The sequence below is a fragment of the Paenibacillus sp. FSL R7-269 genome, from assembly GCF_000517865.1.
In the GTDB taxonomy this organism is placed as follows: domain Bacteria; phylum Bacillota; class Bacilli; order Paenibacillales; family Paenibacillaceae; genus Paenibacillus_AQ.
Genome location: NZ_ASPS01000053.1, coordinates 288,182 through 345,412, shown reverse-complemented (window position 1 = coordinate 345,412; position 57,231 = coordinate 288,182). Strand labels below are relative to the sequence as shown.

General features: G+C 53.5%; 57 protein-coding genes (2 of these 57 only partly in view). 34 read left to right on the top strand and 23 right to left on the bottom strand.

Annotation, left to right across the window (positions count from 1 at the left end; all coding sequences use genetic code 11):
• Positions 1-354, bottom strand: partial view of a DeoR/GlpR family DNA-binding transcription regulator gene (locus tag C162_RS24120; RefSeq protein ID WP_036698553.1) — the 5' portion only. It extends 420 nt beyond the left edge of the window; 354 of the gene's 774 nt are visible here — the first part of the coding sequence; the start codon lies at positions 352-354; the stop codon falls past the left edge of the window.
• A 321-nt stretch (positions 355-675) separates the two neighbouring features.
• Between C162_RS24120 and C162_RS24115 the strand changes: the two genes are divergently transcribed.
• The 4 genes from C162_RS24115 to fucU are packed head-to-tail and all read left to right on the top strand — an operon-like array spanning position 676 to position 5,206.
• Entirely contained in the window at positions 676-2,442 is a 1,767-nt protein-coding gene (locus C162_RS24115) for an L-fucose isomerase (RefSeq protein WP_083677733.1), read from the top strand.
• A 24-nt stretch (positions 2,443-2,466) separates the two neighbouring features.
• Complete coding sequence (locus C162_RS24110; protein WP_235218510.1) at positions 2,467-4,047, top strand: rhamnulokinase; 1,581 nt, start codon at positions 2,467-2,469, stop codon at positions 4,045-4,047.
• A gap of 42 nt (positions 4,048-4,089) precedes the next feature.
• A complete protein-coding gene (locus C162_RS24105) occupies positions 4,090-4,740 on the top strand; it encodes a class II aldolase/adducin family protein (RefSeq protein ID WP_036698548.1) in 651 nt (216 codons plus the stop codon).
• A gap of 25 nt (positions 4,741-4,765) precedes the next feature.
• Positions 4,766-5,206 carry an L-fucose mutarotase gene (gene fucU / locus C162_RS24100; RefSeq protein ID WP_036698546.1) on the top strand — a complete coding sequence of 147 codons (441 nt, stop codon included), beginning with the start codon at positions 4,766-4,768 and terminating at the stop codon, positions 5,204-5,206.
• 948 nt (positions 5,207-6,154) lie between these two features.
• Here the strand turns inward: fucU and C162_RS24095 are convergent.
• The 7 genes from C162_RS24095 to C162_RS24065 form a co-directional block, all read right to left on the bottom strand.
• A complete protein-coding gene (locus C162_RS24095; protein WP_036698545.1) occupies positions 6,155-6,997 on the bottom strand; it encodes a sugar phosphate isomerase/epimerase family protein in 843 nt (280 codons plus the stop codon).
• Positions 6,998-7,306: 309 nt separating this feature from the next.
• Complete coding sequence (locus tag C162_RS24090) at positions 7,307-7,993, bottom strand: rhamnogalacturonan acetylesterase (RefSeq protein WP_036698817.1); 687 nt, start codon at positions 7,991-7,993, stop codon at positions 7,307-7,309.
• 17 nt (positions 7,994-8,010) lie between these two features.
• On the bottom strand, positions 8,011-9,432 hold the full coding sequence (gene uxaC, locus C162_RS24085) for a glucuronate isomerase (RefSeq protein WP_036698542.1): 1,422 nt from the start codon (positions 9,430-9,432) through the stop codon (positions 8,011-8,013).
• A 39-nt stretch (positions 9,433-9,471) separates the two neighbouring features.
• A complete protein-coding gene (locus C162_RS24080; RefSeq protein WP_036698540.1) occupies positions 9,472-10,959 on the bottom strand; it encodes a UxaA family hydrolase in 1,488 nt (495 codons plus the stop codon).
• Between the two features lie 125 nt (positions 10,960-11,084).
• Positions 11,085-12,506, bottom strand: a complete 1,422-nt coding sequence (locus C162_RS24075) for a tagaturonate reductase (protein ID WP_084649027.1) — start codon at positions 12,504-12,506, stop codon at positions 11,085-11,087.
• A gap of 137 nt (positions 12,507-12,643) precedes the next feature.
• Positions 12,644-13,639 carry a LacI family DNA-binding transcriptional regulator gene (locus C162_RS24070; protein ID WP_036698537.1) on the bottom strand — a complete coding sequence of 332 codons (996 nt, stop codon included), beginning with the start codon at positions 13,637-13,639 and terminating at the stop codon, positions 12,644-12,646.
• Between the two features lie 226 nt (positions 13,640-13,865).
• Positions 13,866-14,084 (bottom strand): hypothetical protein, encoded by a 219-nt coding sequence (locus tag C162_RS24065; RefSeq protein ID WP_036698535.1) that lies wholly within the window; start codon positions 14,082-14,084, stop codon positions 13,866-13,868.
• Positions 14,085-14,283: 199 nt separating this feature from the next.
• Here C162_RS24065 and C162_RS24060 point away from each other — a divergent pair, with 199 nt between their 5' ends.
• The gene (locus C162_RS24060) at positions 14,284-15,390 is read left to right on the top strand and encodes a hypothetical protein (protein WP_036698533.1); all 1,107 of its coding nucleotides are present in this window, start codon (positions 14,284-14,286) and stop codon (positions 15,388-15,390) included.
• Between the two features lie 123 nt (positions 15,391-15,513).
• On the opposite strand, the gene C162_RS24055 is transcribed toward C162_RS24060, so the two are convergent.
• The 3 genes from C162_RS24055 to C162_RS24045 form a co-directional block, all read right to left on the bottom strand.
• Positions 15,514-16,416 carry a manganese catalase family protein gene (locus C162_RS24055; protein ID WP_036698814.1) on the bottom strand — a complete coding sequence of 301 codons (903 nt, stop codon included), beginning with the start codon at positions 16,414-16,416 and terminating at the stop codon, positions 15,514-15,516.
• Between the two features lie 74 nt (positions 16,417-16,490).
• The gene (locus C162_RS24050) at positions 16,491-17,852 is read right to left on the bottom strand and encodes a metallophosphoesterase (RefSeq protein ID WP_036698530.1); all 1,362 of its coding nucleotides are present in this window, start codon (positions 17,850-17,852) and stop codon (positions 16,491-16,493) included.
• Positions 17,853-17,945: 93 nt separating this feature from the next.
• Positions 17,946-18,500 (bottom strand): hypothetical protein, encoded by a 555-nt coding sequence (locus C162_RS24045; RefSeq protein WP_036698528.1) that lies wholly within the window; start codon positions 18,498-18,500, stop codon positions 17,946-17,948.
• A 158-nt stretch (positions 18,501-18,658) separates the two neighbouring features.
• Here C162_RS24045 and C162_RS24040 point away from each other — a divergent pair, with 158 nt between their 5' ends.
• From C162_RS24040 to C162_RS24025, 4 genes are all read left to right on the top strand, one after another.
• Positions 18,659-19,234 (top strand): TetR/AcrR family transcriptional regulator, encoded by a 576-nt coding sequence (locus C162_RS24040; RefSeq protein WP_036698526.1) that lies wholly within the window; start codon positions 18,659-18,661, stop codon positions 19,232-19,234.
• Between the two features lie 155 nt (positions 19,235-19,389).
• On the top strand, positions 19,390-20,052 hold the full coding sequence (gene rnhA / locus C162_RS24035; protein ID WP_036698524.1) for a ribonuclease H: 663 nt from the start codon (positions 19,390-19,392) through the stop codon (positions 20,050-20,052).
• Positions 20,053-20,123: 71 nt separating this feature from the next.
• Entirely contained in the window at positions 20,124-20,792 is a 669-nt protein-coding gene (ung, locus tag C162_RS24030; protein ID WP_036698523.1) for a uracil-DNA glycosylase, read from the top strand.
• Between the two features lie 31 nt (positions 20,793-20,823).
• A complete protein-coding gene (locus C162_RS24025) occupies positions 20,824-21,228 on the top strand; it encodes a hypothetical protein (RefSeq protein WP_036698521.1) in 405 nt (134 codons plus the stop codon).
• 79 nt (positions 21,229-21,307) lie between these two features.
• Here C162_RS24025 and C162_RS24020 read toward each other — a convergent pair whose 3' ends face one another.
• Positions 21,308-22,444, bottom strand: coding sequence for an AI-2E family transporter (locus C162_RS24020; protein WP_051493876.1), 1,137 nt, complete (start codon positions 22,442-22,444; stop codon positions 21,308-21,310).
• A 173-nt stretch (positions 22,445-22,617) separates the two neighbouring features.
• Between C162_RS24020 and C162_RS24015 the strand changes: the two genes are divergently transcribed.
• Positions 22,618-23,085 carry a general stress protein gene (locus C162_RS24015; RefSeq protein WP_036698520.1) on the top strand — a complete coding sequence of 156 codons (468 nt, stop codon included), beginning with the start codon at positions 22,618-22,620 and terminating at the stop codon, positions 23,083-23,085.
• A gap of 26 nt (positions 23,086-23,111) precedes the next feature.
• Here C162_RS24015 and C162_RS24010 read toward each other — a convergent pair whose 3' ends face one another.
• On the bottom strand, positions 23,112-23,429 hold the full coding sequence (locus C162_RS24010) for a hypothetical protein (RefSeq protein ID WP_036698517.1): 318 nt from the start codon (positions 23,427-23,429) through the stop codon (positions 23,112-23,114).
• 388 nt (positions 23,430-23,817) lie between these two features.
• On the opposite strand from C162_RS24010, the gene C162_RS24005 reads away from it, so the two are divergent.
• The 5 genes from C162_RS24005 to C162_RS23985 all read left to right on the top strand — a co-directional run bounded on the left by C162_RS24005 (position 23,818) and on the right by C162_RS23985 (position 29,211).
• Entirely contained in the window at positions 23,818-24,579 is a 762-nt protein-coding gene (locus C162_RS24005; RefSeq protein WP_036698516.1) for a DeoR/GlpR family DNA-binding transcription regulator, read from the top strand.
• A 39-nt stretch (positions 24,580-24,618) separates the two neighbouring features.
• The gene (pfkB, locus tag C162_RS24000; protein WP_036698514.1) at positions 24,619-25,530 is read left to right on the top strand and encodes a 1-phosphofructokinase; all 912 of its coding nucleotides are present in this window, start codon (positions 24,619-24,621) and stop codon (positions 25,528-25,530) included.
• A 46-nt stretch (positions 25,531-25,576) separates the two neighbouring features.
• Positions 25,577-27,526, top strand: coding sequence for a PTS fructose transporter subunit IIABC (locus C162_RS23995; RefSeq protein WP_036698512.1), 1,950 nt, complete (start codon positions 25,577-25,579; stop codon positions 27,524-27,526).
• A gap of 176 nt (positions 27,527-27,702) precedes the next feature.
• Positions 27,703-28,203: a Crp/Fnr family transcriptional regulator gene (locus C162_RS23990; RefSeq protein WP_036698511.1), complete on the top strand. Its 501-nt coding sequence runs from the start codon at positions 27,703-27,705 to the stop codon at positions 28,201-28,203.
• A gap of 321 nt (positions 28,204-28,524) precedes the next feature.
• Positions 28,525-29,211: a YitT family protein gene (locus C162_RS23985; RefSeq protein ID WP_036698508.1), complete on the top strand. Its 687-nt coding sequence runs from the start codon at positions 28,525-28,527 to the stop codon at positions 29,209-29,211.
• Between the two features lie 187 nt (positions 29,212-29,398).
• Here the strand turns inward: C162_RS23985 and C162_RS23980 are convergent, their stop codons facing one another.
• The 4 genes from C162_RS23980 to C162_RS23965 form a co-directional block, all read right to left on the bottom strand.
• The gene (locus C162_RS23980; protein ID WP_036698506.1) at positions 29,399-30,136 is read right to left on the bottom strand and encodes a class I SAM-dependent methyltransferase; all 738 of its coding nucleotides are present in this window, start codon (positions 30,134-30,136) and stop codon (positions 29,399-29,401) included.
• A 78-nt stretch (positions 30,137-30,214) separates the two neighbouring features.
• Positions 30,215-30,487, bottom strand: a complete 273-nt coding sequence (locus C162_RS23975; protein WP_036698505.1) for a PQ-loop domain-containing transporter — start codon at positions 30,485-30,487, stop codon at positions 30,215-30,217.
• A 129-nt stretch (positions 30,488-30,616) separates the two neighbouring features.
• On the bottom strand, positions 30,617-31,051 hold the full coding sequence (locus C162_RS23970) for a MarR family winged helix-turn-helix transcriptional regulator (RefSeq protein WP_036698504.1): 435 nt from the start codon (positions 31,049-31,051) through the stop codon (positions 30,617-30,619).
• Between the two features lie 89 nt (positions 31,052-31,140).
• Complete coding sequence (locus tag C162_RS23965) at positions 31,141-32,172, bottom strand: NADH:flavin oxidoreductase/NADH oxidase (RefSeq protein ID WP_036698503.1); 1,032 nt, start codon at positions 32,170-32,172, stop codon at positions 31,141-31,143.
• A 197-nt stretch (positions 32,173-32,369) separates the two neighbouring features.
• Here C162_RS23965 and C162_RS23960 point away from each other — a divergent pair, with 197 nt between their 5' ends.
• A complete protein-coding gene (locus C162_RS23960) occupies positions 32,370-33,230 on the top strand; it encodes an undecaprenyl-diphosphate phosphatase (RefSeq protein ID WP_036698502.1) in 861 nt (286 codons plus the stop codon).
• A 194-nt stretch (positions 33,231-33,424) separates the two neighbouring features.
• A complete protein-coding gene (gene metE, locus C162_RS23955; protein WP_036698501.1) occupies positions 33,425-35,725 on the top strand; it encodes a 5-methyltetrahydropteroyltriglutamate--homocysteine S-methyltransferase in 2,301 nt (766 codons plus the stop codon).
• Between the two features lie 189 nt (positions 35,726-35,914).
• Here metE and C162_RS35580 read toward each other — a convergent pair whose 3' ends face one another.
• Positions 35,915-36,067, bottom strand: coding sequence for a DUF1540 domain-containing protein (locus C162_RS35580; RefSeq protein ID WP_076154452.1), 153 nt, complete (start codon positions 36,065-36,067; stop codon positions 35,915-35,917).
• Between the two features lie 372 nt (positions 36,068-36,439).
• Between C162_RS35580 and C162_RS23950 the strand changes: the two genes are divergently transcribed.
• A complete protein-coding gene (locus C162_RS23950; protein ID WP_051493875.1) occupies positions 36,440-37,579 on the top strand; it encodes a DUF4349 domain-containing protein in 1,140 nt (379 codons plus the stop codon).
• Positions 37,580-37,771: 192 nt separating this feature from the next.
• Here C162_RS23950 and msrA read toward each other — a convergent pair whose 3' ends face one another.
• Entirely contained in the window at positions 37,772-38,758 is a 987-nt protein-coding gene (gene msrA / locus C162_RS23945; RefSeq protein ID WP_051493874.1) for a peptide-methionine (S)-S-oxide reductase MsrA, read from the bottom strand.
• Between the two features lie 98 nt (positions 38,759-38,856).
• Complete coding sequence (locus C162_RS23940) at positions 38,857-39,468, bottom strand: TVP38/TMEM64 family protein (protein WP_036698500.1); 612 nt, start codon at positions 39,466-39,468, stop codon at positions 38,857-38,859.
• 162 nt (positions 39,469-39,630) lie between these two features.
• Here C162_RS23940 and C162_RS23935 point away from each other — a divergent pair, with 162 nt between their 5' ends.
• The 4 genes from C162_RS23935 (at position 39,631) to C162_RS23920 (ending at position 42,379) form a co-directional block, all read left to right on the top strand.
• A complete protein-coding gene (locus tag C162_RS23935; RefSeq protein WP_036698499.1) occupies positions 39,631-40,566 on the top strand; it encodes a Gfo/Idh/MocA family protein in 936 nt (311 codons plus the stop codon).
• Positions 40,567-40,598: 32 nt separating this feature from the next.
• Positions 40,599-40,925, top strand: a complete 327-nt coding sequence (locus C162_RS23930; protein WP_036698498.1) for a hypothetical protein — start codon at positions 40,599-40,601, stop codon at positions 40,923-40,925.
• A 125-nt stretch (positions 40,926-41,050) separates the two neighbouring features.
• Positions 41,051-41,368, top strand: coding sequence for a winged helix-turn-helix transcriptional regulator (locus C162_RS23925; protein WP_036698497.1), 318 nt, complete (start codon positions 41,051-41,053; stop codon positions 41,366-41,368).
• A gap of 288 nt (positions 41,369-41,656) precedes the next feature.
• A complete protein-coding gene (locus tag C162_RS23920; protein WP_036698496.1) occupies positions 41,657-42,379 on the top strand; it encodes a hypothetical protein in 723 nt (240 codons plus the stop codon).
• Positions 42,380-42,487: 108 nt separating this feature from the next.
• Here the strand turns inward: C162_RS23920 and C162_RS23915 are convergent, their stop codons facing one another.
• Both C162_RS23915 and C162_RS23910 read right to left on the bottom strand, forming a co-directional pair.
• Positions 42,488-42,934, bottom strand: coding sequence for a DUF6773 family protein (locus tag C162_RS23915; RefSeq protein WP_036698495.1), 447 nt, complete (start codon positions 42,932-42,934; stop codon positions 42,488-42,490).
• A complete protein-coding gene (locus tag C162_RS23910) occupies positions 42,912-43,136 on the bottom strand; it encodes a helix-turn-helix transcriptional regulator (RefSeq protein ID WP_036698494.1) in 225 nt (74 codons plus the stop codon). Before C162_RS23910 ends, C162_RS23915 begins: the two co-directional genes overlap by 23 nt.
• Before the next feature lie 196 nt (positions 43,137-43,332).
• On the opposite strand from C162_RS23910, the gene ric reads away from it, so the two are divergent.
• From ric to C162_RS23875, 7 genes are all read left to right on the top strand, one after another.
• Complete coding sequence (gene ric, locus C162_RS23905) at positions 43,333-44,058, top strand: iron-sulfur cluster repair di-iron protein (RefSeq protein ID WP_051493872.1); 726 nt, start codon at positions 43,333-43,335, stop codon at positions 44,056-44,058.
• 132 nt (positions 44,059-44,190) lie between these two features.
• Positions 44,191-44,877, top strand: coding sequence for a hypothetical protein (locus C162_RS23900; protein ID WP_036698493.1), 687 nt, complete (start codon positions 44,191-44,193; stop codon positions 44,875-44,877).
• Between the two features lie 267 nt (positions 44,878-45,144).
• Entirely contained in the window at positions 45,145-47,571 is a 2,427-nt protein-coding gene (gene nirB / locus C162_RS23895) for a nitrite reductase large subunit NirB (protein WP_036698491.1), read from the top strand.
• Between the two features lie 25 nt (positions 47,572-47,596).
• The gene (gene nirD, locus C162_RS23890) at positions 47,597-47,941 is read left to right on the top strand and encodes a nitrite reductase small subunit NirD (protein ID WP_036698490.1); all 345 of its coding nucleotides are present in this window, start codon (positions 47,597-47,599) and stop codon (positions 47,939-47,941) included.
• 19 nt (positions 47,942-47,960) lie between these two features.
• Positions 47,961-48,779 (top strand): formate/nitrite transporter family protein, encoded by an 819-nt coding sequence (locus C162_RS23885; protein ID WP_036698487.1) that lies wholly within the window; start codon positions 47,961-47,963, stop codon positions 48,777-48,779.
• Between the two features lie 92 nt (positions 48,780-48,871).
• Positions 48,872-49,492: an NAD(P)-dependent oxidoreductase gene (locus C162_RS23880; protein WP_036698485.1), complete on the top strand. Its 621-nt coding sequence runs from the start codon at positions 48,872-48,874 to the stop codon at positions 49,490-49,492.
• 43 nt (positions 49,493-49,535) lie between these two features.
• Entirely contained in the window at positions 49,536-50,018 is a 483-nt protein-coding gene (locus C162_RS23875; RefSeq protein ID WP_036698483.1) for an NUDIX hydrolase, read from the top strand.
• Positions 50,019-50,154: 136 nt separating this feature from the next.
• On the opposite strand, the gene C162_RS23870 is transcribed toward C162_RS23875, so the two are convergent.
• Positions 50,155-50,874, bottom strand: a complete 720-nt coding sequence (locus tag C162_RS23870; protein WP_216857174.1) for a Crp/Fnr family transcriptional regulator — start codon at positions 50,872-50,874, stop codon at positions 50,155-50,157.
• A gap of 412 nt (positions 50,875-51,286) precedes the next feature.
• Between C162_RS23870 and C162_RS23865 the strand changes: the two genes are divergently transcribed.
• The 5 genes from C162_RS23865 to C162_RS23850 form a co-directional block, all read left to right on the top strand.
• Positions 51,287-53,590, top strand: a complete 2,304-nt coding sequence (locus C162_RS23865; RefSeq protein ID WP_036698481.1) for a glycoside hydrolase family 65 protein — start codon at positions 51,287-51,289, stop codon at positions 53,588-53,590.
• Positions 53,590-55,452: a glycoside hydrolase family 65 protein gene (locus C162_RS23860; RefSeq protein ID WP_235218509.1), complete on the top strand. Its 1,863-nt coding sequence runs from the start codon at positions 53,590-53,592 to the stop codon at positions 55,450-55,452. The genes C162_RS23865 and C162_RS23860 overlap by 1 nt, the downstream gene beginning before the upstream one ends.
• A complete protein-coding gene (locus tag C162_RS37055) occupies positions 55,424-55,921 on the top strand; it encodes a glycosyl hydrolase family 65 protein (protein ID WP_235218508.1) in 498 nt (165 codons plus the stop codon). Before C162_RS23860 ends, C162_RS37055 begins: the two co-directional genes overlap by 29 nt.
• Before the next feature lie 5 nt (positions 55,922-55,926).
• Positions 55,927-56,556 carry a beta-phosphoglucomutase gene (pgmB, locus tag C162_RS23855; RefSeq protein ID WP_051493895.1) on the top strand — a complete coding sequence of 210 codons (630 nt, stop codon included), beginning with the start codon at positions 55,927-55,929 and terminating at the stop codon, positions 56,554-56,556.
• Positions 56,557-56,636: 80 nt separating this feature from the next.
• A protein-coding gene (locus tag C162_RS23850; protein ID WP_036698801.1) for an alpha/beta hydrolase crosses the window boundary here: on the top strand, positions 56,637-57,231 show its 5' portion. 206 nt of this gene lie beyond the right edge of the window; 595 of the gene's 801 nt are visible here — the first part of the coding sequence; it begins with the start codon at positions 56,637-56,639; its stop codon lies off the right edge, out of view.

Sequence of the window (57,231 nt, the reverse complement as noted above, 5' to 3'; positions counted from 1 at the left end):
CAGATTTTTTTTGTCCTCCACGATTCTCCGTAATCCTTCAAAAGCTGTAGTGCTGGTGTCCGTCATCACACTGTCCCCGTCATTAATCAGCTCCAGCAGCCTTACCGCAATTATCCGCTTCGCTTCAATGTTGACCTGATGCCTGTGCGAGTAGGAAGGGTCCTCGTTGGTGTGAGCGTTCAGAATCGCCCCGCCGTAATTCTTCTTGGCAATACCCTCCTTGTCCAGCCGGTCAAGATCGCGCCGGATCGTCTCCTCCGATACACCAAATTTCTGTGCCAGATCCGCAACATGAACCTTCTTATGCCTGTAGAGCTCATTAATGACCAGATCCCGCCGTTCAAAAGCTTTCATATCATGCCCACCCTTACGTTATGTAGTTAAGTACAGTTTACTATAACCTGCTGCATAACATAAATCCCACAATCACAAACGATTCCACAGTTTATCGCAATTATATCACACAAAACCACACAATAACCAAATTTAAAGTGTGGAATAGTGTTGACTTTGAAGGTGGGTGATTCTATGATGTAGAAGAAATGGAAAGCCTGCGGCGAAAGACAAAAGTGTGCAGACTGCAGAGGCTGTATTTGGTAGCGCTTACTAATCGGAGCTAGCGCTCCAGTGTAATGTTCTCATACTATCAACTTACGATTCCGGGGAGGAACAGCAGTGACAGCAAATTATCCGAAGATTGGAATCCGGCCGACGATTGACGGCAGAAGACGCGGGGTGCGCGAATCGCTGGAGGTACAGACGATGGGCATGGCGCAGCGCGTGGCGGCATTTTTGCAGGAGAATGTAAGGTATCCGGATGGTTCACAGGTGGAGTGTATCATTGCCGATTCTACGATTGGCGGCGTGAAGGAGGCTGCTGCGGCGGCGCAGAAGTTCGCGGGTGCAGGTGTAGGCGTATCCATTACAGTCACCCCGTGCTGGTGCTATGGATCGGAAACGATGGATATGGATGCGACCATCCCGCATGCGGTATGGGGATTCAATGGAACGGAGCGCCCCGGCGCAGTGTATCTGGCGGCAGTTCTGTCTGCTTATGCGCAAAAAGGCATTCCGGCCTTCGGTATCTACGGAGAGGATGTCCAGGAATCCAGCAGCGAGGAAATCCCGGCGGATGTTCAGGTGAAGCTGCTGCAGTTCGCGAGGTCCGCGCTGGCGGCCGCTCTGATGAAGGGGAAGTCCTATCTGTCGATGGGTTCTGTGTCGATGGGAATCGCCGGCTCCATTGTGAACGAGCAGTTCTTCCAGGAATATCTCGGCATGCGCAATGAATATATCGATATGTCTGAATTTGTACGCAGATTGGAGGAAGGGATCTATGATCCCGAGGAGTTCGCGCGGGCGCTGGCCTGGGTGAAGGACAACTGCCGTGTGGGGGCGGATAATAATCCGCAGCATCTGCAGCTCAGTGAAGAGGTTAAGGAAGAGCAGTGGGAGACGGTTGTCTTAATGACGCTGATTGCCCGTGATCTCATGACCGGCAATCCGCAGCTTGCAAAGCTTGGCTTCGAAGAAGAAGCGAGTGGTCACAATGCCCTGCTGGGCGGCTTCCAGGGCCAGCGGCAATGGACCGACCATTTCCCGAACGGCGACTTCATGGAGACGATTCTGAACTCCTCGTTCGACTGGAACGGCAGACGGGCGCCTTACATCGTCGCCACTGAGAATGACAGCCTGAACGGGGTGACGATGCTGTTCAATTATCTGCTGACGAATACGGCGCAGATTTTTGCCGATGTGCGCACCTTCTGGAGTCCGGCGGCCGTGAAGCGCGTGACCGGGTATGAGCTGGAGGGAGCAGCGGCAGGCGGCCTGCTGCATCTGATCAATTCCGGCTCGGCAGCGCTGGACGGCACCGGCGAGCAGAGTATTGACGGCAAGCCGGCAATCAAACCGTTCTGGGACATCACGGATGAAGAGGCGGCTGCCTGTATCGCGCAGACTCAGTTCCGCCCGGCTTCCCAGGAATATTTCCGGGGGGGCGGCTTCTCCACGGACTATCTGACCCGGGGCGGCATGCCGGTCACCATGGCCCGGCTTAATCTGGTCAAGGGGCTGGGGCCTGTCCTCCAGCTGGTAGAGGGCTACACTGTAGAGCTTCCGGCAGAGGTCCATGACACGCTCGACCAGCGCACAGACCCTACCTGGCCGACAACTTGGTTTGCTCCGAACCTGACCGGTCATGGCTCCTTCCAGTCTGTGTACGATGTGATGAACAATTGGGGCGCCAATCACGGGGCGATCAGCTACGGGCATATCGGTGCGGATCTCATTACGCTGGCCTCGATCCTGCGGATACCGGTCAGTATGCATAACGTGGAGGAAGCGCGTATTTTCCGTCCGCGCGTCTGGTCGCTGTTCGGCACGGAGAATCTGGAGAGTGCCGATTACAGAGCCTGCCGCAATTTCGGTCCGCTCTACTAATCCTCCAGGTGAAGAGGTGGGAAGATGACAGAGGCGAAGACGCAAGCTATGGACATAACCGGTGACCCGGAAATCCGGCTGCTGGCTATCGATCTGGGAGCCAGCTCCGGCAGAGTGATGCTGGGAAGCTACAGGGACGGGAAGGTGACGGTGGAGGAGATTCACCGCTTCCCTAACGGGCCGGTAGAGGTGAACGGACATTTGCACTGGGATGTGCAGCGGCTGCTTCAGGAGATCAAGCAAGGGATTGCGGCGGCTGCGGCAAGCTATGGACCGCTGCACTCGCTGAGCGTCGATACCTGGGGAGTCGACTACGGCCTGCTGGATGAGCAGGGTGAACTGCTGGACGTTCCGCATCATTACAGGGATCAGCGGATGACGGACATCGCTTCAGTACTGGAGGCTGCGTTGCCTCCAGCAGAGCAATTCAAGCTGACGGGCAACCAGTCCAGCCCGATTAATACGGTGTATCAATTGTTTGCCGATCTTATGGCGAAGCTGGAGCTGCGGACAACCGCCAAACAGCTGCTGATGATGCCGGATCTGTTCAATTATATGCTCAGCGGCGTGGCCGTGGCCGAGCAGACCATCTGGAGCACCAGCGGCCTGCTGAATCCGCAGTCCACAGCGCCTTCAGCCGAAGTGCTGCGCAGGCTGGAGCTGCCGGCTGCGCTGCTGCCCCGGCTGGTTCCGGCAGGCACGGTGCTGGGGGAGCTCCGGACCACACTCCAGGAAGAGCTGGGCAGCGGCCCGCTCCAGATCATTGCCGGAGCTTCGCATGATACGGCTTCGGCCGTGGCCTCCATTCCTTATGGCGGCTTCAGCTCTAGCTACGCTGAGTCCAGCAATGCCGATTCTGGTTGCGTTGATCCTGGCTGTGGCGATCAAGACCGGATCGACGGATTCAGCGATCCGCTGCCATCCGCTGCATTCATCAGCTGCGGAACCTGGTCGCTGGTCGGCCTGGAGACGGCCGAGCCTGTATTAAGCGATGCCGCCCGGGCCAGCGGCTTCACTAACGAGAGCTGCTTCGGCGGCACCAACCGGCTGCTGAAGAATATCACTGGCCTCTGGCTGCTCCAGGAGACCCAGCGGAGCTGGGCTGAAGCGGGGGAACCGCTCAGCCATCAGGAAGCTGCCGAGCTTGCCGGGCAGCTGGACCGGCAGGGTGCGTGCATAGCGGAGCTGGACCCAAACGATCCGCTCTTCAGCACACCGGGCGATATGCCGCTGCGGATTGAATCCTACTGCATCCGCACCGGACAGCCGGTGCCGCAGACCCGGGCAGAGATCATCCGTTCAATACTGGAGAGCCTGGCCCGGTCTTACGCGGATACGATCCGCGAGCTGGAGGCGCTCACCGGCCGTCCGGTGCGCTGCATTCACATGGTCGGCGGCGGCATTCAGAACAAGCTGCTGTGCCAGCTGACGGCAGATGCTACCGGCAAATACGTTATTGCCGGACCGGTAGAAGCGAGCGCGATCGGCAACATTTTGGTGCAATTGACGGCGCTTGGAACTATAGATCCCGCAGAGGTCCGCAGGGTGGCAGCCCGGTCTTGCTCAACGCTCCGGTACCAGCCGTCTTTATCACATCAGAACTGACAAACTTCAAGCAGCAATCAAGCAGCAATCAAGGAGGCAATTATGAATAATCATGAAGAAGAATTACGGCGCCAGATCTGCGATATCGGCCGTAATCTGTTCAACAAGGACTTCATCGCGGCCAACGACGGTAATATCTCAGCCCGCTTGTCGGCCACCGAGGTCATTACTTCGCCCACAGGAGTCAGCAAAGGGTATCTGCAGCCGCATATGCTGGTCAAGGTCAATCTGCAGGGAGAGATCCTGGATGCAGCGGAGGGCTACCGCCCGTCCACGGAGGTGAAAATGCACCTGAAGATTTACAATGAGCTGCCGGAGATGGGCGGGGTGGTTCATGCGCATCCGCCGTATGCTACCGCTTTTGCCATCAAGGGGGAAGCTCTGGACAAAATGATGATGCCGGAATCTGTCATTGCCATGGGCGACATTCCACTGGCGGTATACGGGACGCCTTCGACCGAAGAGATCCCGGATTCGCTGACTCCCTTCCTGGGCAAGAAGACGGCTGTGCTGCTGGAGAGCCACGGAGCCCTGACCTGGGGCAAGGATGTAATGGCTGCTTATATGAATATGGAGCGGCTTGAATATACGGCGAAGCTGACCTTCCTGACCCGCATGATCGGGGGAGAGCGCGAGCTGCCGCCACACCGGATTGAGGAACTTGTGGCTCTGAGATCATTCTACGGAATGTAATGAAGCCGGAGAGGAGACGAAGGCTATGCTCAAAAAAATACCCAAACTGCTCTCCCCCGAGCTTGTCCGCACCCTGATGGAGATGGGCCACGGTGATGAGCTGGTGCTGGCGGATGCCAATTATCCGGGACATGCGCTGCATTCCCGGGTGCTGCGGGCTGACGGGATCGGTATCCCCCGGCTGCTTGACGCGATCCTGGAGCTGCTCCCGCTGGATCATTATGCTCCGGCTCAGGCGGCCTTCATGGCCGTAGTGGAGGGGGACCCCACCGTTCCGGTGATATGGGACACGTACAAGGAGATTCTCACCCGGCATGATCCTGCGGTGCAGGTGGAGTATGAAGAGCGTTTTGACTTCTATGACCGCTCCAAGCACAGCTACGCCATCCTAATTACAGGGGAAGAAGCGCTCTACGGGAATATTATTCTCAAAAAAGGTGTGATTTCCCCCGAGGCCGGGGAATAGCGGCACCAAGCAACGGACCGCCCGGTTAGGCTATGGGCGGTCTTATTGCCTTGCATATAGCGCCAGCTTAGTCGACCGCTCGTTTAGAGGACGCTCATTTAGAGCGAATACCCTCAGATGTTGCAAGTTATGCAACCTGGCTACCCCAAAACCGGAGCCAGCCTGAGGATTGTTGCAGGAAATGCAGGAATGTACAGGCTTGTCTGCTTTGGTAGAGGAGGAATCCTGCTTTTTGTACAACAATACTAGCAATGAGTGTATATGTTGGGGGAGAAGCTGCAGTTTGTGCAAGATTATTGGTGCTAGTTTGTAAGTTATGATGCTAAGGCTATATAGCTATAAGTCTATTACTCTATTACTCTGTTACTCATACGTATATTGTATCTGTCCCTCTGTACGTTGCTGCACGGAAATACAGCACAAGGATGCAGCACAAGTACCCCATGCATCGATACGGCGGGGTACTTTTTGTACTGTACAGTAATCGTAATATCTGTCTGTCGTAGATAAAGGGAGTGTGTCGCTGGGAAGTATGTGTTGGCGCGAAGGTGAGTGGAGCAAATGTGTGTGGAAAACCGAATACGTTGGGCAGCAGTGAGGCATGTAGAGCAAATGTGTGTGGAAAACCGAATACACTGGGCAGGCTCGAGGATGCGTAAATCAGATACACCCAAAGTGAGCAACTCAGGAGCACAAGTGCCCCTGAATTCAGCAAACGCAGGCCAATTGAGCAAATGAAGAGCACAAGTGCCCCTGAATGCCCCCGATGCCCCAAAAGTGGGCGGATGGGTAAGACATAGTTAGTGACACAAGCTGTATGGACCGCACAAGTCCGTACCGCATCCCTCATTAATTACATCTCATTCATCACAAATCATCTCTAATCCAACATCCATTATTGAGCATCTCTTACCCAGCCACCTAACCTCCATCCGCAGGGCACTTTTGTTAAACCTCGTTATACATGTTCCGCAGGAATTGCGCACTGGCCTGGAGATGTTCCTCAGGAGTGCTCTCCAGCAGGCCCTGGATATGCGGGCGTTTATATTTCATGTAGCGGAGCAGCGGGGCGAAGTTCAGCATGCCTTGTCCGGCAGGAACGATGTCGATGGCGCCGTTCTTAACTGTGAAATCCTTCAGATGCAGGACCGCGATCCGGTTGCCGAGCAACTCCAGCGCTTCTGCCACAATCTGCTCCTGCTGAAGATAATTGTCCGGGGTCATCAGATTCGCGGCATCCAGTATAATTTGCAGGTTATTAGACGGCACAGTATCCAGCAGACGCCGGGCTAACGGGGCCGTGTAGAGCGGGTGGTTGACGCCTGCCTCGATGCCTACAGTTACTCCGAAGCGTTCGGCCTCAGTAACCATGGCACTAACGGAGTCAACCACTTGTCCAAAAGCCTCCTCCGTGAAATTATCCGGCGTATATCCCTGACCTACGCTGCCGGTCTCCGTACCAACCAGACTCGCGCCGAAGTCACGGGCCAGCCGCAGATGAGTGTTGAAGTCGCTCAGCGCCTGAGTACGCTTGCCAGGGTCGGCATCAATAATGTTCACATAACAGCCGAGGACAGCAATCTTGATACCCGCTTGTCTGAAGGAATCGCCATAGTACGCAGCAACACCCGGACTAAGTGCGCCAAGCTCAGTCACACTCTCCGGAAAAGACTTATGCAGCGCCAACTGAATTGCCGGGAAGCCATGCTCCTTCAGCTTATCTATTAATTGCGGCAGCGGACACCGCTTGAAGTCATGGGCACGGACGCCCAGGTGAAATGGAACGGTCATAGGGTTAGACTCCTTTATATTCAGAGGTAAGAGTTCGTATGGAACGCCGCAGGGCTGGTTCCCGCAAATCAGGCCGCCTATGTCCAAAAGTGGTCACAGGCGGCCTGGTCATGCTGACTGAGGATTGAAGCAACATCTAAGCATGGCGAATAATGTGCGGTATGTTTGCGATGCCCTACAGGCGGATGCACAACCTAATCCGCACGACACACTCGTCTGCATCCCTCGCCTACACCCGCAGATCGGCTGCAGCAGCTTCAGCTCCATAGACTATGCGAGCGCTTCTGCTACCTTGTCTGCAACCCCCGCCTACACCCGCAGATACGGGTGCAGCAGCTTCAGCTCCGCACACTGTGCGAGCGCTTCGGCTACCAGCGATGCGATTTGCTGCGCCCCGGATCTGGAGAAATGCGTGTCATCCGTAATGCCGTCCGGATAGTTGGGGCGGGCACCCGGCGGCAGGTGCATGAACAGCCCGGCTGATGCTTCGGCTCCCAGTCTGCGGTAGAGCTGCTGGGAGGCGGCAAAAACATCAAGCAGAGGCGTTCCGGTCTCCCCGGCAACCTCCCGCATGACCTGCGGATAGAGTCCGACCGCCAGCGGATCAGGTTCACCATCCGGGGTGAACCTGCGGCGGCTGACCGAGGTCAGCAGCAGAGGCGTACAGTCCCGGTTGCGGGCGGAATCGATGAATACCTTCAGATTCTCGCGGTAATCGGTATGCGGCTCCGTGTAACGGAGAGGGTCCTCCAGCTTCTGGTCATTATGGCCGAACTGGATCAGCAGGAAGTCTTCGGGGAGGAAGTCCCGCTCCATGTCTGCCAGTCTGCCCTCAGCCAGGAAGGAGCGTGTGCTCCGTCCGTTGATGGCCCGGTTCTCAATCCGCACCTTCCTGCTGACATACTGCTGCAGGTATTCACCCCATCCGGCCATCGGCCATTCCCCGCCGCCCTTCTGGGCGGCGGTAGAGTCTCCGGCGATATAGATTGTCGGCATCTTCAGCATTCCTCCATCTAGACGGAGATCCCGGCTGCACTGCCTGCAGTCTGGAACCCGAAATATCCGGCTGCGTTATTATAGGAAATATCCTCGACCATAGCCCCTAGGATGGCGAGGTCATCCGGCGCTTCACCGCGTTCGGAGAGTTCACCGAGCAGCCCGCACAGGACGCGGCGGAAATATTCATGCCGGGTATAGGAGAGGAAGCTGCGCGAATCGGTCAGCATGCCGACGAAGTTGCCGAGCAGGCTGCCTTCGGCCAGCAGGGTCAGCTGCTGGCGCATGCCGCTGCGCGTATCGTTGTACCACCAGCCGGAGCCAAGCTGGAGCTTGCCGGGGGTGTCCTTCTGGTAACAGCCCAGCAGAGCCAGCAGGGCAGGGTAGTCGCCGGGATTCAGCGAGTAGAGGATCGTCTTCGGCAGGCCGCTGCCGCTCTCGGCCCGGTCAAGCAGCTGCGACAGTGCTGTGGTCAGCGGCAGATCGTTGATGCCGTCATAGCCGGTATCCGGTCCAAGCCGCTGGAACATCGGCGTATTGTTGTTGCGGTAAGCATGCAGGTGAAGCTGCATAGTCCAGTCCTTGTCATGATAGAAGCCGATCAGCGCGGTCAGCAGCTCAGTGCGGTAGCGGGTGATTTCCTCCGGCGACAGCGCAGCTCCCTGCATTCTTTTGGCAAAAATAGCTTCAACCGCTTCAGGTTCACCCGCTTCATAACGCAGAACATCCAGCGCATGGTCCGACAGGCGGCAGCCCTGCTCGTGGAAGAAGGCAACACGGTTACGCAGGGCATCCAGCAGCCCGGCATAGCTCTTGACCGGCAGGCCGGAGGCCGACTCCAGCTTCCCGATCCAGGCGGCGAAGCCTTCGGCATCGATGTTCAGCGCCTTGTCAGGACGGAAGGTCGGGAACACCTGGAAGGCAGTCTCACTCTCACTCAGCAGCTTGTGATACTCCAGGGAATCTGCCGGATCATCGGTGGTGCAGATCACCTTGACACCGCTGCTGCGGATCAGTCCGCGCCGGGTGAAGCCCGGCTCAGCCAGCTTACGGTTGACCTTCTCCCAGATGGCCGGCGCCGTAGCTTCATTCAGCATCTCCTCTACACCGAAGAAACGGCGGAGCTCCAGATGTGTCCAGCTGTACAGAGGGTTGCCTACTGCCTTAGGCAGTGTACGGGCCCAGGCCAGAAATTTATCATAATCAGAGGCGTCACCGGTAATATGCGATTCAGGCACGCCGTTCGCGCGCATCAGCCGCCACTTGTAATGATCGCCGTACAGCCAGGCTGCGGTCAGATTCTCAAATGACTGGTCCTCATAGATTTCGCGCGGGTCCAGATGGCAGTGGTAATCGATAATGGGCATGGTTTTGGCGTAATTATGAAAGAGTAGCCGTGCTGTTTCGCCGGACAACATGAAGTCCTCGTTTAGGAACATGAATAGGATCTCCCTTTGAATGGATTGGAATAAGTTCTACTACAAAGTAACGCCTGTTTTGAAAATAGCCAGCTCACGCACTTCATTCTGCTCGTTCCGTGTTTTTTGGCCGCTGGCGACATCAATGATATACGTGATGAATTCCTCCAGTACATCGGCCATCGGTGTTTCCAGCAGGGGACCGGCGTTGAAGTCCATCCAGTGGCCTTTTTTGGCAAAAAGGTCGTTGTTCGTTGCTATCTTAACCGTAGGCACAAAGCTGCCGAAAGGCGTGCCGCGGCCCGTTGTGAACAGCACGAGCTGGCAATCCGAAGCGGCAAGCGCGGAGGCAGCGACCAGATCGTTGCCGGGAGCCTGCAAGAGGCTCAGTCCTTTTTTGCGCAGCTTCACGCCATACTGCAATACATCCACCACTGGTGACGATCCGGCCTTCTGGGTGCAGCCGAGCGATTTGTCCTCCAGCGTGCTGATGCCGCCGGCCTTGTTGCCCGGAGACGGATTCTCATAGACAGGCTCACCGTAAGAGAGGAAATACTGCTTGAAGTTATTGATCAGCGAGACGATATCATCATAGACCTCCTTACTCTCCGCGCGGGCCATCAGCACCTTCTCCGCACCGAACATTTCCGGTACCTCCGTCAGCACCGAGGTCCCGCCCTGGGAGATAATGAAGTCGGAGAATGCGCCTAGCAGCGGGTTGGCTGTAATACCGGAGAACCCGTCAGAGCCGCCGCATTTCAGCCCGATGTTCAGCTCACTGAGCGGAACCGGCTCACGAACGTCGTTCGCAGCGGCTTCATACAGCTCCTCCAGCAGCACAAGACCGGCCTCAAGCTCATTGCCTACCTCCTGAGCCACCAGGAATTTAACCCGGGATTCGTCATGATCGCCCAGCATGCTGCGGAACTCGGAGACGATATTATTCTCGCAGCCCAGGCCGAAGACGAGTACACCGCCTGCATTGGGATGATTGACGGCATCGAGCAGAATGCTGCGGGTCATGCGGTGGTCATCGCCCAGCTGGGAGCAGCCGTAAGGATGCTTCAGCACGGTCAGGTTATCGAATCCGCCAAGATCGGGATGCTCGGCCTTGAACTCCTGAAGCATCTGCTCGGCCACGCCGTTCACACAGCCCACAGTCGGAATAATGAACAGATCATTACGGATGCCCACCTTGCCGTTACTCCGCCGGTACCCCTGGAAGGTCAGATCACGGCGCGGATAGATTACCGGATGGACATCAGGCACATACTCGTATTCTTCCTCGCCGGACAGATTGGTTTTGATGTTATGCGTATGAATCCAGTCGCCTGCGGCAATTGGAACTGTGGCATGACCGATCGGAGATCCGTATTTGGTAATCGTATCTCCGCTGCTGAAGCCGGTCAGGGCAATCTTATGACCCTGCGGAATCTCCTGGGCGGCCTGAACCGTCAGTCCGTCTATCGTCAGTTCTTCTCCGGCAGCAATCGGCCTCAAGGCTACAGCTACCGTATCTCGCGGGTTCATTTTCATTAAGTTTTTCATGTTGACCCTCCTAAAAGTTTGTAAGCTGCGCTTCCCTGAAATTCTTCGTACAAACTCGCTTCGGAAGCATATGCCAAGTTTGTAAGTCTGCGCTTCCCTGAACTTCTTCATACAAACGAGCGGGTTCAGCCGACGAGTTCCTGTAATGCTGCGCGGGAATCTTCACGCTCCAGCTGCTGCAAGTGGGCGGCAACCGCAGCAGCCAGTCCAGGCAGCTGGGTCAGATCCTGTCCCCACAGGCTGGTGTCGGCTAGAATAGTGTTCACGAAGCTGGCCGGCTGGCTCCAGGCCTGATCGAACACTGCCAGTACCTCTGCGCCGTCCTGCCGGGGAATACGGTCTCCACGGTAGCTGAGCAGCAGGGCGGCGAAGGCGAGAGTCATCCGCTCCGGAAGCTTACCGCGTTCCTGTTGGTAGCGAAGCAGGACCGGGAGCAGGCGGGCCTTGAATTTGGAAATGCTGTTGAGCGAGATGGAGGTCAGCTCATGGCGGATGAACGGATTGCGGAAGCGCTCCTGTACGGCATCGGCGTAGGACAATAGCTGATCAGCAGGCAGATCCAGCATAGGAATCAGTTCCTCTTCGATCAACTGCTTCACGAACCGGGAGAAGGTACCGTCATTCATGACGTCTTCAACCGTCTCAAGCCCGGCGAGCAGGCCCAGAGGAACCATAGCAGTATGCGGTCCGTTCAGCAGATGAACCTTGCGTTCGCGGTAAGGCGTCATATCCGGTGTCACCACCACATTCAGTCCGGCCTTGGCCAGCGGCAGGCGCTCTGCCAGAGACTCCGGTCCTTCAATAACCCAAAAGAGGAAAGGTTCTGCGGTTACCATCACGTTATCGAGATAGCCCAGCTCAGCTTCCAGGGCAGCAGCCTGGTCACGCGGATAACCAGGAACAATCCGGTCGACCAGACTGCAGCAGAAGGTGTTCTCGGACTTCAGCCATTGCAGGAATTCTGCGCCAAGGTTCCAGTCAGCCGCATAACGTTCTACGATCTCCTGCAATTTCTCGCCGTTACGGTCAATCAGCTCGCAGGGGATAATGACGAAGCCTTTCTTGCCAAGCTCGAAGCGGCGGTGGAGCAGCGCAGTCAGCTTGCCCGGGAAGCTCTTAGGGGGAGCATCATCTGCGTGGTCGCCTGGAAGATAGGCAATACCAGCTTCGGTAGTATTGGAGGTAATGAACTCCAGATCATCATTCTCGGCGAGCGCGAGATAAGCTTCATAATCGGTATATGGGTTAATCACCCGGCTGACCGAGCTGATAATTTCGCGGGAATTGACGGTCTCGTTGTCCATGATGCCATTCAGCAGTACGGTGTAGAGGTTGTCTTGAGCGGCCATCAGTTCAGCTACTCCGCCTGGTCCCTGCGCAATAGGCTGAATGAGGACGGCGCTGCCGTTGAACAGACCCTGATTGTTCATTTGCTGCAGCTGCCAGTCCACGAACGCACGCATGAAGTTGCCTTCGCCGAACTGAATCATCCGTTCAGGATGGAGGGTTAGCTCCGGGTGAGTGCTTCTGGATAAACGGTTTGTCATAGTGGTCATGATCTCCTTTAGAATACAGTGATAAATTGCACACGTTAACATTTTATTTTAAGCAAGATACGGAATTCCTTCACTTCTCCAGGAAGGCTCCGTATCTGCAGAAAATAGCGTCTGGGGTTCTGGTAGAGTTATTCTGCGGCCACCGTATCCCGCACAACCAGCGAAGTCTTGACGAACAGCTGCTGCGGCGGGGTCTCCGGCTGCTGAAGCAGCTGGATCAGCATGGTGATGCCCAGTTCACTGATCTCAGCAATCGGCTTGCGGACGGTGGTCAGGGCAGGATTCGTATAGCGGGCGAACATCATATCGTCGAAGCCGATCAGTGAGATCTGCTCCGGTACCCGGACCTTGTGGGCATAGCAGGCATTCATAGCGCCAATCGCCATATCATCATTGGAGCAGAACACAGCCGTAGGCCGGTCCTCCAGGCTAAGCAGCTTGCTCATCGCGGCATATCCGCTCTCAATGCTATAATCTCCTGCGGCAAAATAATCGGGATTCAGCGGAAGCCGGCCTGCAATCAGACTGTCCAGGAAGCCCTGCTTACGTTCGCTTGAGGACTTGAAGCCGGGCTTTCCTTCAATAATAGCCAGCTTGCAGTGACCCTGCTGCACAGCATAATCAATCGCTTCCTTCACGCCTTCGCGGTCATTGGCCACCACGTTCATGATGCCCGGGTCCTCGAGCTGGCGGTTCAGCACCACTAGCGGAATGCCCATCTTCTTCACATGATAGATGAAGGCATTGTCTTCATCGCTCTGGCTCATGACCAGAATACCATCGAAGCGCTGCGGCTGAATATTGCTGAAATGCTGTACACCGTCGATCCCGTTTACCGTCAGATTATAGTTCTCATCGAGGCTATGCGTAATGCCTTTGATCGCATCCACCAGGAAGCTTGCGGAAGTCCCCTGCTCAATACTGGAGAAGAACAGGCCAATGATGAACGATCTCTTGGTGACCAGGCTCTTGGCGCTGTAATTGGGCACATAATTCATTTCGGAGGCGATCCGTTCAATCTTATCCCGGGTGGCTTTCTTGATCAGCGGGTTGCCGTTCAAAGCCCTCGATACGGTAGTATGGGACACACCGGCAACACGGGCAATATCTTTGATGGTAATCATAGGTTCTCCCCGGGTACATGGAATTGTTAACGATTTCAGTTTAATTCTCCAGCAGCGTCAAGTCAATAGTTTATTGGAATGCACACGTTAATATTTTGTGAAAAGTGAACGCAAAAACGGACCCGGATCAGGGTCCAGGGTCTGCGTTTGAAGAGGGGAGGGAGGATCAAGGGCGAGCGCTGTTTCTCCTCTGTTTCTCCTTTGATGAAGAGACCCCGAAGCCTTCTCAGGCATGGTTGTGCTGGAATTTCGTAATGTCGCGGGCGTAATGTGAGGTGGTGCCGTCGAATCTTTTCAGCCGGACGTACTCATCAGAGAATTTCTCAACGACTCCGCTGCCTACCTGGGAATACATTCCGTCAGGGTCAAGCTGGAGGGCAGATACGAAGGTCTGTGACAGTGCGGCTACGAAAAAATCAATATTTTTAACAAGTGTCTGTGGCAAAAAGTCCCAGTCCTTTCATCGGATAAATTCAACATCAGCGGGAAAAAACTTAAATCTTATTGTACGACAGGCTGCCGGTTTTGAACATAGGCTATACTTTGTGTATATATATCCAGCCGGAAGTTGACACAGGGATGTCCGGTTCGTATGTTATGCTCTCATTATAAGAGAATCCAATCACAGCAGGAGGAATTCAAGAATGGCCGAACCCCTGAAAGCAATGTACAACCAAGAATTCCTGCACAGTCTGGGAATGAAAATTAAAGCTGTCTACGGTTCGTTTGAGCTAGGCCGCTTCATTGCTGAGGCGATGAAGGAGCCGTGGGAGGAGCTGGAGCTGAAGGCAAGGATGCGGCGGATTACAGAGACGCTGGGCAGCTGCCTGCCCCCGGCCTATGAGGAAGCGCTGAAGATATTGTATGCGATAGATAAGGACTGTGTCGGCTTCCCGTATCTGATCTTCCCGGATTTCGTGGAGGTGTATGGCGGAAGCGGGGAGCACTGGGAGCTATCGATGGAGGCGCTGGAGCGGTTCACCCCGGGGTCCTCGGCGGAATTTGCCGTCAGGCCGTTCCTGCTGCGTGATCCGCAGCGGATGATGGACCAGATGCTGGTCTGGGCGGAGCATCCGGGGGAGCATGTACGGCGGCTCGCCAGCGAGGGCAGCCGTCCCCGACTGCCTTGGGGCCAGGCATTGCCGGTGTTCAAGCGCGACCCGTCTCCGCTATTGCCGCTATTGGAGAAGCTGAAGGCTGACCCGTCACTCTATGTGCGCAAAAGTGTAGCCAACAACCTGAACGATATCGCGAAGGATCACCCCGATATCGTCATAGCCACTGCCCGCAACTGGCTGGGCAGTGATGTGAATACAAACTGGATTGTGCGGCATGGCTGCCGCTCGCTGATCCGCAAAGCCGACCCTGAGATCATGGAGCTGTTCGGATATGCCCAGGAGGAGAGCGGCACCCCGCTGGTCAGCTCGGCTGCCTTGGCGGCTGACTCGGCCGTGCTGCGGATCGGAGAGCACTGTGAGCTGCAATACGCTCTGACGATCCGGGAGGGCGGTCCGGTGCGCATCCGTATTGAATACGGGATCAACTTCGTCAAGGCCGGCGGCAAGACCTCACGCAAGCTGTTTCTTTTATCCGACAAAACCGTGCCCGGCGGCACCAGACTCTCCGGTACGCGGACCCACCGCTGGGCCAACCTGACCACACGCAAGCACTATCCCGGTGAGCATACGATTGTGCTGCTTGTGAATGGACAGGCTGTTGCCGATACCTCACTGCTGCTTGAGCCTGAGTGATAAGGCGGAGATCTTTGAAGCATCCATACCCAAACAAAGCGGATGTTCCGGCAGCCAGTTCATGGCTTTCAGGACATCCGCTTCTCTATGGGTGCTATTATTCGCTAGGCTTGGCTCTGGCTGCTAGTCATGAATATTCCCGGCCATTTTCAGCCGTTTGGCAATCTCCTTGAATTCCTCGGCGGAGATGCCCGGTGCGAATTCTTCCTTCAATTCCGGGGCTTCGGGGATAGGGAAGCCTTTCGGTACACCCTGAATGACCTCCAGTGGAAGCCCGTCTTCAGGATGGGTACCCTTCCAGATCTGGTCAATGGAGCTGAAATCCTTATCGCTCCACGTGTAGAGCTTCGTATGGACGCCTTTTTCTTCATACTTCCTGGCTTCATTGAACGCCTTGTTGTCCAGGGAAGGAATCGGCACGAGCTTGGTGACATTGACGCCTGTGGCAATCTCCAGCGCCTTGGCGTAAGCGACTACGTGAACGCCCCCACGGACAAGCAGGAAGCCGACTACCGCCCGGGCTGCAGGGTGGTCGGTCATTTCGTAGACCTTCATTTTATGGGTTCTGGCCCCGCACTCCAGGAAGAAGTTATGCAGCAGATCCTCTACCAGGTTGCCGCTGTTGAACACATTGGCTCCGGTCCATGGATTGCCCATAGAGTCGAATGGCATGGCTCCCTGTGCGCCCGCCAGGAAGTGATAAGACAGCCGTGCGTCTTTGACATCCCCCAGCGGCGTGGAATCCGGCTTCTTATAGGCTGTGGAACCTCTTAGACATTTATTCACGGCGTGGGAGACCAGCTCAACATGGCCCAGTTCCTCGGCGGTAATACTCATCACCAGGTCGTAGAAGGGCTTCAGCTTGTCCTTGGAGCGGAAGTTGAAGGACTGGTACAAATAGTTATTGAGTGTTGACATTTCACCGAATTTGCCACCGAGCAGCTCTTGAACGGCTGCTGCAGCATTAGGATCTGGTTTCTCGACGTCCGGGATTTCAATCATAATCTCATCCATACGTGTGAACATGGTGATCATCATCTCCTCAGCAATAGGTGTAAGCATACGTGTCTATCTTGCACCTATTTCCAGTTCTTCAAACATCACCGCTGAGGAAGCTGGACATGCAGTTCATGATTGCTTTTCGGCTGCTGCGAGGCCATCTTCAGAACATAGCTTCTCGTTCCGCCCGCTGGAGCGTCCTGCCAGAGCCGGTAGCCTGCTGTGGCGGTCAAGGCTGCATTGTCCGTACTTGCAGAGCCTGCAAAGTAATTCTCGTTCAGCCTTCCGACAACGTCAGCCATTTGCTTCAGCTCAGCCTCCGTATAGCTGGCGTAAGCGGGATCTTCAGCCAGATGGGAATAACTCCGGGTGGCAGACCGCTTGCGGAAGTTGGCTTCACTGTAGGCCCTGAAGCCCAGCAGATTCGGATCTGTATTGCCGGTGGCTGTTGCCCATTGCTCCATCCCTAATCTTGCAGTGCTGTAATCCAGAGTCTGACGGGCGGAGGAATAGGTTAAGAGTCCGTATTGATGGGGATAAACGGATAAAGCACTGCTGGCAATGTCATAGATGCGCTCCCCGTCATGACTGTATTCACTGATATCCTGAATGTGTATATGCCCGCTGAGAACCGTCTGCACGCCGCTCTTCATCAAGGCATCTGTAACCTTGGCATGGTCCTCTACAGTGAAGCCCTCCTGAATGAATTCACTGTGGTTCAGCAGGCTGTGATGCATGACCGTCACAAGCTGCGCGCCTGCGGCAGCGGCCTTCGCACCGCAGGCGGCGATCCATTCCAGGGTCCGGTCACTGACCCGGCCCTCCAGCTGGGGATGGCCCAGCGCTTTATTGTCTCCGTACTGTGCAGTATCCAGCATGAGCAGCCATAGCTCCTCCGACGGGGCAGCCAGGTAGCTGAGCGAATCTTCGTCTCTCAGCAGGGCCTCATCATAACCGAAGCTGCCATAGATTTTGCGGAACGCTGTGGCGCTCACGGAATCTGTGGCGTATTGGCGCTTATCGCGGAAGCTCCGGGCCCAGGGATTCCGGATATCATGATTGCCCGGGATCACATAGATCCGGGTTCCGGTGTCTTGCTCAATGCGCTTCAGATGTCCGGCCAGCTCCTTATGGCTGGCTTCTTCCCCGTTGTTGCTGAGATCCCCGCTGATAATCACCACATCCGGCTTGCGGATTCCGATATCATAGCCCAGAGCCTCCATCATCTCCTTGCTGTAGCCGAGCTGCTTGCCGTCACCGGCAGCCAGAAACTGCTGGAAGGCAGGCCCGAGATCTCTAAGCTCCTGCGCTAAATAATGGGTATCGCTCGTTGTCAGGATACTCAGATCATGACCGGACTGAATCCGGTATTGCGGCTCCGTCTCGGCCGCATCCTGTCCGTTACAGGAGGAGAGCATCAGGAGCAGAAGAGGAAGGATAGCATACTTACGGATGAATTTCATTAGGCCAGCACCTCTTTTCCAGGGTAACAATGCAAAAAAAGGGTGTTCTCCCCGGCTGATTGCCCGAAGAGAAACACCCCGCACCCTGCCGCATTATTTTTTCACTTCAGTGACGCCGGTTACCTTCCCTTGATCTGCTGCGGAATAGGTAGCCTGGTATTTGTCATCGGAGAAATAGACATTGCCTTCAATGGTGGCATTCACGACAGCGAAGCCGTCAGCCTCCACATAGACATCACCCACAAACGTCCCTCCCTGAATCCGGGCATTCTCACTGCGGATCGTCAATTTCGGAGCGGTGAGCTTGAAGGAGTTCGTGATGTTGTGATCAGCATCCTGGGTATAGAGCGCGATTTTGCGGGCAGGCTCTTCCTTATGGATGAACTGTCCGTCGAGCACAAGCTCCTCGGAGAAGCTCAGGTCCTTCAGTGTAGCTGCAATCCAGGTGCCGTCTTTGCTGATCGCCTTCTTGAAGGCTTCTCCGTTATCGACTACCGAAGCCGAAGTGACCGCATCCGGTGCAGCGGTAGCCGCCGTATTGCCCGCGTTCTCTGCTGTGCCGGTGTTCCCTGCATTTTTGTTTGCGTTGCCGCAGCCAATGAGCAGGGTCAGGGTGAATGCCGCAAGTATTACTGCGAACTTTCTCATGTGATAACCTCCTTGGGGTGTGAAATGCTGATGGTATTTTCCTTAAAATTAATATAGAATGATTGGTACGGAATCGATGTGATCTAGTTAACAAGGCTACAATAATATTTACCGATCGTTCTATAAATGGTAAAATAGACCGCGAAAGGAGCATGATCATGGCGCGTAGCAAAGAGTTTGACATTGATGATGTATTGCTCAAGGCAATGACGATTTTCTGGCAGCAGGGCTATGAGAAGACCTCCATGCAGGATCTTGTAACCGGTATGGGAATTCATAAGCGAAGCATGTATGACACCTTTGGAGACAAGCATACCTTATATATAAAAGCGCTGGAGCGCTTTGCATCCCTTCAAAGCTCCCGGATGGAGAGCCGGATCGAGGGTATCACCTCCGCCAAGGCAGCCATCCGTCTATTATTCGAAGCCATAATTCACAGAAGTGAAGAGGAGCCGAAGGGCTGCATGCTGGTGAATACGGCAGTGGAGCTGTCGGGTCATGATCCGGAAGCTGCTGGCCGGGCGAATGAGGCTTTTCTGAATACAGAGAGATTAATTGAGCGGCTGATCCTGCATGGTCAGGAGACCGGAGAGCTATCCTCCCGGCATGCGGCCCCGGCGCTTGCTGCTTATCTGCATAATGCCCTGGTAGGTCTGCGGGTTATGGTCAAGGCAACACAGGATACAAGCAAGCTCCAGACCATTGCTGATACTACGCTTGCTGTGCTGGACTAAGCTGCCGTATTAGTATGAACGCGCCTGCCGGTAATTATCCAACATATATTCGGCCGGCAGCAGGTGTACGAGTGTAATCAGGCTTCAATATGAACGCGGTATGCATTACAATATGAATCTGGATAAGGTTACACCGGCAGGAGGGAGCAATAGGAATGGCGAAACAGAAATACTACGTAGTATGGGAAGGTAAGAAGCCTGGAGTCTACAATACATGGGCGGAATGCCAAGCGCAGACGGATCATTATACTGGAGCGAAATATAAGTCCTATGAGAGCAAGGCGGCGGCTGACACAGCCTTCAAGGCAGGCTGGAAGGGCAACTGGGGAACAGGTGCGGCATCAGGAGCATCCGGCAAAAGCAAGTCAGGCAAGACTTGGAGCCGCAGTGCCAGCGTGGAGACGTCTGAGGAGATCGATTATGATAGCATCTCCGTGGATGTAGGCACCCGGGGCAATCCCGGACCGGTCGAATACAAAGGCGTGGATACCCAGACCGGGGATGTGATTTTCTCCTGCGGTCCGATCCGTAAAGGGACTAATAACCTCGGAGAGTTCCTGGCGATTGTGCATGCGCTGGCTCATCTTAAGCAGGAGGGCAGCAGCAAGACAGTCTATAGTGATTCTGTCAATGCAATGAAATGGGTCAAGCAGAAAAAGGTAGCCACGACCTTGCCCCGCGATGCCTCCACGGAGGAGATCTGGCAACTGATTGACCGGGCGGAGAGCTGGCTGCGGAACCATACCTATGATAACAAGGTGCTGAAATGGCAGACGAAGTCATGGGGCGAAATCAAAGCGGACTATGGCCGCAAATAAGTTCCTGTTATTCTGGTTAATAACAGGTAATGAAACAATACTAATAGCAGGGGAATTGGGAGGAGAACAGGATGTTTGGCAACGATTGGGATGAAGTGCTGCAGGAAGAGACGCAGAAGCCTTACTTTGAGGAATTGCGCTATGCCCTGGCACGCGAGTACAAGCAGTATACAGTCTATCCCCCGAAGGACAAGCTGTTCTCGGCGCTGAAGCTGACGCCTTACAGTAAGACCCGGGTAGTCATTCTTGGACAGGACCCGTATCACGGCGCAGGACAGGCCCATGGCCTTAGCTTCTCGGTCGAGCCGGGTGTAAGGATTCCGCCGTCTTTGCGGAACATCTACGCTGAGCTGCATAGTGATCTCGGTCTAGAGGTGCCGGGTCACGGATCGCTGCTGCACTGGGCGGAAGAGGGCGTGCTGATGCTCAATGCCGTACTGACAGTACGTGAGGGCCAGCCGAATTCGCATAAGGGGCTGGGCTGGGAGACCTTCACGGATGCCATTATGGCGAAGCTGAACGAACGGACTGAACCGATGGTATTCATCCTGTGGGGCAGTCATGCCCAGCTCAAGGGCGCGGTCGTGGACCGCAGCAGACATAAGGTGATCCAGTCTCCGCACCCGAGCCCGTTCTCTGCACACCGCGGATTTCTCGGCAGCCGCCCCTTCTCTCAGGCCAACCAGTATCTGGAGCAGCATGGGCTTAAGGGCATTGACTGGTCCATACCGAAGGTATAAGTAGTTCAGGCACAGGGAAGGGCGTGGAGCCATGAAGCATTGGGTTGGCAGACCGGTCATTATGTACTGCGGTGAGCAGCCATATACGATCATGAAAGGCGTTCTGCGCAGATGGGATCTTGCAGCTTCGGTAGCCGTCATCGGGCATCAGGAGATTGCTGTCCCTTTCCGCGATATTGTGTACATCAAAGCCCTGGCTCCCAAAGAGAGGGCTTTGCCCCCGTTTCTCCATTCGGTCGGCTATATCATGAGAGAACGTCTGCAGTTTGATAATGCCGTCTATTTCAAATCAGCGGTTACCGTCTGGAAAGGGGACCAGCTGGTGGCGTTCAATGCGACGATCATCGCACATACCAAAGGCTCCGTGACGCTGCATGGCGGGCAGAACCTGCCTAAGGGCAACCATACTTTTGTGGTCCGCTCGCTGCGGGGCTGAAGTCTGAATACATCCAGGCGTGTACATTGAAAAGCCCTCCGGCGCGGAGATCATCTGCGCCGGAGGGCTTTTTGTCCAACTATAGCTGATCGTCCTTGACAATCTCGATCTCAATCCCTGGCGGAGCACCGGACTCAGGGACGGGTTGATCCACCCGTTCGGCGACAATGATCTCGTAAATGCGCAGGAAGATGATTTTGATAATCATATAGACCGGAAGCGCAATGAGGACGCCGATCAGGCCGTAGAAGTCGCCCCCCACAAGTACAAGCAGCACCGTGGTCAGCGGATGCACGTCCAGCGACTTGCCGTAGATGACCGGAGACAGCACGTTATCCTGAATCTGCTGCGCGATCAGAATGACGACGGCTGACCAAATCGCGAGTGAAGGCGATTCGATGAACCCCACGATAATCACCGGAACCGCCGCCAGCAGCGAGCCCACATAAGGAATGAAATTTAGCGGGATGGAGATCAAGGCGAGCAGCAGGGAATAGGGCAGACCGATCAGCAAAAATCCGATATACAGCAAGATGCCGAGCACCACATTAAGCAGGACGCGCGTAACGATGAAGCCGCTGAGTGCAGAGTCGATATCCTTGAACATCTCCTGGCCTTCCTTGCGGTACTTTCTCGGGATCAGGCCCTGAAGAATCGGAGACAGCTTGTTGCCGTCCTTCAGCATATAGTAGAGAATGATCGGCAGGGTGGCGATTACCACGACAATACTGGAGATCACTGCGATCAGATTAGACATTGAATTCGTTACCCAGGTAATGACATTGTTCAGATACTCCGTCAGGCGTGTGGTCACATCTGTATCACCCTTGAAGAAGCGGGAGAGCGACGGATCATTCTGGAGCTTGTTGAACTGATTCTGTATACCCTCGACCAGATATGGCGTATTGTCGATGAAGTTCTGGATCTGCTCACGCAGTGTAGGCCAGACCAGTACCCAGAATAGGACGAACAGTCCGGCGAACACAAGATAGATCAGCAGCACGGACAGCCCGCGGTTTACATTTTTGGTACCCAGATAGTTGACGATCGGCCGCAGCAGATAATACATGAAGCCCGACAGCATCATCGGTACGAGTAATAGTTGAATAATAGATACCAGCGGTGTGAACAGAAAAATGACCTTAGAGCCCAGGTACAGGATCGTCAAAAAGGCGATAATGGCCAGGCAGGTCCGGAAATACTTGCTTTGAAGCATAGGCAGTCCCCCCAATCTCTTAAGTTATGTTTATATTTATGTATACGTATCTTTATAACCGAATTAGAAGAGATTGATTCACGGCCGGCAGTAGCCGTTGCTGTTAGCGGAGTTCAAGGCAGGTTCAACCCCCAGGCAGGGTGGTAATATCGCAGTAACAGGAGGGATGCCGCATGCCAACATTGGTATTGGGGATTTTTGGACACCGGAGTGATGCGGTGCTGGCGATCGGGGAATTGAAGGAGAACGGAATCAAGGCGAAGCATATCTCAGCCGTCACGAAGCAGAAGAACACGCTGGAGACCATCAGCCAGGATGCCGGAATCGGGGATGTGGAGACAGGGCAGGGGAATAAAGGCTTGTTCGGCACAGCCCGCGGACTGGGGGTAGGTCTGGATATGGTGTCCGATTCAGCGGTCGCAGCAGGTCCGGCAGCCCGCAAGCTGGCAGGAGCGGATCTGGAGACAGACGGGCTTGAGGTCAGCCTGATCGGGATGGGAATTCCGCAAGAAGATGCGCAGGCGTATGCGAAGCATGCCGATCTGGAGCATATTATTGTCATTATCCTTCTGCCCGAAGAGGAGCTGCAGGAGAAGGTGCAGGCCATATTTGCGAAGCATGAGGTCATATCTTTGAAGTAAATGACGGGTTTGGACAAAATAAACGTTCAACGCAGCCGGCGGGACTTTCGTCTGGCTGCTTTTTTTTTGCGGTTTTGCACGAACAACACCGGGTCGATGTCTGTAGCTACCTTCCCGCCTGTTTCCTTGGTGACCTGCTTGGCTTTTACCAGAGAGAAAAAAGCAAACAGTTCCCCGAGCACACCGAAGCCGGCAGCAATAATCGCATAATCCTCTGCACTAAGCTCCTCTGTTTCAACAGGGCCGTTACTGCCTCCCGCTCCGTGGCCGTTAATGCCGCTGCTACTGCCGTTCCCGCCGTTCCCGCCCGCGCTGCCATATCCGTTGTTATTGTAATAGGCCATCTCCTGTTCACCCGCTTTTCCCCATATGTAATATAAATATGTTGCTCGCTGCCATTGTGAAATGGGCAATCGGGAGGTAATTTGCCGAAACAGATGATATAGTGACAGGCTGAAATGAGCAGAAATGAGCAGGGAATGATCCGATTCTTAAAGCAGCGGTGAATTCGGTTGGAATAACTGGGTTAAACTCATGATTTTATGGCGAAAAATAAGCAGAGAAAGCCTCTTTACAGTTCATGAAAACGCTGTTACAATCATAAATGAGCACAAATGATCAACATCGATCACAAATGATTTAGGTCCAGTCATCTTTTCTTTCAATTCAGTAGTTACTGTATATATAGGAATCCGGCAGCGGGTAGCTGCACATCCTAAAGGAGTGAGCTGCATGTTTGAAGAAGAACGCAAACGGATGATTCTGCTGTTTGTCGAGAAGCATACAAGAGCCTCGGTTCAAGAGCTGGGCCAGGAGCTGTCCGTCTCGGAATCGACCATCCGCCGGGACCTCAAAGAGCTGGAGGAAGCGCGGCTGCTGAAGCGTACGCATGGCGGGGCAGTGTCCCTGCAGAGTGTGAATTTTGAAGCGGCGGTTTCAGACAAGGAAGACCGGTTTCTGGAGGAGAAGCTGCGGATTGCCGGGAAGGCTGTGGAGATGATTGAGGATGGCGATGCCATTCTCCTTGACGGCGGTACCACCACCCTGCAGATTGCCCGGGCGCTGAAATCGTTCCGTAATCTCAAGGTCATTACCAACTCGATCATGGCGCTGAACGAGCTGAAGGACTGCCGTCATATTGAGGTGTCCATTACAGGCGGGATGCTAAGGCCGGACACTATGGCTTTTGTCGGGCCGATGACTGAACGTTCGCTGGACATGGTACGGGTGGATAAGGCTTTCCTTGGCACCAACGGGCTGGATATCCGCGAAGGGATTACGACGCCGAATATGCTGGAAGCGGCCACGAAGCGCAAAATGATCGCAGTAGCGAAGCAGACGATCCTGCTGGCCGACCACAGCAAAATCGGGCAGATATCCTTCTGTAAGGTCGCAGATCTGCAGGAGATGGACCACTGCATTCTGGATACGGGGATACCGGATAGCTTCCGGAGACAGCTTGAGAAGCTGGATGTGGATTATACACTGGTGTGATGGGATGGGAAGACAAACATTATAAATGAGGGATGAATGATGATCTATACGGTGACACTCAATCCTTCCGTCGATTATATCGTGGAGGTAGAAGAGTTAACATTAGGCGGACTCAACCGGATGAAGCGGGATATGAAGCTGCCTGGCGGCAAGGGCATTAACGTATCCCGTGTACTGAAGCAGCTGGGCGTTGAGAATACGGCCACGGGATTTCTTGGCGGCTTCACCGGAGGCTACATTGACACCTGGCTGGGCCAGGAAGGGATATCCCGCGACTTCGTTCCTATTGCGGACGATACCCGGATCAATATCAAGCTTAAGGCAGGCCAGGAGACGGAGATTAACGGTGCTGGTCCTGTCATTACGGAGACCGAGACGGCTTCGCTGCTGCACAAGCTGGAAGCCCTGAAGCCGGGTGACATTGTGATTCTGTCAGGCAGCACGCCACCTTCGCTGGGCGGAGATTTCTACAGCAGGCTGATTGCAGTATGCAAGCAGAAGGGCGCGGAGTTTGTTATTGATACGACCGGGCAGGCCTTGCAGGACGCATTATCCCAGGGACCGCTGCTGGTCAAGCCGAATCACCATGAGCTGGCAGAGCTGTTCGGTGTTCAGATCAGTACCCGGGAGGAGATTATCACTTACGGACGCAAGTTGCTTACGGGCGGCGCCAAGCATGTGCTGGTCTCCATGGCTGGAAAGGGCGCATTGTTCATTACAGGGCAAGAGGTCTACCATGCCAGCGCTCCTAAGGGCCAGGTGAGGAATTCAGTAGGTGCGGGAGATTCGATGATTGCCGGATTCGTTGGCACCTTGTCGCTGACAGGGAATGTGCTGGAAGCCTTCCGTGCCGGTGTGGCATCAGGAAGTGCCACAGCATTCTCCGATGATCTGGCAGACCGGGCATTGATTGAAGAGCTTCGTCCGCTTATTGCCATATCTCAGCTATGAATAACAGAGGTAAGAGGTTCAAGTACATTCGGGGAGTTGAGATTAGATGAAAATTACAGATTTAATGATACAGGAAACGATGATTATGGAGCTGCAGGCTACCACGAAGGAAGGGGCCATTGACGAGCTGATTGCCAGTCTCGCGGCCAGCGGACGCATCACGGATGCGAAGCTGTTCAAAGAGAAGATTCTGGAGCGTGAAGCCCAGTCCAGCACAGGCATCGGCGGAGGCATTGCCATGCCGCATGCCAAGACCAAGGCCGTTAAGGAAGCCACGGTGGTATTTGCGAAGAGCAGCGCCGGAATTGATTTTGCCTCCTTGGATGAAGCCCCGGCCCATATATTCTTCATGATTGCCGCGCCGGACGGAGCTGGAAATATGCACCTGCGAACACTCGCTGCACTGTCCAGGTTGCTCATTGAAAGCGAATTCATCGAACAGCTCATGGGTGCCAAGACACCTGCCGAGGTGTCCGCCTTATTCGATGCCAAGCAAGCGGAGGCTGAGGCCCAGGCAGAAGCGGAAGCCAAGGCAGCGGAAGTGAAGGCTGCTCCGAAGGCAGCCGCACCGCAAGCTGAACCGGCACGGATCATTACCGGGAACCCGGATTCACAGAGCTTCGTAGTTGCTGTAACAGCCTGTCCCACTGGAATCGCCCATACTTACATGGCCGAGGATGCCCTCAAGAAAAAGGCCAAGGAGATGGGCATTAATATCCGCGTTGAAACCAACGGCTCGGAGGGTGCGCAGAATGTGCTGACTGCAGACGAAATCGCCCGGGCCAGCGGGGTCATTATTGCCGCTGATAAAAATGTAGAGATGGAGCGCTTCAGCGGCAAACCAGTGCTTCAGCGTCCGGTTAGCGACGGTATCCGCAAGTCAGAGGAACTGATCCGGATCGCAGTTGCAGGAGATGCGCCTATCTACCGCGGCTCTGGACGCAGTGACGAAGGGGCAGCGCCTGTAAAGTCCGGTTCTATTGGAAGCAAAATTTACAAAGACCTGATGAACGGCATCTCGCATATGCTGCCGTTCGTAGTCGGTGGAGGTATTCTGCTGGCGATCTCCTTCCTGATTGAACAGGTGGCCAGTCCCGACAATCCGCTGGTTAAGCTGCTGCAGAGCATTGGCGGCGGTGACGGAGCCTTCCACTTCCTGATTCCGATCCTGGCCGGATTTATCGCGATGAGCATCGGCGACCGGCCTGCGCTTATGCCAGGTATGGTCGGCGGTCTAATGGCACTCAACTCCAATTCAGGCTTCCTCGGCGGTCTGGCGGCAGGGTTCCTGGCTGGTTACGTTGTGGTTATGCTCCGCAGAGCCTTCTCGGGCCTGCCGCGCACACTGGACGGACTGAAGCCGATTCTGCTCTATCCCGTATTCAGTCTGCTGATTACCGGCGCGATTATGTTCTTCCTGTTCGATCCGTTATTCAGCTGGATCAATGGGGGACTGACCGATGTGCTTAATAATCTGGGCACAGGCAACAAGATTCTGCTGGGCTTGGTGCTTGGCGGAATGATGGCCATTGATATGGGCGGCCCGTTCAACAAAGCAGCTTATACCTTTGCCATCGGCGTGTTTACGTCCAGCGGCAATACGAACGGAATGATGATGGCCGCAGTCATGGCTGGAGGGATGGTACCTCCGCTGGCGATTGCCCTGGCCACCTCATTCTTCAAGAATAAATTCACGGAGACCGAACGTAAATCCGGTGTAACCAACTATGTGCTGGGCTTATCCTTCATCACCGAAGGAGCCATTCCATTCGCTGCGGCTGATCCGCTGCGGGTGCTTACCTCCTGTATCCTGGGCTCTGCCGTAGCCGGCGGACTTACCCAGCTGTGGAACCTCAACGTTCCCGCACCGCATGGCGGTGTGTTCGTAGCCTTCCTGTCCAGCAATGCCGCGCTGTTCCTGTTATCTGTGCTGATCGGCTCCGTGATTTCCGGGCTGATCCTTGGGCTCTGGAAGAAGCCGATTGAAGCGAAATAACCTATTTTACCTTTCCCTGAAACCGCCTGGGAGCAGAGACCATTCTCTGCCCCCGGGCGGTTTCTTTACCATTGAACTCGTGAATAATGGCTGTTTTACGCTTGCCCCTCCATTTTGGTGTCTTATTTCGGTATAATTAACAATAGATATACAGAGAAGGCAAAGGAGAATGCGAAATGATTTTGCACAGAGGTGAGGTCTTATTCCGCCAGGGAGACGGCGGCCAGAACCTGTTCAAGGTGAAGAGCGGACTCTTCAAGGTCACGAGACTGCATGAGAACGGGAACATGGTACTATTCAACCTGTTATATCCGGGAGAGACTGTTCCGCATCATTCCCTCATTTCGCCGAAGGAGGCGCATGGAACCGCAGTGGCAATGATGAAAAGTGAGGTAGAGCTGATTCCGGCTGCAGAATGGTACCGGGAGCTGAAGGAGAAGCCTGAGAAGGTGATGGAGATCGCCCTTTTGCTTCAGGAGAAGGTGCGGTTCATGCAGACGAGGCTTGATCATCTCACTGTTGGGACGCCGGGGGAGCGGATGGCTCTGCTGACCCGCTGGCTGACCGAATATTCTCATGGCGCACAGCTCACAGATCTGCTGACACAGGAAGAGATCGGACAATTGATCGGCGTCCGCCGCGAGACCGTCAACCGTCTGCTGAGAAATCAGGGCTGATTGCTTATTTTTGATGGAAACTGTTTAGAGTGGCCCTTCCGCGTGGTATAATCTATTCAGAACATATCAAACTAAAGAAAGGATCAGGATACCATGTGTCCCCGAAGGACGATTCCCCAAAGGACGATTTGGAAACGTTATGATCTGTCTTATACTTAGCTTCCCTGTAGAATGTGCGCGAACCGTTGTTCATTGACGAAGCCGCTTCTGCGAAGGGAAGGGAGTATTGTATGCGAAGGAGCAACATCTCCTCAGGTATAACCCATCGTAGAGGCTGGCACGAACGTCTAGCCGCCATATACGATAAGGGGAGACCGAGTAATGAGGAAACAAGACAGTGGCATGAGTTTGCCGCTCCGGTTAGCCATTATTTTGACCGGAACACTATTGCTTGCATTTACGTATTATCACATTAATTATCAGAACCACTTGACCGAAGGCGGATTCGTAGGATTGTCGCTGCTCGGCAAGTATGTACTGGGGATTTCACCATCACTAAGCATCCTGATTTTGGACATTCCGGTACTCATCATCGCAATCATTTTCAAAGGAAAATCATTCGTAGTGAACACCTTCATATCCGTAGTGGCCTTCACGGTATTCTACGGGCTGATGGAACGCTATTCCGGCTGGGTTATTGACCTGCAGGATAACTTGCCCGTTGCGGCATTGTTGTCCGGGGTATTGACAGGTCTGGGCGCAGGAATGGTCCTGCTGGGCGGCGGGGCGAGCGGCGGGGACGATATTTTGTCCGTGCTGATCAGTGAATGGAAAGGTATTAAGGTAGGAACCGTATTTATCCTGATGGATGTAATCGTTCTGGCTTTTTCCCTCTTCTATATGCCGTTAAGAGAAACGCTGTATACGGTGATGGCTGTAGTTGTAGCCGGTTATGTAATCACTTTTACAACCTCTCTAGGCAGACGGAAGCTGGTTCAGGCACCTAAGATTCCGTCCGCACTTGCCAAGACTCAGGAAGGCACAGTGAATGTGAATAATGCAATGTGAACTCCGTGAACCACGGGGATGATAAAAGGTCAGCGGACTACCGTCCGGCTGGTCTTTTTTTTGTGATTTTTTTAAAATATAAGAATATATATGTTTCACACGATAATTTATCCTTCTATTTCTCGCTGAAACGGTACCGTCTTTAAAAGGACGGCAAAGCCGTTTCTACTTGTGAAATAAGGTCCGGCTATTCCTGCTTCACCGCTGACAGCAACAGGAACATCGGACGCCGCGTCTCCTCCTGCCAGGCCGGATTCTTCTCCAGCATCTCAGGGGTCGGCTGCAGCTCAGATAGCTGTTTCAAGCCGAAGCCTGATTCGAGCAGTGTACCCAGATAGGTGGCGGTGGTCCGGTGGTATTTTGCAACCTTGTATTCGAGAAAATCAGCCAACCTTAGCCCTTCCAGATGATAGTTGTCTACGGGCCAATGCTGCTTCTCCCCGTCCGGACTGTAATGCCAATCCTGCGCGGCGAGCGCGGTGAAGATCGGATGCTCTACAGAGAAGACGAAGGCTCCCCCGGGCTTCAGGCAATGCCGGACCTGGCGGCAGAGGCTGCCGAAATCTTCAATATAGTGGATCGCCAGCGAGCTGATTACGGTATCAAATTGTTCTGCCCCGAATGCGGCATCCTCAATCGCGAGCTGGAGATACTCAATCTTCGGGTCGTCCGTCATCGCACGGGCACGTTCCAGCATATTGGCGGAGAGATCTATGCCTACGACGGAAGCCGCCCCTTGCTCCCGGGCATACCGGCAATGCCAGCCGAACCCGCAGCCCAGATCAAGCACCCGCTGGCCCGCCAGATCAGGCAGCAGGGTACGGAAGACCTCCCATTCTCCGGCAGCCTCCAGTCCGCCCGTAGAGCGGGGCATCTGGCTGTAATTCGCAAAAAAACCCGCGTCGTCATACTTATTTTGCTTCATTCACTGAACCTCCTACATCCATTTGTTACAGAAAGTATAACGCAGATTGGACAGAGGTGCAGCCTTAAGAGTACTTTGTTACCCTTCTGGACGGTAGCGGATAATCAGCAGGACAACCGTTGTTACAACGGCCAGTGACAAGGTATTGGTGATCAGAAAAGCAAGTCCGACCCCCTGCGCGGCCAGGTTAACCGCATAAGCCTCCATTAGAAGGATGCCCAGCAGCATCAGCAGATAAGCTTTCAGACTGAGATCTGCAACCGAACGGGTCCTGAAGATCTGCACAATCTGCGGAATCCAGCCTACCGCGAGAATGAGACCGCCAACCAGCTGCATAGCTGTGAATAACATACGTTGCACCCCGCTATTCTTATATTCTTAATAGTATGGTGTATGCTCAGGGGGAGAGGGAGGTTCAGACAAAAACCCGCCGCCCTTCGGGAGGGACGGCGGGTTCACCCGGCGGGCGTCTGCCCGGGTCTAGGATTGCTTCAGCTGGATAAGCTGCTCCAGCAGCTGCTGCGTGTCGTCTACAGGAAAGGCTTCCTGCAGCACTTCATTAACGGTCTGCTTCGCCCGGTCAACCTTGTCTTGACCAATAGCAGTCAGGGACGTATAGATGCTTCTGCGGTCTGCCTCGCAAGACTTGCGCTCCAGCGCTCCGCAGCCCTTGGCTTCGAAGCGGCTGACCAGCCGGGACACAGCACTCTGGCTAAGTCCGACCATCGATTCCAGCTGTTGGAGCTTCAGCTTTTGCTCAGGGGCTTCGGACAGAAACAGTAATACGTAGAATTCCTTAAGCGATAACTCATAGTTCTCGGTCAGCTTCGCTTCAAGGACTGCGGCCACCTTCATCTGTATCAGAGAGAGTGATAACCAGCTGTTAATCAGATCATTTGAAGGGGGGTTAGTCATGTCTTCCATCCTCCCGGTGTGTACCTGTAATGAAAAGTAGTTGTTATACAGTATACCATCACCATAGGCAAGCTGCTGACGAATTCTCCTTAACGCGGGAATCCAAAAGCATACTGCTTAGGGATATCTGCGTCTTTGCGCAGCGCCACACTGGCTTCCAGCGTCCAGTAAGGATTACGGAGCATTCCCCGGCCCACTGCCACCAGGTCAGCTTCTTCATTGCCGATGACGGCATTGGCAAGAACCGCTTCATCCAACCGGCCGACAGCAATCACCGGTACGTTCAGCTCCTGGCGGATGGTTCTTGCCAACGGTAACTGATAGGCTGCATGGTTGCCCGGTCCATTCTCTGCGTCAACTGCTCCCTCACCGCCTGAACTGATATGGAAAATATCGGCCCCTGCTTCCATATAAGCTCTGCTGATCTCCAGACCCTCTTGAAGACCGTAGCCGCCTTCCACATATTCTCTGGCGGAAATCCGCATGATTAGCGGCATATCCTCAGGCATCACGCTCTTGGCGGCAGCGATAACCTCCCGGCCGAACAAGGTCAGATCCAGTCCGTACTCATCAGTCCGCTGGTTGGTCAGCGGCGAGTGGAACTGGTGAATCAGATAGCCATGGGCGCCGTGCAGCTCAATAGTGTCGAACCCGGCCTGAACCGCACGCTCTACGCCCCGTTTGAATTTCTGGACCATGTCTTTAACCTCCTCTGTCGTCAAGGCATGGGGAGTCTTGGACTTGCCGTCAAAAGGAATAGCAGATGAGGAGACGGGAACCTTGGCATCCTCCGCCTTGCGACCGGCATGGGCCACCTGAATTCCAATTTTGGCTCCATGGGCATGACTGGCTTCCACAATCCGCGCCAGCGCAGGAATCTGCTCATCAGACCAGAGGCCCAGATCATAATCGGTAATCCGGCCGTCCGGGTCCACATCAGCCATCTCGACAATGATCAGTCCGGTGCCGCCGACAGCGCGGCTTACATAGTGGTTGTAATGCCAGTCGTTAGCGATTCCATCTTTATTGGTAACTGAATATTGGCACATGGGCGGCATAACAACCCGGTTCTTCAATTTTAAGCTTTTATACTCATAGGGGGTGAACAGATCTTTCGTCATCCTTCTCGCTCCTTCGGTTTGCTTGGGATAGTTAATTATAAATGCATGCGCATGCATATAAATATAAAGCGTACCTTCCGTCCTGTCAAGTCAGCGTTATGAATTAAAATTTGCAATACTGCAAGGGACTTGTAAGTTTCAGAAATAGCTGTGTGAGTTTACAATTATTATATTGAAAACAATAAAGGGGGATCGCCATGGAGCTGCTGACCATTGTGAAAGCAATCATCCTGGGAATTGTGGAAGGGCTGACCGAATTTGCTCCGGTATCCTCGACAGGCCATATGATCATCGTTGATGATATGTGGCTTACATCGCAGGAGTTCCTGGGGAAGTATACGGCCAACTCCTTCAAGGTAGTGATTCAATTAGGCTCCATTCTTGCGGTCGTCATTATTTTCCGTAACCGGTTCATTGATCTGCTGGGCTTCGGGAAGCTCAGCCGCAAGGACTTGGCCGTAGTGCCGGAAGGGCAGCGGCAGGCTCCGGCGGAAGGACGGTTGAAGCTGACACATATCCTTGTCGGATTGCTACCGGCCGGAATCTTTGGATTTCTGCTGGAGGATTACATCGATGAGCATCTGTTCTCTACCTTTACTGTGCTGATTGGACTTGTGGTTGGAGCGTTATTTATGATCTGTGCCGACCGTTTTGCGCCTGCGAATGCCCGGACTGAGAGTGTGGATCAAATTACATATAGGCAGGCGCTATCAGTCGGATTGATCCAATGTATCTCCCTGTGGCCGGGCTTCTCGCGGTCGGGCTCGACGATATCCGGCGGGGTTCTGCTGGGTATGAGCCATCGTGCGGCAGCCGACTTCACCTTCATCATGGCGGTGCCGATTATGGCTGGGGCGAGCCTGATTTCACTGCTGAAGAACTGGCAGTATTTTACGCTGGATGCCTTGCCGTTCTTCATTGCCGGGTTCATCAGTGCCTTCGTATTCGCACTGGTATCGATGCGTTTCTTCCTGAAGCTGATTAACCGGATTAAGCTGCTGCCCTTCGCGATCTACCGGATTGTACTTGCGGGTGTGGTCTATCTGATCTGGTTTTGATTTCGTCGTGACCCAATGTCTAAGCTGCTCCTTGATCATGGGGGGCGGCTTTTTTTGGCGTTCTGCTATAGGGAATCTGTATAGCCGGATTGCTTGGAATCTGTTGCGGGGCGCGGGAGGCGTGCAGTAAGATGGCATCAGATTAAGGCTTGGAGACAAAAGCGACAGACAATTATACAGAGGAGTGGACACCTATGAGTAAAGGAATCAAGACAAGCAGCCTCGGTTATCCGAGAATCGGGAAGAATCGTGAATGGAAGAAATTATTGGAGGCTTATTGGGCCGGGAAACTCGATGAGCAGAGCTTCCGCTCGCAGATGGAGGATATTCAGCTTCAGCATCTTCAGACCCAGCAGCAGGCCGGAATTGATCTGATTCCGGTGGGCGATTTCACCTTCTATGACCATGTGCTGGATACCGCCGCCATGTTCGGAATCGTACCGGCGCGTTATGGATATAAGGGCGGAGAGATTCCGCTGGATCTGTATTTTGCAATGGCGCGCGGCAATGCAGAGGCCCCGGCCTGCGAGATGACCAAATGGTTCAATACGAATTACCATTACATTGTGCCTGAGATCGGCAGCCTGTCCCCGGTATTGACAGCGAATAAACCGCTGGAGGCTTACCGCTTCGCCAAGGAGCGGGCAGGCATTGAGGGCAAGCCGGTTATAGTCGGACTGTATACCTTCCTGAAGCTGTCCAAGGGCTTCCCGGCAGCAGACATCGCCGCCGTTGCCGCACGCTTCCTCCCGCTGTATGTCCAGCTGCTGCAGGAGTTGCAGGCGGAAGGAGTAGCCTGGGTACAGATCGATGAACCGGCGATTGTTACCGGCTTAACGGCTGAGGATACCGCACTGCTCCAGAACATTTACAGTGAGATTGCTGCTGCCGTACCAGGACTGAACCTGATGCTGCAGACGTACTTCGAAGCTGCGGAGCCGCTTGAAGCACTTCTGGCGCTGCCTGTGCAGGGTCTAGGTCTTGACTTCGTGCATGACGGCGGCAAGAATCTGGAGTCGGTTGCACGCCTGGGCTGGCCGCAGGATAAGGTACTCGGCGCCGGTATCCTTGACGGACGCAACATCTGGCGCGCCGATACCGATGCCAAGCTGGAGCTGGTAGCGAAGCTGCTGACCTATGTGCCCCAGGAGCAGCTGATTCTCCAGCCTGCCTCAAGCCTGCTGCATGTGCCTGTAACGGTTGAGGGCGAGGTCAAGCTGAAGGCTGCGGTCAAGAATGCCTTGGCATTCGCCAATGAGAAGCTGGCCGAGCTGGTTCTGATTGCGGCAGCCGTGAACGAAGGAAGAGGGCGTTATGCCGCTGAGCTGGAGCGCAGCCGTGAGGTGCTGGCCGTATTCCGTGCCCTGCCGGAGCGCGGGCGTGAGGATGTAGCGGAGCAGGTGCGTGCCCTTGCCCAGCTGCCGGACCACCGCAGTCTTCCGTTCGCCGAACGTGTGAAGGTACAGCAGGAGAAGTGGCGTCTGCCGCTGCTGCCGACCACGACCATCGGCAGCTTCCCGCAGACGGCTGAAGTCCGCCAGGCCCGTCTGAAATGGCGCAAGGGAGTCTGGAACCAGGAGCGTTATGACTTGTTCATCAAGCGGCAGATCGCTGAAGCCATTACGCTTCAGGAGGAGCTTGGTCTGGATGTGCTGGTTCACGGGGAATTCGAGCGTACGGATATGGTGGAATTCTTCGGGGAGAAACTGGCGGGCTATCTGTTCACCGCAGGCGGCTGGGTTCAGTCGTATGGCTCACGCTGCGTGAAGCCTCCAGTAATCTATGCCGATGTTGCCTTTATAGAGCCGATGACCGTCAAGGAGAGTGTGTATGCCCAGTCACTGACGAAGCTGCCTGTTAAGGGAATGCTGACCGGACCGGTCACGATCCTGAACTGGTCCTTTGTCCGCGATGATCTCAGCCGGGAAGCGGTGGCGGGACAAATCGCCCTCGCCCTGCGTCATGAAGTATCCGCACTTGAGGAGGCTGGTATCGAGATGATTCAGGTCGATGAGCCGGCGATCCGCGAAGGTCTGCCGCTGAAAGCGAGAGATCATGAGTATTACCTGAACTGGGCGGTGAAATCCTTCCGGACCGCGACGAATCATGTCAAGGCCACTACACAGGTGCATACGCATATGTGCTACAGTGAATTTAATGACATGATCGGTTCGATCTCGGCGATGGATGCGGATGTCATCTCCATTGAGACCTCGCGCAGCCATGGTGAGCTGATCGTCAGCTTCGAGGAGCAGGAATACGACAAGGGGATTGGACTGGGTGTGTATGATATCCACAGTCCGCGTGTACCGGTGGTAGAGGAGATGACTTCGGCCATCGAACGTGCGCTGCGCGTGCTGGATGTCCAGCAGTTCTGGATTAATCCCGACTGCGGACTGAAGACACGGGGCTGGGAAGAGACCACAGGCGCACTGCGCAATATGGTGAAGGCGGCGGTACTGGTAAGAGAGCAGCACGGCGCAGTGACCCGTTAAATGGCGGAGCTGTTCCGCTTAAGATTCTTAGATTTGCACAGAAAAACCACTGCAAGCGGGAGAGTACAGTCTCCGGCCCGCAGTGGTTTTGTTTTAAAGGAAACACTTGATAATAATTCTCATTCTTGATAGAATGAGAAAAGAAAGAAGGAACCTGTGGAGGGCTCCTTCATATTCTGCAATGATTCATTATTTACTTTCGAAGGTTTTGCAATCTGTTTCCTCAGATTGTGTAGGCTGCTTGGAGCTGTGGTAAGCAACGAAGATGGAATCAGCGTTGCATTTGTTCTCTTCAGCCCAGTAGGTGCAAGAATTAACTGCGCACAATACGTCTTTTGCCATGAGGGTTCACCTCCTCTTGTAGTAGTAGGCAACATAAATCGGCAAGAAATCAATTGCAGCTGCCCGGGCAAGGTGGAGCTTGTCCGAATAGCGCCATAACCTTATTCTATGCGAATAGGGTTTTTGGTGTTTTTTTGCCGTTTTATCATCGTAATTGTAACAAATAAAGAGTTATTACGCAAACAGGACCACACAGGGCAATTCATCGCTGAATGGTCTTTTTTGTTATTTTCCGTAAATGACTGCAACCTTCCAGCTTTTGGAACGTCAAGAGGGATAGGCGCGGAACGGACCGATACAGATAACGGCCTTTCGCTACAGAAGCTGAAACACCGTAAGCAGTATACAATTACACTTTATGGAGGAATGAGCATGCGAAAATGGGGTCTGCATTACTTATTGTATCTAGTGGTTGTAGCCTTAGTTCTGGCGGGATGTGGCGCGTCGAGTAATAATTCAGATTCGGCAGCGAATACAGAAAGCGCGTTCAGAAATGAAGCAGCATCAGACGGATCAGCGGAGAGTGCGCCTGCTGCGGTAGAGGGTAAGAAGGATAGTCTAGCTAACACGGCGATGGCTGTCAATGATCAGGCTGCAGTGAAGGGCGGCGGCGGAAATTCGGCACTCCCTGGGACGGATGCTGGGCAAGGAGCAGATGCTTCTGCCGGATTCACCGGCACCGATGTGGTGGCAGGGCTGAACAAGAAGCTGATCTACAAGGCGAACCTCAATATGGAGGTAAGCGACTACGGGGCAGCCCAGACCGAAGTGCGGAATATGGTTACTCTGGCCGGCGGCTACATTATCGAATTCTCAGAGAATATGTCTGAATATGAACAGGGCGGAACCTTTATCCTGAAAGTGCCTGCGGCGGGCTTCTCACCGTTCCTGAACAATCTGGAGAAGATTAAGCATGAGAAGCTCCAGAGAAGCATACAGGGGCAGGATGTGTCGGAGGAATATGTGGACCTGGAGTCACGCCTTAAGGCGAAGCAGATGATGGAGGCACAGTATATTGATTTTATGAAAAAAGCGACCAAACCGGCTGATCTCGTCCAGTTCGCCAACCAGCTTGGGGAAATCCAGGAGCAAATCGAACAGATCAAGGGCAGAATGCGGTATATCGATCAGAACGTATCGTTCTCTACAGTGGAGCTTCGCCTCTACCAGACTGAGAAGAGTCTTGCCCTTACACAGACTAATTCCGAAGGGCCGCTGGGTGAACGGGCTTCGGAAGCGCTTAAGAGCAGCATGAAGGCGTTGTCTGTGATGTTCCAGTGGCTTGTTGTTGTATTGGCGGCCGCGCTCCCCGTCCTGCTGGTAGCTGGAGTCGTGGTGGCACTGGTGCTCTGGTTACGGAAAAGCTTCAAGCGGCGGCAACCTGCACATCCTGAACAGGCACGCCTGGGCAGCAACCGTCTGCCGGACCGGGAAGCGCAGCCTCATTCTGAAGCGGCACCTCTAGCACCGGCCGCACCGGAAGAGGAGAATACGGATAAGCAGAACAAATAGAATAAAGCCTCCATACCCGTGAATCCGGGCTGGAGGCTTTGTTCTTGGCCGAATGTATGCGGAAAACAACATACATTGTGCTGATGCGCAGGCGTGTGGCCCGAATGTATGCGGAAAACAGCATACATTCGGGCCACAGGTAAGTTATGCAATATATGAAGCTATAGCTTGAGGCAAGCCGGATCTCCAGCCTTAAGCATGCTGGAAGAGCACGCGATACTCGCCGTAGCCTTCCTTTTCCAGATCCTCTTTGGGAACAAAGCGCAGAGCTGCCGAGTTGATACAGTACCGCAGTCCATTCGCACCTGGGCCGTCATTGAACACATGGCCCAAGTGGGAATCTGCTGTCTTGCTGCGTACCTCGGTGCGGATCATGAGGTGGCTGAGATCGCTTTTCTCCTTGACCGCGTAGTCCCGGATCGGACGCGTGAAGCTCGGCCAGCCGCAGCCGGAATCATACTTGTCCTCTGAGCTGAACAGCGGCTCCCCGGAGACAATATCCACATAGATCCCGTCCCCATGGTGATCCCAGAATTCGTTGCGGAACGGAGATTCCGTTGCGCTGTTCTGTGTCACTTCATATTGAAGCGGAGTCAGGCGCTCCTTCAGGCTCTGCGGGTCCTCCTTGTGCGTCCAGTGGGCTTCGATGAACGCTTCCCGGCCCGAGCCCTTGCGGTAACGCTTGTAATGGCCGGGATTCTTGTGATGATAGCCCTGATGATATTCTTCAGCGGGATAGAAGGGCTTAGCCGGAAGAATAGGCGTCACAATGGGAGCGGAGAATCGTCCGCTGGCCTGAAGGGCCGCCTTGGAAGCCTCTGCCTGCTGGCGCTGCTCCTCCGAATGGGTGAAGATGGCCGTTCCGTACGAGGTGCCGCGGTCATGGAATTGCCCTCCGGCATCGGTGGGGTCAATCTGCTGCCAGAACAGCTCAAGCAGCTTGCTATATGGGAAAATATCCGGATTGAACGTAATTTGCACCGCCTCAACATGTCCGGTCGTTTCCGAGCATACTTCCTCGTAGGTCGGATTCACGGTATGTCCGCCTGTATAGCCGGATATAATCTTGACAATGCCGGGAAGCTCTTCAAAAGGGGATACCATACACCAGAAGCATCCACCGGCGAAGGTGGCTTGCTCGGTCTTGAAATTTATAGAATCAGCTTGAAATTCACTCATTGTTATCCCTCCATCTGTAGAATGCAATTAAATAGATCACAATTTAATTATAAATCAAATAGAGGCTTACTGCCAGCATACCAGAAATTCTTGAAGCGTTAGCGGCTCGCAGTAGGACGGCGGCGCATGGACAATCCGGCCACAGCCAGTACGGCAATATACACGATTATAGCTACAGCCGCACTTCGCGGGTGCTGGAACATCTGTCCTCCGAGGAAGGCGTAGAGGGCGATGCCGGGGATTTTGCCAAGTGCGGTGGCTCCAAGATAGCTCCAGAAAGGCAGTCCGGCGGCACCGGCGTAGATATTCACAGCCATCTGCGGGATAAACGGTGCCAGCCGGGCAATCACTACGGATGCAAAAGGACGCTGCTCCACAGCGGACACAAATCTGTCCAGCGCCGAAATTCTGCTTAGATAGGCCATAGATTTGCTCCGGAACATGGATGCAACGACTCCATAGACAAGGGCTGCCGCTATTGTAGTTGCACTCCAGCAGATTAACGCTCCTGCGAAGCTTCCATAAGCATATCCGAACAGACCGATAATCAGCTTATAGGGCAGGACCGGAAACAAGGCCAGCACTGTGGCGGCGAGCATGGACAAATACAAAGGATGATCCTCTCTAAGCCAGGCCAGAAGTTCATACCTGTAGATAAACGCGAGGATTATGCACGAAACATATAGAATAACCGTTAGCCATTTTCTCATTATACTATGCCCCTTCTTCACTCCATCCATTTCATCATACTGAAAAAAAAGCAATTAATGCAATTATTGAAGCAAAGATCATTGTTCCCGCAGCATGACACGGTATAATACATCTATAAGGGAATAGAAATTCCCCCGAGTATGTAAGGAGAGATGCTGTTAATGAAACTACCTGTCCGCAAAAGAGTGGCAATGATCGGCATTGGCGATATTGCCCGTAAAGTCTATTTGCCGCTGCTCTCCCGGCATGATCAGGCCGAGGTGGTGGGTGTGCTCAGCCATTCCTCTGCTACGGTCGAGCGGGCAGTTCAGGCTTATCGCCTTCAGCGGGGCACAACCGAGCTTACGGAGCTGCTGTCCTGGGATCTGGATGCTGTGTTCATACATAGTCCAACAACTACGCACTATGAGCTGGTTACCTCTTGCCTGAAGCATGGGGTGTCCGTGTATGTGGACAAGCCGCTCTCCTATGATCTTGAGGAATCCCGCCGGATGGCAGAGCTTGCTGAGAACAAGGGGCTGCTGCTGGGGGTGGGCTTCAACCGCCGCTATGCCCCAATGTATGTTGCCGCCAAATCCTGGCTGCATAAGGCCGGAGGCATCAGTCAATCCACCGCAGTCAAACACCGTACGAAGCTGCAGCAGGGCAGCAGCCATGAGACGATCCATGATGACCTGATCCATATGCTGGATCTGCTGCTCTGGCTGTCCGGCGGAGATTATGAGCTGCTGCACAGCAGCCTGAGGGCGGATGCGGAGGGACGGCTTCTGCAGGCTTCGGGAATGCTGGGTTGGGAGAACGGCACCACCGGCCATTACAGCATGGTCCGGGATGCCGGGGCTGATCTGGAGAAGCTGGAGCTGCACGGACATGGCAGATCGGTTGAGGTGACGGATATGGAACGGGTTATATTATATGAGCAGGGCTCGTTGCCGCGCACGCAGAACTTCGGCAGCTGGGATACCGTGCTGGAGCGCAGAGGCTTCAGCGGAACGGTCAGCCATTATCTCAGTAATATAGCGACACCGGAGCAGTGCGGGATTTCCGCTTCGGCTGTATTGCCGAGCCATGAATTAGCAGCAAGACTAAGCCGCTGAGCAGTCAGAATCGCAGCAGAGAGGAGAACAACATGGAGGATTACGACAACAAGTCGATGGAAGAGCGGATCATCGAGAGCTATAAGCGGGACGAGGAAATGATGATTCTCGTATTTGCCCAGTGGTGTGTGAATAATAAGCTGGACCCGCATGCCCTGTATCTGCAGGCTTATCCGCAGCAGGAGGGCAATCAGGCGCTGGCCAATGCGCTGGCCCTGACGGTATCCGCAGAGGAGGCGGGGTTCATCTCCGATGATACGGTGCTGGGTGTACTCTCTCTCTATAGCAACGATGATCTTGCCTATGTGGTTACAGAGGCCATCCAGCTTAGACGCAAGGCAGAAGACACCAAAGATTGAGAGTGGAAATATAATAATAGTGGTTAATGAACTTTTTTTTGGCAAACGATGTTCATTCCAGAATAAATGTGGTAAAATTATATATACTAACTAATTGTAAGCTTCATAAGTGAGAGGTGATAACCATGGAAGAACATCAATTGACGATGTGCCCGAGATTTGAGACGGCTTTTTCGTTTCTGGGCAAGCGTTGGAACGGACTCATTATTCAGACCTTGATGAGCGGCCCCAAGCGGTTCAAGGATATTTCCGGACTGATTCCGTCAATGAGCGATAAGATGCTGTCCGAGCGCATGAAGGATCTGGAATGCGAGGGCATTCTGGTACGACATGTGTACCCGGAAACACCGGTGCGCATTGAGTATGAATTAACAGTGAAGGGCCGTGCGCTTGAGCCGGTCATGCAGCAAATCCAGTCCTGGGCCGAGAGCTGGGTGGAGTAGCAGTACCGTAATATATATTTGATGACAGCCTCTTGCCGATTATCGGGTAAGGGGCTTTTCATATGCTGTTTTACTTGTTTATGCAGATTTTGCCCAAATAAACCTTGCACTTAGGCCCTACCTGTGTAATATAATAGAACATACTAAATATTACGGATGTGTGGAAGCGTTAACAAAAGTAGGAAAAGCTCAGGGTTATATGGCAGCGCGGATGCTTACGGGATGTGTTTTGGACGATGCTGATGGAAGGAAGCGGAGGGCTTACACAACTTTTAGGAGGCGAAGACCATGACCATTACCTTGTTTTCCCGGGAAATAACCTATGGAAAAAAGGATGTCGCCGAACTGGAGACTGCTTCGATTAAAGTACAGCTGATCTATGACAAGGTGCTGTTCATGCTTCATAACCATCTCCCGGATTCTCTGTGGGATGCGTGGATCGGCGTGCCGTATGAGATCATTTCTTCTCTATATAAAGGGGATAATGACAGCGGGAGTGTGTTTCAGAAATGGATTCAAGGCCCGTCCGGATGGAAATGCATCGGCTGTGAACGGCATTGTCTGGAGCCGGTAACGGCTAAGGAAGGGAGTGGCTCAAATGTACAGCGCCGTTTTACTTTTCATAATGGAATCAGCCAGAGCATGGTACTTCAAGCTGTGATCTGGTCCATGTATGAGAATACCCGGCTGCTCCAGCCTTACTTGGGGGAGGAGGCTTTTCTGAGCGAGGAGGATATGGAGCTAATCTCTGTATATTTCGTGCCAACCTATCTGACCCCGGTACCACTGAGCGAATTGAACAAACCAGCCAAAGAATATAAGGACAAGAACATCAGAGTGTATCAGGAATGGATCTCTGCCCCCGATCTGGTGCTGCAGTGGAACGGCGGCCTGACCGAAGGCAGATGGATGACGGGTGTATATGTGGATCATTCAAGGTTCGCCGGACTTGGCCCCTATCTGAAGGATGCGCAGGGCAAGCGGACTTATATGCAGGCGACGGTTCAATAAAAAAAGTGGAATTCGAAAAAAGAGTTGAACTTGAAGCCAGGTCGTCGCTGCGGCGAACATTTGGACTTCCGGCCGCTGCCCAGTTTGGATTTCTTGATATTAACCGCTCTACTCCGCCCGGTTATTCCTCCGTCGGATCAAGTACACAGTGCTTAAGATGACCAGTCCAGCTGTAACAGAAATGATTAGAATGACTGTCCCGTTCGCACCGCTGTCAGCTGCTGATTGGGCGGCGGTTGGATTCACGAAGGTAACGATAAGGATACAGGCCGCCACCACAATGGCCAGAATTGCACCCGCAATGCTTCTCCCGCCCACTCCGCTCTGCCTGCTGCCCGGTCCCACATACGCACCGCTCCAGATCAAGCGTACCAGATAGAAACCCACACCCAGCATGAAAATTGTGTAATTGCCCAGCGGATACTCCAGCCACTTCATTCCGTAGTTTTGCAGCCCCATATCTGCCAGCAATAAGAATGCCATCAAAAGAAATGCCTGATTCCCCGCCTTATGCCGCTTCTGCAGTTGTCTCTCATCCAGGTTCGTTCTGCTCATCCTTCGTTCCCTCCCAAAATAGTTGATCCAGTGTCTTCCCCAGTGTTACACAAATGTCAATGCACAACCTCAGGGTGGGGTTGTAATCACCGTTCTCAATCGCGATAATCGTCTGCCTTGTGACCCCCACGGCATCTGCGAGCTGTTTTTGCGACATGTCTTTTGCCGCTCGGGAAGCTTTGAGCCTCAGATTTTTCCCCATTCCCTCACCTCACTCATAGTGTAAAATATATAAAACAAAAAGTCTAGTATATTTTACATTTGGAGTACTGTATTTCTCGTTCAATAAAATTTTATATATTCAGTGCGTACAATCACAAGTTCCGCCTAATGCCAGTGATAAGGTGTAGAAGTGAAAAGAAGCACAAACCTACATCTTAACCTGAGGAGGGGCCAACATGGCGTCCAATCAATTAAACGATACAACAATTCATCCCGGGTTCACCCCGGAAGCAATGGTCAGAGATATTGTTCTGCAGTTCCCCAAAGCAGCAGATTATTTCAAAGCACAGCGGATCGATTTCTGCTGCGGAGGCGCAAAGCCGCTGGCTGAAGCCGCTGCTGAGAAGGGTCTTGACCCGGCAGCAATGGTACAGGAGCTGAACAAGCTGCAGGAACAGCATCCGGTGCTGGAAGAGGATACCGCCTGGAACGAGGCTTCGTCAGAGGAGCTGGTGGATTATATTGTGAACAAGCATCACCGTTATCTGCGTGAAGAGCTTCCGCTTATCAGTCAAAATGTAACCAAGGTGTTCCGCGTTCATGGTGAGGATTCACCGCATCTGGGAGAAATGCACCGTCTGTTCAATATGCTGCGTGAAGAGCTGTTGCAGCATACGGCGAAGGAAGAAGAGAGCGAATTCCCTAAGATGCTAGCCTACACCCAGAACCCGACTGAAGAAGGACTTACTGAGCTGCGCGGATTGCTGCATAATCTGGAAGCTGAGCATGACGGGGCGGGAGAGATTCTGCGTGAGCTACGTAGAGTTACTAATGACTATACACCGCCCGCGCATGCCTGCACGACTTATCGCCTGACCTATGCCCGTCTTGAAGAACTGGAAGGCATGACCTTCGAGCATGTGCATCTGGAGAACAACATTCTGTTCCTGCGTTATCAATAGGACCGGCTGCAATGGATAAGTCCCTTCGGGGACTTTTTACTTTTTATACCGGCAGAAATGATTTGAGAACCCTTCCTCTATGCGTTATCCTTAAAGAGTCCGGGAAAATACATATGAAGGCGGTGCCGTGGGATGTCCACGAAATGGATGCGCTTAATGCTGTGCCTTCTCTTGCTGGCCGCGGCAAGCGGTTGTGGCTTGGGATCAGGGAATGGCGGCAGCAGTAACGGAGGCCAGGGACTAACCTTTTCAGTCAAGGTGGGTGACAGCGAAATGGCCGGAAGCTCAGCCAGATTGCTTAACGAAGCTTACGTGCCTGGGAATTCAATAATAGAGCTGTTTAGGAAGAGTGGCGTTGTTACATTTTCAGCGGATGGAACTAATATTCTTGAGGTGAATAAGGTTTCCCTGGGTCAGGATATGAGCTGGGAGATTCAGGTGAACGGCAAGAAGGTTCAAGAGCTGAATACGACCCTGGAACCGGGTTCGGCCATTACGATGTCAGCAGGGCCTGCCGGAGCCGGAAAGATGTTTCAGCCTGTCATCATCACTGTGAACGGGGGGAGCGAGCAGCCGGAGCTGACACATTCGAATGTGCTTTCTTTTATGCAGGATATGTCCGTCAAGGGATTGCTCCAGAACAGCGGTATGGTCCAGCTTGCCGAAGATAACCGGACGGTGCTTACTGTGATGGAATATACCCCGCTCAGCAGCGAGGAATGGAGACTGAAGGTCAACGATAAAGGACTGCTCGGCAATGGAGTGGACATGAAGCTCAGTCCGCAGGACAAGCTGGAGATCTCTCTGGTATTGAAATAAGTGAATGAAGTAGATGAGTGAGATTGTGTACCCGATGAACGGATATCTGTGCGAAACTGCATGGGTATCCGTTTTTTTGAATAATAAATCTCTATGCTTCACGCCAGAAATTGTCCTATATAAGAACGGCGAAGTCATTTTCAGTTGTGTGAAAAAATTCACATAAGATGTGACTGTGGTCACACTTGCCATGGAATGGGGGACAGTATAATTTCTCTATCAGGTAAGTTATTGAAGAAATCAGAGTTTCTGAAGGAGGGTCTACCAATGGCAGCGGAAAGAGAAAAGTTAGTGCTGATTGGAAATGGCATGGCGGGAGTAGGCACTATTGAGCAGATTCTGAAGCTGGGCGGCGCTTATGATATTTCGGTCTTCGGCAGTGAGCCGCATCCCAACTATAACCGGATTATGTTGTCCTATGTACTTGAAGGCAGCAAATCGATTGAAGACATCATTCTCAACGATCTCGGGTGGTATGAAGATAATCATATTACACTGCATACCGGTACGACGGTCACCAGGATCGATGATCAGAACAAACTAATAATGACCGATAATGGACTGGCGGTTCCTTACGATAAAGCAATTATTGCAACGGGTTCGAATTCTTTCATTCTCCCCGTACCCGGCAGCACCAAGGATGGAGTAGTCGGCTTCCGCGATATCGCGGATTGTGATGCAATGCTGGCAGCGGCGAAGCAGTACCGCACGGCGGCTGTGATCGGCGGAGGACTGCTGGGTCTGGAAGCTGCGAAGGGCCTGGTCAATCTGGGCATGGATGTTACCGTTGTGCATCTGCTGGAGGATCTGATGGAGCGCCAGCTGGACCGTACCGCTTCTTCAATGCTACAGGCAGAGCTTACGCGTCAAGGTGTGAGATTCGCCATGGGCAAGCAGACGGTTGAATTGACCGGAGAAGAACGGGTGACTGGTCTACGATTCAGTGATGGCAGTGTGCTGCCGGCAGAGTTTGTAGTGATGGCTGTTGGAATCAAGCCGAATGTCCAGCTTGCGAAGGACAGCGGAATCACTGTTAACCGCGGGATTGTAGTTGACGATTATATGCAGACTTCTATGGCAGATGTGTATTCTGTCGGTGAATGTACAGAGCACCGGGGAACCTGCTACGGACTCGTTGCACCGCTATTCGAGCAGGGTATGGTTCTCGCCAAGCATTTGTCAGGTGTACAGACTCCGGGCTATGAAGGATCAGTTGTAGCAACCAAGCTCAAAATTTCCGGGGTAGATGTATTCTCCGCCGGTGAATTCACCGAAACGCCGGAGCATACCGTCATTTCTGCCAAGGATGAATGGAAGCGAACCTACAAGAAGATTTTGCTTAAGAATAATGTGATTGTCGGTGCCGTTCTGTTCGGTGATGTAACGGAATCTGCCAACCTGCAGAAGCTTGTGAAAAACAGCACAGAGATGACCAATGAAATCTATGATGAGGTTATGGGCACAAGCTGCTGTGGCGGAGGCGGAGCCAAGAAAGGCATGTCTGTTGAAGCGATGGCAGATGAAGAAATCGTCTGCGGCTGCAACGGCGTAACCAAAAAAGCGATTGTTGATGCTGTTACGGAGAACGGCTTCACTACGGTAGATGAGATCAAAGCCTGCACGGGTGCAACCCGCTCCTGCGGCGGCTGTAAGCCAGTGGTGGAGCAGATTCTGCAATTCGTTCTCGGAGACAGCTTCCAGCAGAGCGCCAAGCAGGGAATCTGCAGCTGCACCTCGCTTAGCCGGGATGAGATCGTTGCCGAGATTACGGCAAAAGGCCTCCGGACTACCAAGGAAGTCATGCATGTCCTGGACTGGAAGCAGGCAGAAGGCTGTTCCAAATGCCGCCCGGCTGTGAACTATTATCTGGGGATGATCTACCCTGACACTCATGAAGACGAGAAGGAATCCCGGTTCGTCAATGAACGGATGAGCGCCAATATTCAGAAGGACGGAACTTATACAGTTATCCCGCGGATGTATGGCGGGGTGACCACTCCTGAGGATTTGAAGCGGATTGCCGATGTGTCCCTGAAGTATGATGTGAAGGTTGTGAAGGTAACGGGCGGCCAACGTCTTGACCTGATCGGTGTCAAAAAAGAAGATGTACCTAAGGTGTGGGAGGAGCTGGATATGCCGTCCGGCTATGGGTATGCGAAGTCGCTGCGTACAGTAAAAACTTGCGTGGGTTCGCAGTTCTGCCGCTTCGGCACACAGGATTCCATGGGCATGGGCGCTATGCTTGAGCGTAAATATGAGCGGCTGGATATGCCGGCCAAGTTCAAGATGGCGGTTAACGGCTGTCCGCGTAACTGCGCAGAATCGTGCACGAAGGATATCGGAATTGTCGGCAACGACGGCGGCTGGGAAGTGTTCATCGGCGGTAACGGCGGGATTAAGCCGCGCATCGCAGATGCCTTCTGCAAGGTGAAGACCGACGAGGAACTGGTTGAGGTCTGCTCCGCTGTCATCCAGTACTACCGTGAGACCGGTAATTACCTGGAGAGAACCTCCGAATGGGTAGAGCGTATGGGTCTTGAGCATATCCAGACTGTGGTTATGGGCAATGACGACAACCGTAAAGAGCTTGCGGCACGTATTGACTTTGCCCTGGCCCAGGTGAGTGATCCTTGGCGGAAAATGCTGGATGACAAAAACACCCGCACCGCGCTGTTCGAAGAGACACAGGTATAGTCTAAAGGGAGAGGGAGAGAGCATAATGGAACGGAGTAATCGGGAATATACGATAGGCGCAGTGGAAGATTTCATGCTGCAGATCGGCCGGGTAGTTCATGCAGGAGAGGTCGAATTAGCGATATTCCGCACATCGGACGGCGCAATCTATGCGGTCCGTAACCACAGTCCCCATCCGAAGGGTGGTCCGCTCGCAGAAGGAATCGTATCGGGCTATTATTTATATGATCCGCTGCATGACTGGAAGATCGACCTTCGCACCGGAGAGGTTCAGGCACCGGACCGGGGGCAGGCAGAAGTCTATCCGGTTACAGTAGAGGGCGGAGTTGTTAAGGTCACTCTGCCTGCGGCAGTAACAACTCTAAATTAAAGAAAGAGCAGGTGCGGATATGTTTACGCAGAGCGTAGAGAATATCGTTGAGACAGCCGTAGGGAAACGCGACAAAATGAATGAGAGCCTGCCCAAATATTTTTTGGCGGCCCTCCTGGCAGGAGCATATGTGGGTATCGGTATTATTCTGATCTTCTCACTGGGGGCACCGCTGGCGGCGATCAAATCACCGTTCCAGCCGCTGATTATGGGAGCATCCTTCGGGATTGCCTTGACCTTGGTTGTATTCGCAGGCTCAGAGCTGTTTACAGGTAATAATATGTTCTTCACGGTAAGCACGCTTGCCGGGAGAACTACAGTCTGGGACACGGTGAAGAACTGGGTCCTGGTATTCCTCGGCAATGTGGCCGGTGCTGTGGTGCTGGCGCTGCTGATTCAGGGATCGGGCCTCTTCAAGGCAGCGCCTGCCGAGCATCTGATCTTCGCGGCGGCTGCCAAAAAGATGAGCCTGCCGTTCTCAGAGCTGTTCTTCCGCGGTATTCTCTGTAACTGGCTGGTCTGCCTGGCACTGTGGATGTCCTCCCGTGCCAAGAGTGAAGCGGCGAAGCTGGTGCTGATCTGGTGGTGTCTGTTCGCCTTCATCGCGAGCGGCTATGAACACAGTGTAGCGAATATGACGCTGCTCAGCGTAGCCGTACTGCTGCCGAATCATCCAGAGACAGTGAGCATCGCCGGCTGGTTCCACAACATGATTCCTGTTACGCTTGGCAACATCATCGGCGGCGGTGTCTTTGTCGGAATGGCCTACTGGCTAATTTCACCTGTGCGTACTCCGCGTAACGTATCTGTCCCTCCTCAGACTAAGAAAGCAAGCTAGATTCAATATCAAGCCCCGCAGCTGCTACATGGCTGCGGGGCTTTTTTGCCGCTCAATCCCTGCTATAATACACTTCAGGAGGTTATTCTCATATGAATATATTGATTCTTGGTGCCACCGGCCGGGTGGGGAGCCATATTGTTACCCATGCTCTTCAGGATGGACATCATGTGACCGTGCTGGCCCGCACGCCGGAGAAGGTTCAGCCGCTCCATGCCAACCTGACGATCATCGAAGGTAATGTTCTTAATCAAGATGATATCGCCCGGGCAGTGCAGGGAAATGATGTAGTGATTAGTGCGTTGAACACCGATGGGACAACCACACTTACAGACAGTATGCCTTTTATCATCGGAGCCATGTACGAGGAAGAGATAGAGCGCATTATTACCGTAGGAACTGCGGGCATTCTTCAAAGTGAGCTTTCTCCGGAACTCCTGCGTTACCAATCCAGCGAATCTAAACGCAGGTCCACCCGTGCTGCAGAAGAACATGAACAAGCCTATCGCTTGTTGGAGCGGTCGACTCTGAAATGGACCATTGTGTGCCCAACCGCTCTGCTGAACGGAGAACGCTTGGGGACCTATCGTGTGAGACAAGATATTCTGCCCGAAGGAGGCAGTGAAATATCTGTAGCAGATACAGCGGAATTCACGTATAGTCAAATTGATGCTAGCGATTTCATAAGAACCCGTGTAGGTATAGCTTACTGATACAGGTGATCTATTTAGAAGACGAACGGAGGAGAGGGCTGCGATGGCAAGCTTTAACCATTTTGGCGTATATGGAATTTGTCAGCGTGACGGCAGGCTGCTGGTGATCCATAAAGGAAGGGGCCCTTATAGCGGAAGATACGATCTGCCGGGGGGGAGACTGGAGACTGGTGAATCCCTGGTTGACGGCTTGATCAGAGAGTTTGTTGAAGAGACTGGTTATACAGTAAAGGTACAACAAAACCTGGGCACCTTCGATTTCTTTATCCCGCATAACGAAGATCACTTTACACAAATGCATCATATGGCAGCCTTGTATCAGGTTGAATTGGCCGGGGAAGAAGAGCCTGTTGCCATTTCAATGTTCGAAGAACAGGATTCCCGTGGGGCGGAATGGGTGGATATCACTAGAATAACACTCGACTCAGCTTCTCCGTTAGCCGTATATGCTGCTAAGTTCCTTAGGGGTGAGGAACTGCCTGTAACACCAGAATATTATGATGATTGGGAAGTAAAAGGTTCATAGGATGTGCCGCCAGTACGGTGAATACATCGCGTGACAAGAAAAAAAGACGCCGGACAGGGCGCCTTGACCACTCTATTAAATTTATCGGGTCAGATATGTTTCAATGAGGTAAATAGAGGGTATTATTGATAGGAAATTAAATTCGGCAAATTTCATTGGGACATAATTCGCAATGGCAGATTTCCTGAAGCATCGCCAGATCCTTGATGACAATCATACCATTCTCATACTCCACTGCATCTTTTTTGCGCAGATCACTCAGCATGCGGTTAACGCTCTCACGGGTAGCGCCGATCATGTTGGACAGATCTGTATGCGTGATTTTTTTGTTAATCAGAATGCTGTCGCCGGTCTTCTCACCATAGGTGTTGCCAAGACGGATCAGTGTGGAGCAGAGTGCGCCCGGTTTGCCGTACATCATCAGATCGCGGAATTTCGTCTGTGTGAGACGGTGATGAATCCCCATCCATTTCATGAAGTCAATAGCGAAATCGCAGTGCTGGCAGATCAGAATCTCCAGATCCTTCTGCTCGATCACGCCAACTTCACTCTCTTCAATCACTTCGGCCGTGAAGCTGTGCTTCGTGCTGAAGAACGGGTCAGCCTGACCCACCATATCACCAGCCTGATACATATACAGAATCAGTTCTTTGCCTTCGTCTGTAGATTTGGTTAATTTCACACGTCCACGCTTGATATAAAACAATTTATCCGAAAAGTCGCCTTCCCAGAAGAGGTGAGAACCCTCAGGGACCATGCGTTCCTTCATTGTGACCAACAGGCGGTTAAAGTTCTGTTCGGAGAAACAGTTTGTATTGCCGCGGGCTTCGATAACATTATAATGTTCCTTTATCATAATCGACATCCCCTTTATTCCCTCAGTTTTTCAGTAAATTTTAAATTAATTATACCTTGAAATTCCTCTTTATGGTTAAATATTTTCGTATAAAAGTGTCGAATTTTTAACATTGTGATAATTTTCACTTCATTTGTGTGAGATTGGTTACGTTTTTGCCCTGAAAAGGGTTCCTTTCCCTGTGTTATAGGATATTATAGCAGCTCCCCCCTGTTCTGGATAGTTCTAGGGAGGGAACGGCTTTTTTTGGTTTTCCCGCATGTTAATGATGTCCGTACAAATGCACATAACTCGCTTACGAGCTGACCTTGGTCCTGTGCGGGCTTAGAGATATTCTGAAACTGAGCGTCCGAACCTCCGCATAGGGCGGCGGGGCAGGCCGAGTATTCTCTTAGCGAAGGAGAGTTCCAAGATGGCAAAGGTAGCAGATCCCTATCTGAAGGTCGATCCATGGGCAATTATTGAGGAGGGCTTTGATCCGGAACGAAACCGGACTTCAGAATCGATTTTTTCACTGGGCAATGAGTACATGGGGGTGCGGGGGTATGCGGACGAGGGCTACAGCGGGGATTCCTTGCCGGGCAGCTATTTCAATGGACTAAATGAGCAAATGGGGGTCGGCAACCACTATAAGGGTATTATCCGGTCGCTGCGATATATGGTGAATGGGGTAGATTGGCTGCATACCCGGATCTCGGTAGATGGTGAACTGCTGGATCTGGCCCATTCCCGTATTGACAAGTACACCCGCAGATTGGATTTCCGAACCGGGACCTATACACGGGAGTTCATCTGGCTGCTGGCGGACGGGAAAAAGCTGAAGCTCTGCTTCACGCGGCTGGTTAGTATGACCACATCTCATCTGGGAATGCAGCAAATCACCTTCACGCCGCTTAATTTCACGGGTACGGTGGATGTTCGCACAGGGCTTGACTTCGGCATGATCCATGAGGAACACGGCCAGAGCATGTGGAGGGAGCTGCGCAGCGGAGAGGAGGGTGCGGTGACTGCCATTATGGCCCGTACGCTAACGACCGGGAATCAGCTGTTCTCAGGCTGTGTCCTGAAGTCTTCGCAGGAGCTGAATACGGAGCTTGTGGATGAGGACCGCTATATCGGGCAACAATTCTCGCTTATGCTGGCTGAAGGCGAGCCTGCTTCCTTCACGAAGCTGGTAGTCAATGTGACAGGCAGTAATACTTCACGAGCAGCAGACCATCTCTGGACAAAAGGCATGGAGCTTGCAGCAGCAGCGGACCGGCTGGTAGAGGAAGAGGTGCTTGCTGACCAGGCCGCCTATTGGAGCGGTATCTGGGCTGTCAGTGATATCCGGATTGAAGGAGACCCGGAGAATCAACAGGGCATCCGTTTTTGTATTTTTCAGCTGTATCAGACGTATCACGGGGACCATCCCGGGTACAACATCGGTGCCAAAGGGTTGACCGGTGAAGCCTACCGGGGCCTTGCCTTTTGGGATACGGAGTCTTATTGCCTGCCGTTCTATCTGTTCAATAATCCGAAGGCGGCCCGCAGCCTGCTGGAATTCCGCTACAAGACGTTGCCGGAGGCGCTGCAGCGCGGGCACGAGGTGGATTGCGAAGGGGCTTTTTACCCGATTGCCACAATAGACGGAACAGAGAGCTGTGACCTGTGGCAGCACTCCAACCTGCAGCTTCATGTCGGGACGGCCGTCTCCTACGGAATCTGGCATTATATGAATAATACAGGCGACCGGGAATTCCTTTACAGCAAAGGGGCCGAGATGCTGATTCAGATCAGCCGGTTCTATGCATCACGCGGCCAATGGGGGCAGCGCACCGGGGAATACGGATATTATGGTGTGATGGGACCTGACGAATTCCAGCTCATGGTAAACAATAACTGCTACATCAATCTGATGGCCCAGAAGTTATTCGAATATACGCTCGAAACGGTAGCCTTAATGAAGGCGGAGACGCCGGAGAAATATGCGGCGGTTATAGCGGCTACTACGCTCCGTGAGGAGGAACTGGCTGACTGGGATTACAAGCGTGCACATATGAAAATCCCGTTCGACCCCGGCAGCGGCCTATATGAGGAGCATGACGGATTCTTCGATATGCCGCATCTCGACATTCACTCCATTCCGGTGTCCGAGTTCCCGCTCTACGCTAACTGGTCTTATGATCGCCTGTACCGTTACGATATGATCAAGCAGCCGGATGTGCTGATGTTCATGTTCCTGTATAACGGGCAATTTTCCCGCGAGGCCAAGCTGGCGAATTACGAATATTATGAACCGAGATGTATTCATGAGTCCTCGCTCTCGCCGTCCATTCACTCGATTCTGGCCAATGAACTCGGCAAGCCGGAGGAAGCGTACCGGTTCTTCGAGTTCGCCACGCGTCTGGATCTGGACAATTATAATCGCAATACCCGGGAAGGGCTGCACACCACATCAATCGCCGCAGCGTGGATGAACATCGTCTATGGCTTCGGCGGGATGCGCTCGGATGGAGATTGCCTGTCCTTCTGGCCGGTGCTGCCGCAGCAGTGGACCGTCTACAGCTTCCAGGTGATCTGCAGGGGCGTACTGCTGGGCATTACGGTAAATGCGGAGGCGGTTTCCTTCAGAGCGGTAAATGGCGGAAGCGCAGAGGTGCTGATCTATGATCAGCGGGTGACCGTAGATGAAGCTGGGATTGAGCTTCCGCTTGCTGAAGGGATGGCTGTGTAATGGACTGGACGGTTAGCGAGCACAGCTTCGAGCCCTGGCGGATTACGGCGAACGGCAACAAATATATGACCGGCAATGGTTATATGGACTTCCGGGGAGTGCTTGAAGAGTTCGGAAAGGAGCAGCTTGCGGCGGTTACGTTAGCCGGAGTATATGACCGGGCGGGCGAGAAATGGCGCGAGCCGGTGAACGCCCCGAATGGACTGTATACGTTAATCACCAGTGACGGCATAAAGCTAAGCGTATTGGAAATAGAACCCCTGGAGCATACACAACGTCTGGATCTCCATTCCGCAGTTCATCGTAGGGAGACGGTGTTCGGTGTCCGCGAGGGCGGCAGACTGACCCTGACCGCAGAGCGGTTCGCCAGCATGGACCAGCTCCATCTGCTGGCCGCCAGATGGACTCTGCACTGCACTGCCGATTGCCGGATAGAGATTACGACGGGAATCGATGGCGCGGTGTGGGATATCAACGGCCCCCATCTGCTGGAGCAGCAGAGCCGCTCTGCCGGCGGGGGGCTGCTGTCAACAGCGGTTACCGGGGAGCTGGGGCTGCCGGTGGCGGTGGCGGAGCATACAGAGTTCAGCTTAGCAGAACAAGGTACAGTGATGGACATAGACATAATCACAGACATGGGGAGGGCGCTCCGTCATATTTCTTTTGATGCCAAGGCCGGAGAGACTTATGAGTGGTACAAATATGCAGCAGTATTCACAGGTCTGGATGCCGAAGACGGCACTGGTGAGGGCTCCCCTGATGATTGGGCGGTGCAGACCGTCCAGGCAGCAGCCGCTACAGGATATGCTGGACTGCTGGAGGCGCACCGGTGCAAGTGGGCGGAGCGATGGTCACGCAGCGATTGTGTCATTGAAGGCGATGAAGAAGCGCAGTTCGCACTGCGCTACAGTATGTATCAGCTGCTGATTATTGCACCGACGAAGTCGGAGAAGGTCTCGATTCCGGCGCGCGGCTTGTCCGGGCAGGTCTATAAGGGTGCGGTATTCTGGGATACAGAAATGTTCATGCTTCCCTTTTTCCTGCACAGCGACCCGGGGATTGCGCGTAATCTGATGATGTACCGTATCCACACGCTGGACGGTGCGCGGCGGAAGGCGGCAGAGTACGGATATTTGGGCGCTTTTTATGCCTGGGAGAGTCAGGATACGGGGGATGATGCCTGCACTCTGTTCAATGTGAACGATGTATTTACCGGGCGGCCCATGCGGACCTATTTCCGCGATAAGCAGATTCATATCAGTGCAGATGTCGTGCATGGAATCTGGCAATACGTGACCTTCACGGGAGATGACAGCATCCTGGCGGACGGCGGGGCGGAGGTCATCTGGGAATGTGCGCGTTTCTTCTATTCCTATGCTCACTATAATCCTGTGAAGCGGCGTTATGAGCTGCTGGATGTTACCGGCCCGGATGAATACCATGAGCGGGTGAATAATAATGCATTTACGAGTGCCATGGTTCAGGAGACACTGAAGATTGCCTTGCGGACAGCAGAACGGTTGCAGGACAAATATCCGGCCGTGTATAACGGTCTTGCTGAACCTTATTCTGACGGGCCGTTCCTGGATGAATTCACTGCAATGCTGGCACAGCTCTACGTCCCGCAGCCGGACCCGGATACGCTGGTGATTGAACAATTCGACCGTTATTTGCAACTGGAGGATGTGTCTCTGGCTGAGCTGAAGGCACGGGTCATTCACCCGAATGAGTACTGGGGCGGAGGCAATGGGCTGGCTGCAACCACAAGAATCCTGAAGCAGGCCGATGTGGTGCTGATGTTACATCTGTTTCAAGAGCCGGTTCAGCAGGGAAGTGAAGCAGGCCAATTGGGAATTCTATGAGCCGCGAACCGAGCATGGTTCCAGCCTCAGCGCCTGTATCTACGCGCTGGCTGCAACGGATATCGGCTTGCCGGACTGGGGATATCCGTATTTCATGCGCACTGCCACCGTAGATCTTACCGGTGAGTCGAAGCAGTATGTCGGCGATCTCTATATTGGCGGGACCCATCCCGCTGCAAATGGGGGCGCGTGGATGGCTGCGGTTCTTGGCTTCGCGGGTGTGCGCTTTGATGGACAGATCGTCACCCTTAAGCCGTCTCTGCCGGAGACCTGGAGTTCCATTGAGCTGCCGGTAATCCTGCGCGGAGGCAGCTTCCGGCTGCAGATTGGCCGCGAAGAGATCACGGTTACGGCAGCGCCGGGCAACAGCGAATCGATAAGCTTCGCCGGATTCGGCAGTGAGGCGGTGCCATGCCCGCCCGGTGCAATCCTGGAGTTAGCGTCACAGTCCAATCAGAGAGGAGTATGACAATGATGCTGGAGCATATGAAGGGCGCTATCTTCGATCTGGATGGCGTGATTGTAGACACGGCGAAGTATCACTATCTGGCCTGGCACTCACTCGCCGGGGAGCTGGGCTTCCCGTTCACGGAGACGGACAATGAGCGGCTGAAGGGCGTCAGCCGGATGCGGTCGCTGGATATTCTGCTTGAGATCGGCGGCCTGAGTTTCGGTGAAGCTGAGAAGCTGGCGATGGCGGAGAGGAAGAACCGCCTCTATGTTGAATACATTTCCGGACTGGACGAATCGGAGCTGCTGCCCGGTGTTAGAGTCTATCTAAGTGCGCTCAGAGCACGCGGCGTAGCTATTGCCCTCGGCTCTGCCAGCAAGAATGCAGCCTTCATCCTGGATAAGCTGAATATTGCTGGGCTGTTCGATACGGTGGTAGATGGCAACAAGGTCTCGCAGGCGAAGCCGGACCCTGAGGTGTTCCTGACCACCTGCCGGGAGCTGGGGCTGGGGCCTCAGGACTGTGTGGTGTTCGAGGATGCAGAGGCCGGAGTAGCCGCCGGGAAGGCGGCCGGCATGAACGTTGTCGGGATTGGCCGGCCGGAGCTGCTGAAGACAGCGGATCTGGTGATATCCGGATTGCATGAACTGTAAGAGCTTGATAGAATGGCCCTTGAGGAACTTTTTTCCTCTATTATCTAATCTAATATAGAAGGAAAGCTTGAGGGATGATAATGGAAACGTTGTTGCTATGGCCTGAAGGTGCGCCTGGAGCGCTGGGAACCAGTGAAGAGGATCAGCCTGCGATTACACCTTATTTAGTTGAAGGCAAGGGGAATGCCGCTGTTCTGGTCTGTCCGGGAGGCGGGTATGCGATGCGTGCCGACCATGAAGGCGGTCCGGTTGCGGAGTGGCTGAATACCCTCGGAATTTCAGCATTCGTGCTGCGTTACCGTGTTGCGCCTTACCAATACCCGAGTGCGCTGCTGGATGCTCAGAGAGCGCTGCGCACGATCCGCTTCCGGGCGGATGAATATGGAATTGACCCGGGCCGTCTCGGCATTCTGGGCTTCTCGGCGGGCGGACATCTTGCTTCTACCGCCGGGGTATCTTATGATCTGGGCAATCCTGATCACCCTGAGCCATTGGAGCGGCTGTCCAGCCGTCCTGACCGCCTCATTCTATGCTACCCGGTCATCTCAATGACCGAAGGGGTGACCCATCAAGGCTCGAAGGAGAATCTGCTGGGAGCCGTTCCCGATGCAGAGCTGTCGCTTAAGCTCAGCAGTGAGTTCCAAGTGACCCCGGACACACCGGCAACGTTCCTCT

Coding starts and splice junctions, on each gene's coding strand:
- fucU (WP_036698546.1), top strand. CDS start 4,766: ATGCTCAAAAAAATACCCAAACTGCTCTCCCCCGAGCTTGTCCGCACC.
- C162_RS24020 (WP_051493876.1), bottom strand. CDS start 22,444: ATGCTTCAAAGCAAGTATTTCCGGACCTGCCTGGCCATTATCGCCTTT.
- C162_RS24010 (WP_036698517.1), bottom strand. CDS start 23,429: ATGGCCTATTACAATAACAACGGATATGGCAGCGCGGGCGGGAACGGC.
- C162_RS23940 (WP_036698500.1), bottom strand. CDS start 39,468: ATGAGAAAATGGCTAACGGTTATTCTATATGTTTCGTGCATAATCCTC.
- C162_RS23985 (WP_036698508.1), top strand. CDS start 28,525: ATGAGGAAACAAGACAGTGGCATGAGTTTGCCGCTCCGGTTAGCCATT.
- C162_RS23980 (WP_036698506.1), bottom strand. CDS start 30,136: ATGAAGCAAAATAAGTATGACGACGCGGGTTTTTTTGCGAATTACAGC.
- C162_RS23870 (WP_216857174.1), bottom strand. CDS start 50,874: ATGATAAAGGAACATTATAATGTTATCGAAGCCCGCGGCAATACAAAC.
- C162_RS24105 (WP_036698548.1), top strand. CDS start 4,090: ATGAATAATCATGAAGAAGAATTACGGCGCCAGATCTGCGATATCGGC.
- nirD (WP_036698490.1), top strand. CDS start 47,597: ATGGAACGGAGTAATCGGGAATATACGATAGGCGCAGTGGAAGATTTC.
- rnhA (WP_036698524.1), top strand. CDS start 19,390: ATGGCGAAACAGAAATACTACGTAGTATGGGAAGGTAAGAAGCCTGGA.
- C162_RS24040 (WP_036698526.1), top strand. CDS start 18,659: ATGGCGCGTAGCAAAGAGTTTGACATTGATGATGTATTGCTCAAGGCA.
- C162_RS24045 (WP_036698528.1), bottom strand. CDS start 18,500: ATGAGAAAGTTCGCAGTAATACTTGCGGCATTCACCCTGACCCTGCTC.
- C162_RS23995 (WP_036698512.1), top strand. CDS start 25,577: ATGAAAATTACAGATTTAATGATACAGGAAACGATGATTATGGAGCTG.
- C162_RS24090 (WP_036698817.1), bottom strand. CDS start 7,993: ATGCCGACAATCTATATCGCCGGAGACTCTACCGCCGCCCAGAAGGGC.
- C162_RS24080 (WP_036698540.1), bottom strand. CDS start 10,959: ATGAAAAACTTAATGAAAATGAACCCGCGAGATACGGTAGCTGTAGCC.
- C162_RS23885 (WP_036698487.1), top strand. CDS start 47,961: ATGTTTACGCAGAGCGTAGAGAATATCGTTGAGACAGCCGTAGGGAAA.
- C162_RS23860 (WP_235218509.1), top strand. CDS start 53,590: ATGGACTGGACGGTTAGCGAGCACAGCTTCGAGCCCTGGCGGATTACG.
- C162_RS23900 (WP_036698493.1), top strand. CDS start 44,191: ATGTCCACGAAATGGATGCGCTTAATGCTGTGCCTTCTCTTGCTGGCC.
- C162_RS24110 (WP_235218510.1), top strand. CDS start 2,467: ATGACAGAGGCGAAGACGCAAGCTATGGACATAACCGGTGACCCGGAA.
- C162_RS24095 (WP_036698545.1), bottom strand. CDS start 6,997: ATGACCGTTCCATTTCACCTGGGCGTCCGTGCCCATGACTTCAAGCGG.
- C162_RS23930 (WP_036698498.1), top strand. CDS start 40,599: ATGGAGGATTACGACAACAAGTCGATGGAAGAGCGGATCATCGAGAGC.
- C162_RS23910 (WP_036698494.1), bottom strand. CDS start 43,136: ATGGGGAAAAATCTGAGGCTCAAAGCTTCCCGAGCGGCAAAAGACATG.
- C162_RS24050 (WP_036698530.1), bottom strand. CDS start 17,852: ATGAAATTCATCCGTAAGTATGCTATCCTTCCTCTTCTGCTCCTGATG.
- C162_RS24025 (WP_036698521.1), top strand. CDS start 20,824: ATGAAGCATTGGGTTGGCAGACCGGTCATTATGTACTGCGGTGAGCAG.
- pfkB (WP_036698514.1), top strand. CDS start 24,619: ATGATCTATACGGTGACACTCAATCCTTCCGTCGATTATATCGTGGAG.
- C162_RS35580 (WP_076154452.1), bottom strand. CDS start 36,067: ATGGCAAAAGACGTATTGTGCGCAGTTAATTCTTGCACCTACTGGGCT.
- C162_RS23880 (WP_036698485.1), top strand. CDS start 48,872: ATGAATATATTGATTCTTGGTGCCACCGGCCGGGTGGGGAGCCATATT.
- C162_RS24070 (WP_036698537.1), bottom strand. CDS start 13,639: ATGATTACCATCAAAGATATTGCCCGTGTTGCCGGTGTGTCCCATACT.
- C162_RS23950 (WP_051493875.1), top strand. CDS start 36,440: ATGCGAAAATGGGGTCTGCATTACTTATTGTATCTAGTGGTTGTAGCC.
- C162_RS23975 (WP_036698505.1), bottom strand. CDS start 30,487: ATGTTATTCACAGCTATGCAGCTGGTTGGCGGTCTCATTCTCGCGGTA.
- C162_RS23875 (WP_036698483.1), top strand. CDS start 49,536: ATGGCAAGCTTTAACCATTTTGGCGTATATGGAATTTGTCAGCGTGAC.
- C162_RS24015 (WP_036698520.1), top strand. CDS start 22,618: ATGCCAACATTGGTATTGGGGATTTTTGGACACCGGAGTGATGCGGTG.
- C162_RS23865 (WP_036698481.1), top strand. CDS start 51,287: ATGGCAAAGGTAGCAGATCCCTATCTGAAGGTCGATCCATGGGCAATT.
- C162_RS24075 (WP_084649027.1), bottom strand. CDS start 12,506: ATGACAAACCGTTTATCCAGAAGCACTCACCCGGAGCTAACCCTCCAT.
- uxaC (WP_036698542.1), bottom strand. CDS start 9,432: ATGTTCCTAAACGAGGACTTCATGTTGTCCGGCGAAACAGCACGGCTA.
- C162_RS23970 (WP_036698504.1), bottom strand. CDS start 31,051: ATGACTAACCCCCCTTCAAATGATCTGATTAACAGCTGGTTATCACTC.
- C162_RS24055 (WP_036698814.1), bottom strand. CDS start 16,416: ATGTTCACACGTATGGATGAGATTATGATTGAAATCCCGGACGTCGAG.
- ric (WP_051493872.1), top strand. CDS start 43,333: ATGGCGTCCAATCAATTAAACGATACAACAATTCATCCCGGGTTCACC.
- msrA (WP_051493874.1), bottom strand. CDS start 38,758: ATGAGTGAATTTCAAGCTGATTCTATAAATTTCAAGACCGAGCAAGCC.
- ung (WP_036698523.1), top strand. CDS start 20,124: ATGTTTGGCAACGATTGGGATGAAGTGCTGCAGGAAGAGACGCAGAAG.
- C162_RS24060 (WP_036698533.1), top strand. CDS start 14,284: ATGGCCGAACCCCTGAAAGCAATGTACAACCAAGAATTCCTGCACAGT.
- metE (WP_036698501.1), top strand. CDS start 33,425: ATGAGTAAAGGAATCAAGACAAGCAGCCTCGGTTATCCGAGAATCGGG.
- C162_RS23920 (WP_036698496.1), top strand. CDS start 41,657: ATGACCATTACCTTGTTTTCCCGGGAAATAACCTATGGAAAAAAGGAT.
- C162_RS23990 (WP_036698511.1), top strand. CDS start 27,703: ATGATTTTGCACAGAGGTGAGGTCTTATTCCGCCAGGGAGACGGCGGC.
- C162_RS23915 (WP_036698495.1), bottom strand. CDS start 42,934: ATGAGCAGAACGAACCTGGATGAGAGACAACTGCAGAAGCGGCATAAG.
- C162_RS23960 (WP_036698502.1), top strand. CDS start 32,370: ATGGAGCTGCTGACCATTGTGAAAGCAATCATCCTGGGAATTGTGGAA.
- nirB (WP_036698491.1), top strand. CDS start 45,145: ATGGCAGCGGAAAGAGAAAAGTTAGTGCTGATTGGAAATGGCATGGCG.
- pgmB (WP_051493895.1), top strand. CDS start 55,927: ATGCTGGAGCATATGAAGGGCGCTATCTTCGATCTGGATGGCGTGATT.
- C162_RS23965 (WP_036698503.1), bottom strand. CDS start 32,172: ATGACGAAAGATCTGTTCACCCCCTATGAGTATAAAAGCTTAAAATTG.
- C162_RS24005 (WP_036698516.1), top strand. CDS start 23,818: ATGTTTGAAGAAGAACGCAAACGGATGATTCTGCTGTTTGTCGAGAAG.
- C162_RS23925 (WP_036698497.1), top strand. CDS start 41,051: ATGGAAGAACATCAATTGACGATGTGCCCGAGATTTGAGACGGCTTTT.
- C162_RS23935 (WP_036698499.1), top strand. CDS start 39,631: ATGAAACTACCTGTCCGCAAAAGAGTGGCAATGATCGGCATTGGCGAT.